Here is a 47950-nt window from a genome sequence, read left to right as displayed (position 1 = left end):
AATGGGCAAATTATTTAAGGAGGCAAAAAAATATGACAACAGCAACACAGTATGAAGCATTAACGAACACGACAGCGATAGCTTATGCCAAAGATAATAATTTACTAAGCGGTAGTATTACGTGTGAAGAAATTGGTGATGGCAACTTAAATTATGTTTTTCGTTTAGTAAACGACAAAGGTGACAGCATTATTATTAAGCAAGCACTGCCTTATGCCAAAGTAGTAGGTGAAAGTTGGCCATTGACGTTACAACGTGCAACAATCGAGGCCGAAACGTTAAAAAAACATGGCGAGTTTGTACCCGCTTATGTGCCACGTGTTTTACATACAGACGCTGTACTTGCGATTACCGTGATGGAAGATTTGTCGCATTTAACGGTTGCACGTGATGGCTTAATTGCAGGGCAGCATTACGCACATTTAGCTAAACATATAGGCGAGTATTTGGCGAAAACGTTATTTTTTACATCCGACTTTGCGCTTCATCCTTTCGAAAAGAAACGCCTGCAAGTGGCATTTTCGAATCCAGAGTTATGTAAAATTACAGAGGATTTAATCTTTACAGACCCTTACTATGATGCGCCAACAAATGATTTTGAAGAAGGTTTACGTTCAAGCGTAGAAGCGCTATGGCAAGATAATGACTTGCAGCGTGAGGTCGCTAAACTAAAGCGTCATTTTTTAACGCAAGCGGAAGCATTAGTGCATGGTGATTTACACACAGGTAGTATTTTTGTTGATGCACAAACGACTAAAGTCATTGACCCAGAGTTTGCCTTTTATGGCCCTATTGGTTTTGATGTCGGGCAAGTTATCGCCAATTTTACGTTTCAATGGTTAACACGCCAAGGCGAAGATCGCCAAAAAATTGCGACAGATATTGCGACGGTATGGCAAGTGTTTGACACAACGTATCGCCAATTATTCACGAAACATTATGAAGAGCATTACGCCAAAGTAGCAGGGTATTTGGATGACCATATAGCAGATATTTTTGTTGATACTTTAGGCTATGCAGGCGCTGAGTTAATTCGCCGCACGATTGGGTTAGCGCATGTCAAAGATTTAGATAGCATTGAAAATACTGCGCTCCGCTTGCAGAAAAAACAGCAAACGTTACAAGCAGGTAGCTTTATTATTAAAAATAGACGAAATATTTCGTCTATAGAAGGTTATCTTGCTCATTTGGAGGATATACGATGACAACACTACCTGCAACATTACTTTATACACCAGGGAAATTAAAAATTTTAGATCAAACCGTATTACCTTTTGAAACAAATTACCTTACAGCGACAACCGTACAAGATGTGTATGATGCCATTCGAAAATTACAAGTGCGAGGTGCGCCTGCTATTGGTTTAGCAGGCGGTTATGGTTTAGCACTTAGTGTAGGTCAAACGTATCAAAATGTCGAAGAAGCCAAACAACAACTAAGAGTTGATGCCGCCTATTTAATTACGGCACGTCCTACAGCTGTAAATTTAGCTACTATCGTTAATGCGATTGTAGCTGTCGCTCATAACGCTACTACGCTCAGCGATTTAAGAAGCGTTGTGGAAAATGAAATTAAACGATTGCATGAAGCAGATGTTACGCAAGGTTATGCCATAGGCGAACATGCTTTACAAGTGCTCGGCACAAAACGCAAGGTGATGACGATTTGTAATGCAGGCGCTATTGCTACGGCTAAGTACGGCACAGCGCTCGCCCCTTTTCATTTAGGCAAAGAGCGAGGGATTGATTTTTCGGTTGTAGCGTGTGAAACTCGACCACTTTTACAAGGAGCTCGTTTAACAGTATGGGAACTGCAACAAGCAGGGATAGATGTCACGTTAATTACAGATAATATGGCCGCTTATGCTTTAGCTACCCAACAAATTGAAGCGGTTATTGTAGGGGCTGACCGCATTGCACAAAATGGTGATACAGCAAATAAAATTGGCACATTAGGTCTAGCGATAGTAGCCAAAGCCTATGGAATCCCCTTTTATATTGCCGCTCCTTCTACGACCTTTGATTTTACGTGTGCCACAGGTGATGACATTGAAATCGAACAGCGTGCAACTGAAGAAGTAACGACAGTGCTAGGCAAGGCTATCGCAGCGCCAACGACATCTGTACTTAACCCGGCATTTGACGTTACACCCGCTGCTTATATTACTGCAATTATTACAGAAAAAGGTGTGCTACAAGCGCCTTATACGACAAGTATTAAACAATTTGAGGAGGAATTAGTATGAAAAGATGGTTTACATTAATTAGTTTAGTGGCGGTACTTACATTACTCGTAGCTTGCCAACCAAAAGGTGAAGTAACAAACGCACCAGAAGCTACTAAAAAAGAGGCGACAAAAAAATTAGCACTTATTATGCAAGTGAATTTAGGAACGTTTTCTGCACAATATATTGCAGGCGTTAAAGAACAAGCAGAAAAATTAGGAGCAGATGTGACCGTTTTTACAGCGGATGGCGATTTAGCTAAAATGTCTTCTAATTTAGATGCCGCAATTAATCAAAAATTTGATGGTATTTTAATTGATCACGGGACAAAAGAAAGTTTAACCAAAGGTGTGGAGCGAGCTAAGGAGGAAGGTATTCCTGTTGTGGCATTTGATGCAGGCTTAGAAGTAGCTGGCGTACCCGTTTTAGAACAAAATGATGAATTACTGGCACAACAAACTTTGCAAAAACTAAAAGAAGATAGTAATGGTAAGGCAAATATCGTAAAAATTTGGGTGGCAGGCTTTGCGCCAATGGAGCGCCGACAAGTGGCTTACAATGAATTTTTACAAGCGAATGAAGGCATTAAAGAAGTAGCGACATTTGGTTCGGCAACAGCGAGTACGGCACTTGATACGCAAGCGCAAATGGAGGCATTGTTAAAGCAATATCCTAATGAAGGCGACATTACCGCTGTTTGGGCAGCATGGGATGAGTTTGCGAAAGGTGCAGTACGTGCATTAGAACAAGCTGGGCGCACAGATATTAAAGTGTACGGTATTGATATGAGTGATGAAGATTTACAACTTATGCAAAAAGAAGGTAGCCCATGGGTAGCTTCAGCAGCTGTAGATCCAACAGATATTGGTCGTATCCAAGTGCGCTATTTGTATCAATTACTACTCGGTGAAGCACCACAAGATAAAATTCAATTAACACCTGTCTTTGTAGACCAAGCACAGTTACCAAAAGAGCAAATTACCACAGCACAACTTTCTGAATATATTGATGACTGGGGCGCAAGTGACGAAGGTTATACGGATAGCGTGCGTAAAGCAGAGGAAGATGCGCAATGATTGAACTCGCACAAATCACAAAACGATTTGGTGCAACACAAGCGCTAAAAAATGGTCAGCTCCACATCGAAGCGGGTGACATTCATGCGTTGCTAGGGGCAAATGGTGCGGGTAAAAGTACGTTAATAAAAATTTTAGCAGGTGTGCATAGTTATGATGAAGGTAGCTTTATGATTGATGGTCAAACTATTCGTTTTTCCTCACCTAAAGAAGCGCAGCAAGCAGGTATTTTTACTGTTTATCAAGAAGTGGACACTGCTTTAATACCGAGTTTAACCGTAGCCGAAAATATTGTTATTACGCCCAAAAATTTTTGGGTAAAGCGCCATAAAATGCGTCAACAAGCTAAAGAGGCATTGGCGCTATTACAAAGCACGATTGATGTGAATAGTTTAGTGAGTGAATTAACACTAGCCGAAAAACAATTGGTGCTATTAGCAAGAGCGCTGACGCAAAAGGCTCGTTTAATTATTGTAGATGAACCAACTGCACCGCTTTCTTCGACTGAAGCCAAGCAATTATTTGCGGTTATGCGTAAACTGCAAGCCCAAGGTGTGGCATTTATTTTTATTACGCATCGCTTACATGAAGTTTTTGAAGTGAGTAATCAAGTGACAGTAATGCGAGATGGCAGTCATATTATGAGTGCGGCGATTGAAGAAGTTACAGAACATACCATTATTGAAGCGATGTTAGGAAAGTCATTGCAAGCGACAAAATATTTAGCGCCTTCAGCACCAACGACTGTAGTTGCGAAGCTTGAGCATATTAGTGATGGCAACAAAGTAAAAGACAGTAGCTTGACGCTTTATAAAGGAGAGGTGTTGGGGGTTTTTGGTTTAGTAGGCGCTGGAAAGACAGAACTTGCTAAAGTGTGGTTTGGTGAACACAAGGTGACGCAAGGGAAATTTTATTATCCTACAGCCGAAAAAAAATTTACGCATCCTGCTGAAGCGATTAAAGCAGGTGTTGTGTTAATCCCAGAAGAACGTAGAAAAGAAGGCTTGTTTATTGAAGAAAGTGTCTGTACAAATCTTACTTTTCCTTCTTTGCATAAATTTTCTGTTGGCATGTTTATTAAAAAAGCTCGTGAAGTAGCGCAGAGCCGTAAAGTCATACAACAGCTCGGCATTAAAGTAGCTAACCCTCATACGCCTGTTCACTATTTAAGTGGTGGTAATCAACAAAAAGTAGTCATTGGTAAATGGCTAGCACAACAAGCGACGATTTATTTATTTGATGAGCCTACTAAAGGTGTAGACATTGGCGCCAAGGAAGATATTTATCAAACGGTAAGGCAATTAGCGGAGCAAGATAAAGGTGTTGTGTATTTTTCGAGCGAGAGCAATGAAATGTTAACGGTCTGCGATCGTATTGCTGTGATGTATGACGGACGTATTGTAGCTGAATTAACCAATGCCGAAGCTACGGAACAATTACTATTATATTATGCAAGTGGAGGAACAGTGGATGAAGCAAGTGCTACCTTATCTTTATAAATATGGCTCCTTAGCAGTAATGGCGCTTATTATTATTTATTTCAGTTTAGTGAGTGACGTATTTTTATCCTATAACAACTTCAGCGATATTTTACGTGCTATTGCCATTGTTACTGTGTTAGCTTTGGGCGTGACGTTTACGCTGATTGTTAATGGTTTTGATTTATCAGTAGGCTCAACCATGTCGTTAGCTACGGTTGTTTCGGCCTCGTTAATGGTATGGTACGAGTTACCTTTATGGTTAGTAATTTTATTACCGCTACTTGTTGGCGCAGCGATTGGTTTAATAAATGCGTTTTTTATACTCGTTGTTGGTGTACCCGATTTATTAGCTACATTAAGTGTGATGTATATTGTAGCGGGCTTACAAAGTACCTATACAGAAGCTACTCCATTTATAATCATATGCCATTAACATCAGGGGCTACAGCTCCGGGAGAATTTAATGAATTATTTTTATGGCTAGGGCAAGGGTATATGCTTAATGTGCCCGTGCCTGTGTGGATTATGCTGAGTATTGTTTTGCTTTCCTTTATTGTTTTGCGCTATACCACATACGGTCGCATTTTATATTTAACAGGAGGTAATGAGCAAGCAGCGAAACTCGCAGGTATTCGAGTAGCTCGTGTTAAGTTATCTGCTTATGTAATATCAGGTGTTTTTGCTTCAATTGCAGGCATTTTATTTGCGGCTCGTGTAGGTTCGGGGCAAATTGATGCAGGCGCTCCGCTATTAATGGAAGCTGTTGCCGCTGTTTTTGTTGGTTACTCCGTACTCGGCATTGGTAAGCCCAATGCTATTGGCACGTTTTTAGGGGCAGCAACCATTGGTATTTTACTAAATGGCTTAACCATTCAAAATTTACCGTACTATGCGTTTGATATTGTAAAAGGTGTTGTCTTATTAGTTGCTTTATCTGTTACCTACTTGCATCTTAAGCATCGTTTTGCAAATTCATAAAGTAGTTGGAGATTCTTGAGCTATCGTTTATAATGAAAGGATAGCAATTTTAACTACGTGGAGGAATTAACTTATGATGGAATTAGCAGAAGTACGTAATACGTTAGACAATACAGCCAAAAAACTGGCGGACTTTAGGGGGTCTCTTTGACTTAGAAAACAAAGAGGCACGCATTATGGAGCTAGACGAAATGATGCTAGATCCAACTTTTTGGGATGACCAACAAGCAGCGCAAGTTGTCATTAATGAGTCAAACCAATTAAAAAGTACAGTTAATGAGTACAAGGAGCTTGTAGATACACACGAAAATATCGACATGACCCTTGAGCTATTACGTGAAGAGCAAGACGATGATTTGCAAGAAGAGCTAGGTGAGGAAGTTAAAGCATTTAAGAAAAGTATGGAAGACTTTGAATTACAAATGCTACTTAGCGACCCATACGATGCTAATAACGCCATTTTAGAGCTACACCCAGGTGCTGGTGGTACGGAGTCTCAAGACTGGGGTTCATTATTATTACGCATGTATACACGCTGGGCTGAACACCGAGGCTTTAAAGTCGAAACTATTGACTATTTACCAGGTGACGAAGCGGGTATTAAATCCGTAACGCTTGGTATTAAAGGGCATAATGCGTATGGCTACTTAAAGGCCGAAAAAGGCGTACACCGCTTAGTACGTATTTCACCATTTGACTCATCAGGTCGCCGTCATACATCATTTGTTTCATGCGATGTTATGCCAGAGTTTACGGATGATGTTGAGGTTGAAATCCGCACAGAAGATTTAAAAATTGATACGTACCGTTCAACAGGTGCTGGTGGTCAGCACGTTAACACCACTGACTCAGCTGTACGTATTACGCATATGCCAACAGGTATTGTTGTACAATGTCAGGCAGAGCGTTCACAAATCAAAAACCGCGAAAAAGCTATGAATATGTTAAAAGCTAAACTTTACCAAGTAGAGCTAGAAAAACAACAATCACAGCTTGATGATATTCGCGGTGAACAAAAGGAAATTGGCTGGGGTAGCCAAATCCGTTCTTATGTATTCCACCCTTACTCAATGGTAAAAGACCACCGTACAAGTGAGGAAACAGGTAATATTGGTGCAGTAATGGATGGCGATATTGATCCATTTATCCACGCGTACCTACGCTCACAAATGAATTAAACACAAGGCTGTATTAAAGGTTAACCCCTTTGATGCAGCCTTTTTTTCGTTAAAAAAGCGATTCATGTACAAGTAGTTGTTGCTCCTTTTTAAAGTGACGGTACAGTAAGGTTGCGTTGGCGTACTGCTTGAGCATGGTTGTATAACTCACGTCTAGCGTGATGCGCTGATTGGTAATGAGTGTTAGTATGCAACCTTCGCCAATAGGATCAATGCGCTTGACTGCGTGCAGTCCTACCCAACTATTATGAGGTGAGGACGGAGATAATGTTGGAAAAAAGATGCAAGGCATCCCATAATGGTGAGCAATGACAATGGGTAGCTTATGCTGATTAGTAAAAAAGCTTTTGGCATTTTTACGCGCCATTTCGTACGACATTCCGAGTGTTAAACAAGTTTTGCGAATTAAGTAGATGGGCTTGCGTAGCACCACCGTTTCAAAGTTTTTATCAATAATTTGTGATACCAGTTGTCCTTCGTGTTGTGTTGGGGTAATGAGTAAAGTATCGAACGAAATAAGATAGGCTGCTTTCATAAAAAATTCCTCCTTTTTTTGTTTGAGTATACGCGGGAATTTTGACGAGCACGACACAGATAAACCGACAAAAATCGTGATAAAACGACAAAAAGTGCATTAAAACGACAAAATAGGCTGCAAAAGGGCCGTTTTCATACCTTTTAAGGGGTTTTTTGACCAATTAGTGTACTTTTATGTCGTTTTAACCATGAAACGAAGCATATGTTCCCATGGTTTTTTCATTTGTGCTAAAATAGGGAGACAAAAATAAAGGGAGATGGGCTAAGTGGAATTTAATTTACAATCAAAATATCAGCCGAATGGTGACCAACCAGCGGCAATTGCTGAATTAGTAGAAGGATTGAAAGTTAATAAAAAGCATCAAACATTACTTGGGGCTACAGGTACGGGTAAAACATTTACCATTTCCAACGTGATACAACAAGTAAAGCGACCTACGCTAGTGATGGCGCATAATAAAACGCTAGCGGGGCAATTATATAGTGAGTTTAAGGAGTTTTTTCCGGATAATGCAGTGGAGTATTTTGTGAGTTACTACGATTATTATCAACCAGAGGCTTATGTGCCACAAACGGATACATTTATCGAAAAAGACGCGAGTATCAATGATGAGATTGATAAGTTACGTCACTCTGCCACTTCCGCATTATTTGAGCGTGATGATGTCATTATTGTGGCATCTGTATCTTGTATTTACGGCTTAGGTTCGCCAGAGGAGTACCGTGAGATGGTAGTATCCATCCGCAAGGGCATGGAGCTTGAGCGTAATCAATTATTGCGTAAGCTTGTAGATGTGCAGTATCAGCGTAATGATGTGAGCTTTACACGCGGGACTTTTCGCGTGCGTGGTGATGTAGTGGAAATCTTCCCTGCATCGCGTGATAGTGAGTGTATTCGGGTAGAGTTTTTTGGTGACGAGATTGAGCGTATTCGTGAGATTGATGCTTTAACAGGTGAAGTGCTTAATGAGCGCGAGCATGTGGCTGTATTTCCTGCATCCCACTTCGTAACCCGCGAGGAAAAAATGAAGATTGCCATTGAAAATATCGAAAAAGAGTTAGCGCAGCAATTAGAGGTACTGCGTGCAGATGATAAATTGCTAGAGGCGCAGCGCTTAGAGCAACGTACAAATTATGATTTAGAGATGATGCGTGAGATGGGCTTTTGCTCAGGTATCGAAAACTACTCGCGTCAGCTAACTTTGCGCGAGGCAGGAGCTACGCCTTATACATTGCTAGATTACTTCCCTGACGATTTTTTACTAGTGGTGGATGAGAGTCACGTTACATTACCCCAAGTGCGCGGCATGTATAACGGTGACCAAGCCCGTAAAAATGTGCTAGTGGAGCATGGTTTTCGTTTGCCATCAGCATTAGACAATCGCCCGTTAAAGTTTGAGGAGTTTGAGCAAAAGGTGGGGCAAGCGATTTATGTTTCGGCAACACCAGGTCCGTATGAAATTGAGCACACACCTAAAATGGTTGAGCAAATCATTCGTCCAACGGGGCTACTTGATCCTACAATTGAAGTACGCCCAATTGAGGGACAGATTGATGATTTAATTGATGAGATTAATGAGCGCGTGGCACGTAATGAGCGTGTATTAATTACGACGCTAACTAAAAAAATGTCGGAGGATTTAACGACGTATTTAAAAGAGCTTGGCATGAAGGTGGAGTACTTGCACTCGGAAGTTAAGACGCTTGACCGTATTGAGATTATACGTGAGCTACGACGTGGTACGCATGATGTATTAGTAGGGATTAACTTATTACGTGAGGGGCTTGATATTCCAGAGGTATCACTGGTGGCAATACTAGATGCGGATAAGGAGGGCTTCCTGCGTTCGGAGCGTTCACTCATTCAAACGATTGGACGAGCAGCGCGTAACGCAAACGGGCAGGTTATTATGTATGCAGATAAGATGACAGACTCTATGACGAAGGCGATTTCGGAGACGCAACGTCGTCGTGATATTCAAAAAGCATACAATACGGAGCATGGCATTACGCCAACTACGATTACTAAGAAGATACCCGATATTATACGTGCAACGCAAGTGGCAGAAAACGAACAGAGCTATGTAATGCGCAAAGTATATACGAAAAAAGAGCGAGAAAAACTCGTTGAGACCTTAACAAAAGAAATGAAGGAAGCCGCGCTGGCACTCGATTATGAGCGTGCTGCACAGCTTCGTGATACGATACTCGAACTACAAGCAGAAGGGTGAGAAAAATTTGAAGAATACCGAAATTGTAGTACAAGGCGCAAGAGCGCATAATTTAAAAAATATTGATGTGACCATCCCGCGTGACCAACTTGTGGTCATTACAGGGTTGTCGGGTTCGGGCAAATCTTCATTAGCCTTTGATACGATTTATGCAGAGGGGCAACGACGCTATGTTGAGTCGTTGTCTGCTTATGCACGCCAGTTTTTAGGGCAAATGGATAAGCCAGATGTGGATGCTATTGAAGGGTTGTCACCTGCGATTTCCATTGACCAAAAAACAACGAGCCGTAACCCACGTTCGACAGTAGGTACAGTAACAGAGATTTATGATTACTTGCGCCTTTTGTACGCGCGTGTAGGTAAGCCGTTTTGTCCTACGCATGGTATCGAAATTACCTCGCAAACGATTGAGCAAATGGTAGACCGCATTATGCAGTACGAGGAGCGTGCGCGTCTACAAATTTTAGCCCCAATTGTACAAGGGCGTAAAGGTACACATGTTAAAGTCATTGAGGACTTAAAAAAGCAAGGTTTTGTGCGTGTACGTGTGGACGGAGAGCTACGCGATTTAGATGATGATATTGTGATGGACAAAAATAAAAAGCATACTATCGAAGCGGTGATTGACCGTATTGTGATTAAAGAAGGGGTAGCAGCACGCCTTAGTGACTCCCTAGAGACAGCGCTACGCTTAGCGGATGGTCGTGTAATTGTTGATGTAATGGGGATTGAGGAGCTGTTATTTAGCGAGCATCATGCATGTACAATTTGTGGCTTCTCGATTGGAGAGCTAGAGCCACGCATGTTTTCGTTTAATAGCCCATTTGGGGCATGCCCAGGCTGTGATGGTTTAGGGGTAAAGCAAGAGGTGGACGAGGCACTCATTATCCCTGATTATAGTAAAACGCTTTTAGAGCATGCGATTGCCCCATGGGAACCAACAAGCTCGCAGTATTACCCACAATTACTTTCGGCTGTGTGTAAGCATTATGATATTCCTCAAGATGTGCCTGTAGGAGAGTTACCTAAGGAGCAACTTGGTAAAATTTTATATGGCTCTGGTACAGATAGCATTAATTTTGTATTTGAAAATGAGTTTGGTGATGTGCGTAATAAAAATGTACCTTTTGAAGGCGTTATCCCTAATGTGGCGCGACGCTTTAAAGATACAAGCTCAAATTATGTGCGCGAACAAATGGAAAAATACATGACAGAGCAACACTGCCCAACATGTAAGGGTTACCGTTTAAAAAAGGAAACATTAGCCGTAAAAATCGAGGGGCTACACATTGGTGAGGTTACAGCTTTTTCGATTGTGGAAGCTGTAGCGTTCTTTAATAATTTAACGTTATCCGAAAAGGACTACCAAATTGCGCGCTTAATTTTACGTGAGATTGATGAGCGTTTGAGTTTCCTTGTGAATGTAGGCTTGGATTATTTAACACTTAGCCGTGCAGCTGGTACATTGTCAGGTGGTGAGGCACAGCGTATTCGTTTAGCGACGCAAATTGGCTCGCGCTTAACAGGTGTGCTTTATATTTTAGATGAGCCATCTATTGGGTTACACCAACGCGATAATGACCGCTTAATTGGTACGCTAAAAAGTATGCGTGATATTGGTAATACACTTATTGTCGTTGAGCATGATGAGGATACGATGATGGCGGCAGATTATTTAATTGATGTAGGGCCAGGTGCTGGCGTACATGGTGGTACGATTGTGGCAGCAGGCACACCAACAGAGGTAATGAATAACAAAGCTTCATTAACAGGGCAGTATTTGAGTGGTAAAAAGGCCATCCCTGTACCAAAAGAGCGTCGTAAGGGCGATGGGCGTAAGCTAACCATTGTTGGTGCTAAAGAAAACAACCTAAAAAATGTTAAGGTTGATATCCCAATTGGCACGTTTATCGCGGTAACAGGTGTATCAGGATCAGGTAAATCAACACTTATTAATGAGGTACTTTATAAAACATTAGCACAGCAACTAAACGGAGCAAAAGCAAAGCCAGGTGCGCATAAAGAAGTTAAAGGTATTGAGCAATTAGAGAAGGTTATTGATATTGACCAATCACCAATCGGACGTACACCACGCTCTAACCCTGCAACTTATACGAGTGTGTTTGATGATGTGCGTGATGTGTTTGCGTCAACCAATGAAGCAAAGTTACGCGGTTACCAAAAAGGGCGTTTTAGCTTTAATGTTAAAGGCGGTCGTTGTGAGGCATGTCGCGGGGACGGCATTATTAAAATCGAAATGCACTTCCTACCCGATGTGTATGTGCCTTGTGAGGTGTGTCATGGCAAACGTTATAATCGCGAAACGCTAGAAGTTTTATATAAAGGCAAAAATATTTCGGATGTGTTAGAGATGACAGTAGAGGACGCACTGCAGTTCTTCGAAAACATCCCGAAAATAAAACGTAAGCTACAGACGATTGTAGATGTGGGATTAGGGTATATAAAACTAGGACAACCTGCTACTACGTTGTCAGGTGGTGAGGCACAGCGTGTGAAGCTCGCTTCGGAGTTGCATAAGCGCTCAAATGGTAAGTCCATTTATATTTTAGATGAGCCTACAACGGGTTTACATGCTGATGATATTGCACGTTTATTAGGTGTGTTGCAACGCCTTGTAGATAATGGTGATACGGTATTAGTTATTGAGCATAATCTTGATGTTATTAAAACGGCTGATTATGTCATTGATTTAGGGCCAGAAGGTGGCGATAAGGGCGGTACTATCGTAGCGACAGGTACACCTGAAGCTATTGCCAACACAGCGGCTTCACACACAGGGCACTATTTAAGTAAGGTACTTACAAAAAAGTAAGTGAAACTTTTTAAGCCACACAGCGTAAATAGTAGTATACAAATCGTGAGGAGGCTTTATAGTATGCAAACTGAAAAAGAACGTATTTTACAAATGGTATCTGAGGGTAAGTTAGCGGTTGAGGAAGCAATCACGTTATTAGAAGCACTTGAAAAAAAGGGTGAGGTAACGCAAGCTGAGCCAGCCAAAGCATTTGAAGAAGCAACAAAAGAACAACCAAAACAAGAACAGCCAAAGCAGGAAAAAACATTTGAAGGTATGTTTGAGGAAGAAATGAAAACATTCCGCAAAGATATTACACAAATTGGTTCTGTATTTATGGATTTATTTAATAAAACGGTGGATAAGGTCAAAGACTTTGATGTTTCTACACCATTCCCACTAGGCGAAAAGGTCAACTTCCAAGAGGTCAAAACATTTGATGGTGATGCGGTACGCCAAGTATATGTTGATTTACCAAATGGTAGCTTAACTGTTGAAGCGGCAGAGCTTAATGATGTGCGAGTAGTAGCAAGTGTACGCACAGCCGTTGTTAATAATGATGCTGAGGCAACAAAGCAAGCCTTTTTAGAGCAATTTGTCGTTGATGTCGAACAAGAAACATTGCGTGTTATTGCGGATAGTAAGTGGTCGCAAGTAGAGGTTACACTGTACTTGCCACGTAAAAAATACGATGAGTTAAAGCTACGCTTTTTAAACGGCGCTGTAAGTTTACATGATGTTGAAGCAACAAAACTTCGTGTAAAATCACTAAACGGTGCAGTTAAAGCAAACCACGTAAAATTTACAGATGCTGAAGTAAAAACATCGAATGGTGCAATTGATTTACATGATGTACGCGGTCATGAAATTGAAGCAGAGACGATGAATGGTCGTATTTATATTGACGGTGCGATTGAAGAAGTAGAAGCTAAATCAATAAACGGTGCGGTATCCATTACCACATACGCTAAGCATGCTCGTAAGCTAGAGGCAGAAACAGCCGCTGGTAATGTAGAGTTTTATGTACCGAGCCATTTAGCGCTAAACGGTAAGCTCGCAACAAACATGGGCAAGCTTGACGTTAGCCTAGCGGATATTGATAAAGTAGCATCGCAAGATCAGCCGCTTTCTAAATCGCTCAATTTTACTAAAGACGTAGACAATGCGCCTAAACTTTATGTAGACGGGGCATCACGTACAGGTAATATTATCGTACGCTATACAACAATCGTAGATACAGAGTAAACGTAACATGGGCAGCCGCGGCTGCCTTTTTTCTATGCAAAAATCAAATTTGGAACTTTTATGTAGATTTCATTGGCAATGCTACTGTAACCCTTATATACTAATCGCAACACACGAAATATATTGAAATCTAATTGTAACAGCACGGTATAGTTGGAATGATATAATACAATAAGAATTTAACTGAAGGAGTACGGGACAATATGATACAAATGAAAAATGTAACGAAGAAGTATTCTAATGGCGTTGTCGCTGTTAATGGTATATCCGTTCACATTAGACCAGGCGAGTTTGTGTATGTTGTAGGTCCAAGTGGTGCAGGTAAATCGACTTTTATTAAGTTGATGTATCGCGAGGAAAAAGCAACGTCAGGCAGTGTCGTCATTAATGGTATAGATTTATCAACACTAAAAAACAGACAGGTACCCGCGTTTCGTCGTAATGTAGGTGTGGTGTTCCAAGATTTTAAATTATTACCACGCTTAACAGCTTACGAGAATATCGCCTTTGCGCTTGAAGTAACAGAGGAGGAGCCTACTGTTATTCGCAAACGTGTAATGGAAGTGCTTGAGCTAGTAGGCTTAACGCATAAAGCTAAAATGTTCCCGCATGAGCTATCTGGCGGGGAGCAACAGCGTGTATCAATTGCGCGCTCTATTATTAACACGCCACAACTCGTAATTGCGGATGAGCCAACAGGTAACCTTGACCCTGATACGTCATGGGATATTATGCATTTATTTGAAAAAATTAATGCGCAGGGTACAACAATTGTAATGGCTACGCATAATAAAGAGATTGTAAATACGGCACGCCGTCGCGTTATTGCGATTGAGGGCGGCATTATTGTACGTGACCAAGACGGAGGTGAATACGGCTATGAAAGGTAGAACCATAAGCCGCCATTTCCGCGAGAGCTTTAAATCTTTAGGACGTAATGGTTGGATGACGTTCGCATCCATTGGTGCCGTAACAGTAACATTAATTTTAGTTGGTGTATTTGCTTTAATTATGACCAACTTAAATAAAATGGCAGATGACATCGAAAATGATGTCGAAATTAAAGTGTTAATTGATGATTTAGCTGGCAGTAAAGATGAGCGAGAGCTACAGGCTAAAATAAAAAAATTACCAGAGGTCGCAGAGATGCGTTACTCCTCTAGGGACGAAGAATTAAAGAAAGTCATTAAAGATTACGGTGACGACTTTACACTTCATGAGCAAAGCAACCCGCTTCGTAACGCTATTTATGTAAAGGCAACAAACCCGCAAGAAACAGCCAATTTAGCGAAGAAGATTGATAAATATGAGTTTACAGCCGAAGTGAATTACGGTAAAGACAAAGTGAAAAAGTTATTTAATGTATTAAACGCAGGACGCAATGCAGGTGTTGTATTAATTATAGGCTTACTGTTAACGGCAGTATTCTTAATCTTTAATACGATTCGTATTACGATTATCGCCCGTCGTGACGAAATCGAAATTATGAAGCTTGTTGGCGCAACTAATAGCTTTGTACGTATACCATTTTTATTAGAGGGTGCATGGCTAGGGCTACTTGGCTCAATAATACCGGTTACCGTTGTAGCGGTATTATATAGCAGTGTTCACAAAAATATTTCGCCAAATCTTAAGGGTGAGCTTGTACAACTAGTAAGTTACTCACCGTTAATTTATCAAGTAGCTGCTTTATTAATTGGCCTTGGTGTCATTATTGGTATGTGCGGCAGCTTTATGTCAGTACGTAAGTTTTTAAAGATTTAAGGATAGGGGCGTTCAGTAAGTGACGAAAAAACGATGGACAACAGGTTGGCGCATTGTAACGGCAAGTGCTGCGCTTATGTTATTTACACAAGCACCACTTGCTAGTGCCGAAGATTTATCAGAGCTCAAAAATGAAAAGCAACAAATCGAAAAAAAGAAAAATGATTTAGATGCTACGATTCAAAATAAATCAGACCAGCTACAAGCTAATGTCGAAAAACAGCAAGCAGCTGTCGAAAAAATCCAAGCATTAACCGTACAAATTGCTGAAACAAATGATAAATTATTTAAGCTTAATCAAGAAATTACCGACACTAATCAAGAAATTGAGGAGCTCGCGGCTTCTATTGCAGAGCTTGAACGTAAAATTGAGGAGCGTAACGAGTTATTAGCAGAGCGTGCCCGTGCTGTACAAGCGCGTGGTCAAGTATCGTATATTGACGTGTTGTTAAGCTCTAGTAGCTTTGTTGATTTTATTGACCGCTTCACAGCTGTTAATACATTAATTGACGCAGACCGTAAAATTATTGAGGAGCAAGAAGCGGATCGTGCGCGCCTCGAAGTTGAAAAGGCTGAAATTGAAAAGCGTAAACGCGAGTTAGAAATTAAAAAGGCTGAAGTTGAGAGTTTAAAGGCAACATTAGCTGAGCAAAAAGCTGAGCAAGACCGTCAAATTGCGGCACTTGAAGAAGCAGAAGCTAAATTGAAAAAGGAAAAGCAATTACTAGAAGTTGAGCATGAGGACGCGGTGAGCCTGTCAGAAGAGTTACAAAATAAAATTGTAGCAGAACAGCAACGCATGGCAGAGATTGCTCGTCAACAAGCGGCTAAGGCGGCCGCTGCACAGCAGCAACAACAGCGTCAAGCAGCACCAAGTGGCGGTGTGAGTGATAGCGCGGCAAGTGTGCCATTACCTTCTACATCAGCAGGTACATGGACACGCCCATCCTCAGGACCAATCACATCAAACCATGGTTGGCGTAATATTGGTGAGGGTGACGAATACCACTATGGTTTAGATATTGGTAGCGCCTATGGCTCCGCAGTTGTAGCAGCTGCAGATGGTGTAGTATCTCACGCAGCACCACTCAGTACGTATGGTAATTTAATTATGATTACACATTCGATTGATGGACAGATTTACACTACAGTATATGCGCATTTAAGCGGCTTTAATGTATCTCAAGGTCAAACGGTTACCAAAGGACAACAAATTGGTAGCGTTGGCTCAACAGGGCGCTCAACAGGGCCTCACTTGCACTTTGAGCTACACACAGGTGCATGGCAAGGACAGCGCGTAAACAATATTAACCCTATGTATTATATTCCGTTTTAATAAATAAGGAGTCATGTCATTGTTTTGACGTGATTCCTTATTTTTGTGAGCAAGTTAGATGTATCGCCTTAAAATTGTATGCTATGGTTATAACGATTAAGGGGAGGTAGCTACATGCAAATTACTGATATATATATAAGATAGGTAATATGAGCATACCCTCAACGTGGGTAGCGGCACTCGTAGCGATATTGCTTACGGTTATTGTGCTACGCATCCAATACCCTAAAGAGATTGCTTCTTTATACAGCGACCTCGCATTGACTTTTATTTTAGTATGGAAGTTTAGTGTCATACTAACGGATTTTGCATTAGTAGTGCGGCATCCGCTAACGATACTGTATTTTAATGGTGGTAAACTAGGCGTACTACTTGGCGCAGTGGCTGTTGTAATTCAGGCTTGGCGTAAACGAGAGAAGTGGTCGTTTGAAGCAGGCGCTTGGGCGATTGCTTTAACACAGGCAGGCTTTCAAATTAGCATGGTGTTAACTAATGATAATACACGTACTGCAGAGCTACTAACGCTCATGCTAATGACGATTGCTTTACTATGGGCACTACAAACAGCAAGCGAGGCGAGTATTAAAAGCTTTGCAAGTATCCAATTACTTGTAGCTTTAGTACAGCCCGTTAATTTATGGTCACAGCTGAGTGTTTGGCTTACTGTTTTATTTGTGGGCGCATTATTTTTTATACAAAGGAGTTTACATAAGTGGAAAAGAAAAATATCGGGATGATTGTTGTGGTAGTACTACTCGTTATTGCGGTGAGTACCTATGTAAAGCAGCAAATTGCTAAAGACCGTGAGCTAGAAATTAATGAGTCACTACTTGGTAAGGCTATGGATTTAAATTATAAGCAGACGGGGCTACGTAAGGGCGATACACCGCCAGACTTTACGCTAACTACACTAGATGGTGAAAAAGTAACGTTAAGTGACTACAAAGGTAAAAAGGTGATTTTAAACTTTTGGGCTTCTTGGTGCCCTCCGTGTAAAGCCGAAATGCCTCATATGCAAAAGTATTATGATAAAAAAGCGAAAGAGCAAAATTTTGAAATTTTAGCGGTTAACTTAACGAGTGAAGAAAAGGGCGATCGTTTAGTAGAAAAGTTTTTGCAAAGCTACGGCATTACTTTCCCAGTGCCAATGGATGAGAAGGGTGATATTGCACTAAAATATCAAGTCATCACGATTCCTTCTACATTTATTTTAAATACAGATGGACAAATTGAGCATTCCATTATCGGACCAATGAACGAGGATTTACTGGAAACTTATGTAGAGGGCATTAACTAAGACATCTAGCGATAGGTGTCTTTTTTTTGGTACAATAGGATATAACAAAATTTTGTGGTAAAGGGAGGCGTGCTAACACGTATGGACTATTTAGTAATGGTAGCGACAGCCCTCGGTCGCTTTTTGATAAATCCTATTGTATACCTAACGCTACTACTGGCAGTTTTTTTAGGCTATCGCCGTGTTAAGCGTGAGCGTTCGCATTTTCACATTCGTATCCAGCATGGGGCAACAGAGCTGTATAGTACGATAAAGGAGAGCCTTGGTTATGCGCTATTGCTGTCATTTATTAGTGTAGGCGCAGGGCTTGTAGTACCTTCTACATTTTTATTATATTTAACAGCTGTTACAGTGGTGCTAAGCATCACGCTAGTCGTAGTGAGCCTATCACCTATGTACACGATTGCTTTAACGGTGGCGGCTATCGCCTTAGCGCGTTGGCAAGAGCTACCGCAGTATTTAGGTGATGCAGATATTACGCAAGCCTTTATGCCAATTGTGTTGTTAACAGGGCTTTTTGTATTAGTGGAGGGTGTGTTAATTCGTCGTGCCTATCGCAATGGTTTAACGCCTTCACTGCAAAAAACAAAGCGCGGATTACATGCCATTGTTTACCGCTTACGTAAAGTGTGGTTGCTACCTGTTTTTATGGTTATCCCGAGCGGGCCCTTGCAGGCAATAGCACCGTATTGGCCACAGTTTACCCTAGGTGCTAGTGATTTTTCTTTAGTGCTATTTCCGATTGTGATTGGTACGGCACTGACGTCACGTAAACGCATGCCTGATGCTGTATTTACAGCGTATGGTAAATGTGTCACTACACTAGGTTTACTGCTAATTTTAAGTGCTATTATAGTATATTACGTACCTGTAGCCTTTTGGGTAATCATAGCAGTAGGCGTTGTAATGCGTGCTGGGCTTAGCTTGTACTTTGTATGGCGCGAGCAAGCGGATAGCTATGCTGTAGCACCGAGCGCTAAAGGTATTATGATTGCGGCTGTGTTACCTGATTCGCCCGCAGAAAAAATGGGCTTACAATTAGGCGAGTGTATTGTTAAGGTTAATGGTCAACCTGTTACTAACGAGGACGAGCTGTATGAGGCGCTACAAATTAATGCAGCGTATTGTAAGCTTGAGGTACTTGACTATCAACAAGAGATGCGCCAAACGCAACATGCTGTCTTTGCGGAGGATCACTACCGTATCGGTATTATTGCGGCTGATCCACATGGACGTAGACGATAAGAGAAAGCAAAAGGAGGCGCTACGTGCATAACGTAGTACCTCCTTTTTTTACATTAGTAGGCGTACGACTGCCATAATGATGACACCGCCGACAACAGTGAGGGATAAACTTTTGGTAATGAGTGCGATAGCGAGCGTTGGCACAAAGGTAATGAGCTTTGGCCAATCCAATGATACTACTGTGCCACGTGTATCTAACAAACTCTCAAATACGAGTGCACTTAAAATACATACGGGGATGTAGCTAAGCCAGCGCATCATACTATCAGGCAGTGTTAATGAGCGTACAAAGATAAAAGGTAGCACGCGTGGAATCCACGTTACAATGGCACAGCCAATAATGAGTAATAACATTTCTGTCGTTGTCGTCATTCTGTTAACACCCCAATCGTTGCGACAATAATTGTGGCAACTAAAACAGCTAAATGTGAAGCCATAAGGAAGGATAATCCGTACATAAAGATACCCATATAACAAATGAGTTTAATATAGTGTACAACTTTTGTTTTGCCAACGGCTTGAAGCTGAAGTACGAGCAGTGCAACAAACATAGCGACAAGTGCAAAATCCAGTCCCCATTTTTCAGGCGTTGCAACCCACTGGCCTAAAAAGGCGCCAATAATACAAGAAGCAATCCAAAAACTATAGGCGGTAACATTAAGCCCGTCCATCCATTTGCCGTAAAGTTTGCCATTTTGCATTGACTTGGTCATAGCTACACCAAATGTCTCGTCTGTGAGCAATGTGCCAAAACCAATATTACGTAGCACACTATGCTGTGTAAAATAGGGTGCGAGTGATAGGCTCATTAATAAATGACGCAAATTTACGATAAAAATAGTAATGATAATCGCAGAAGCGGGGCTACCTGTTAAAATAAGGGCGCAAAAAATAAATTGAGCGGAGCCAGCGTATACGAGTATGGATAATAATGCAATTTCGAGTACACTTAAATGAGAGGCTGCGCCAACGACACCGAAGGCAAGCCCGATGCTAATATAACCGAACAACGTAGGGAGGCAATCCTTAATGCCTTGTAAAAACGAATCATCTGTTGCAGTAGTAGTTGTCAATTTGTTCAGCTCACTTTCTAGCAATAGTTAGTATTTTCAGATTATACAGAGTAACTTCAAGTTGTGCAATGACTAATGAATATAAGGTGGGATAATGATGAATGAATGGTTTACAATCGATAACGTGGAGCATTTAGCAGAGCAGTATAAGCGTTTAGGACCTTTTATTGGCGTATTATTTCCGATGTTAGAAGCCTTTTTGCCTTTTTTACCGCTCGTTGTATTTGTAGTAGCTAATGCCAGTGCATTTGGCTTATGGCTAGGTTTTTTACTGTCGTGGTTAGGGACAGTAATTGGTTCCTATCTTGTGTTTTTACTTGTGCGACGTTTCGGTCATCATCCGCGTTTAAAGCGTTTGACAGGGGGCGAGCGTGTCCAGTCTTTAATTCGTTGGGTAGATATGCGAGGGTTGAGCCCCTTGTTTGTATTGCTGTGCTTCCCTTTTACACCTTCTGTGCTTGTAAATATTGTGGCGGGCCTATCTAATATTCGTAAAAAGTTTTATTTTATTGTATTGGCAGCAGGGAAGTTTGTGATGATTTTTTCGATGAGCTTTTTAGGCTATGATTTACGAGCGCTATTAACAAGTCCTGTAAAAATGATTTTAGCTGCTGTGGCGATTATCGTACTATGGGCACTCGGCAAATTATTAGAAAACCAATTAAATAAACGCGTACTGCGCGACTTACAAGATACGGACTCGTCGAAGAAATAATTCGACGAGTTTTGTTATACTAAATAAAAAGGAGGAGAACACATGACCTTACATATTATTAAAGGACGTGCGGGTTCAGGTAAAACAAAGTGGGTACAAACAACGGTGGCGCGTGAGCTACAAGCAACACCTGTTGGTAGTGAAATTTTTGTGATTGTGCCTGACCAGATGTCCTATGCTACAGAGTACAACTTAACAAGTGACGAAAATGTACGCGGGCTTGTGCGTGCGCAAGTGTTAACGTTTAAGCGTTTGGCTTGGTATATTTTGCAACAAATTGGTGGTGTAGCACGCGAGCAAGTATCAGGCTACGGCTACCGCATGTTAATTCGTCAATTATTACTACAACATAAAGAAGATTTTTCGTTGTTTCGACAGGCGGCAGGTAAGCGAGGTTTTACAGAAGAAATTGAAAAACTGATGCAAGAGTTTAGCCGCTACGATATTACAAGCGAGGTAATGGCAAGTTTAGTAGCATCACTAGAAGCAAGCGATGCACCGCAAACATTACTGAGCAAAGTGCGTGATATGCACATTATTGTTAAAACGATTGAGGAGCGTTTAGGGACAACTTATGTAGATAGTGAAGGTTTTTATCCTTTGCTAACGGAGCATTTGGCGTCATACGCACCGATTAAAGAGGCAACGGTTTATATTGATGGCTTTACGGCCTTCACAGCACGTGAGTTAGCGCTTGTAACTGCATTGATGCAGCAAGCTAAGGATGTATACATTACGCTGCCTTACTGCGATGAGGCGGATGCTATGGACGATCAGGCGTTGTTTCATGAGGCGGCATTTACCGCACAGCGTTTAGTAGATATTGCAGGTGAGCATAATATTGCGTTAGCACCTCCGATGTTATGCGAGGGAGCTGAGCGTTTTACAAGCGCAAGCATTGCCCATCTTGAAGCAAGTTTCGATGCGCTTCAACCTAAGGCGCGTATGGCAGATGGTAGTGTGCAAATTTTAGAGGCAACAAGTCGCGCAGCTGAAGTACACGGGATTGCGCGCGAAATTATGCGCCTTACCCAAAGTGGGGTGCGCTATAACGAAATTGCACTGCTGTACCGTCAGGCAGAAGTATATGACCCGTTTATTACGACTATCTTTCCGCAATATGGCATACCGGTGTTTACAAATACTAAAAAGACGATGCTTCATCACCCGCTGATGGAGTTTACGCGCTCAGTATTAGAGGCGCTCGTTAATAATTGGCAGTATGAGCCTGTCTTTAGAGCAATTAAAACGGATTTATTTTTCCCGATGCAAACAACGAGTGCGCTTGCTCTTTGGCGTGAGCGTGGCGACCGTCTCGAAAACTTCTGTTTAGCGCATGGCATTTATGGTGAGCGTTGGCAGGATGAGAGCCGCTGGTTTTATAAAAAATATCGTGGGCTAGAGTTTCATACGACAAAGCAAACGCAAGAAGAAATGCGGATGCAAGAGGAGATTTGCGCGGCACGTGATAAGGTGCGTACACCACTTGCTGACTTACAACAACAGTTTAACACCTGTACGACAGGTCGCGAATATGCCGAAGCATTCTTTACTTTTATCGAAAATTTAGGCATTTACGACAAATTACTACTTATGAGAGATAGAGAGCGTGATCAGTTACAGCTGCAATTTGCGGATGAGCATGAGCAAGCATGGCGTGAGTTACTCGCAGTACTTGACCAATTTGTCACAATGTTTGGTGACGAGGCATTAACGTTAGAAGAAGTCGTAGCGTTACTAGACGAAGGACTAGAAGCGGCACAATTTGCGCGCATTCCACCAACGCTTGATGAGGTACAAGTAGCAACGGTTGACTTGGCTCGTTTGTTAAATATTAAAGCAACCTTTGTAATGGGCATGAATGAGGGTGTGTACCCACGTAAAATTGAGTACGAGGGGCTGCTGTCAGATAATGAGCGTGATTATATTACTGAGGCGGGCTTTGAGCTTGCGCCAACCTCAACCAAACGTTTACTACAAGAAGATTATTTAATTTATAATGCGCTAGTTAGTCCAAGTGAGCGCTTATATGTTACGTATGCCACAGCAGATGAGGAGAGTAAAGCGCTACTCCCTTCACTTTATGTTAATAAGCTAACAAAATTATTGCGAGATGTGCCTGTTACGCGTGTGGCGATTGACCCAACAGAGCTTGCAGGTGACGTTGACCCACTACAATATTTATATCACCCGCGACCAGCACTGGCCTATATGATGCGTCAGTTACAGGCTAATGAAGGGTTAACAGAGCCTTGGCAAGCGCTTTATGATTATTATACGACGAGTGATTTATGGCAGGATGTTTTTGCACGCGCCATTCGTCCGATTACGCATCACAACGAAGCAGAGCCGCTTAAACCAAATGTGGTGGATGGGCTATACCAAACACCAGCAGTTATGAGTATTTCGCGGATCGAAAAATTTTATAGCTGTCCCTTCTCTTACTTTGCTAGCTATGGTTTAAAACTTGAGGAGCGCCAAGAGTATCGTTTAGAAGCCTATACGATTGGTGATTTATTTCATGAGGTGCTTAGCCGTGTAGCTAAGCGAATTCGGGAGGAAGAAAAACTATGGAATGAGCTGACACGTCAACAACTCGACCAACTGGCCTCGGAGGCAATGGAGCAAGTAGCACCACTACTTGCACATAATATTTTACGCTCAAGTGCGCGCTACCAATACATTGAGGCAAAACTGTTACGAGTAATTAAACGCACGCTTTATGCACTTGGTGATCAAGCGAAGCAATCCGACTTTATGCCAATTGCTATTGAAGCGGCCTTTGGGCCACGAGAGCTACTGCGCTCACCTGAATTACCGTTAACAAATGACAAAGTCCTTCAGCTACGTGGACGTATTGACCGTATTGATGCAACTACTATAGATGGCAAAAAATATTTGCGTGTGATTGATTATAAATCCTCAGACCGTGATGTGGATTTATCTGAGCTCTATCACGGGCTTTCTTTACAAGTTGTGACGTATTTAGATATGGCGCTACGTAATGCGGAAGTGTTGTTGCAACAAGAGGGGTTACCTGCAGGCATGCTGTATATGCACGTACAAAATCCTTTATTGCAATATGATACAGAAGTGTCGCAAACACGTATTGAAGAAGATCGCTTGAGCGAGTTTAAAATGAAGGGCATTGTGACAGATGAGATTGATGTACTTGTACAAATGGACACTACCTTTGAACAATGCCAACCTTCTCAAATTATCCCTGCTAAGCTCAATAAAACAGGCGGGCTATCAAGCACTTCACGTGCCATTAGTGAGCAGGATTTTGATGTGTTACGTACCTTCTCACAAGGTAAGCATATTGCAGCAGGTAATGCGATTTGGCAAGGTGATACTTCGATTGCGCCATTTGAGCATGGGGAGCGCACAGGCTGTCAGTTTTGCGCGTATAAATCACTCTGTCAGTTTGATGTAACAGATGGCAAGCAACACTATCGTCAGCTACCCAAACTAAAGCGCAGTGAGGCATTACAAGCAATGAAGGAGGAAATGACCGATGAAGTTACCGAATAAACCATTAACCGCTAGTTGGACAGACGAGCAATGGCGCGCGATTTATGCAAGCGGACAAGATACGCTAGTGTCTGCTGCGGCAGGCTCCGGTAAAACGGCTGTACTCGTAGAACGCATGATTGAAAAAGTGGTACAAGATAAAATTGATGTTAATGAACTGTTGGTGGTGACCTTTACCAACGCCTCAGCGGCTGAAATGCGTCAGCGGTTAGCTGTTGCACTAGATGAGGCGCTAGCACAAGCAACACTTGAGGACAATAAGCATTTACGTCGTCAGCAAGCGTTACTTAATAAAGCGCAAATCTCAACGTTACACTCTTTTTGTTTAGCAATCGTTAAGCAGTATGCTTATGTGCTAGACATTGACCCAGGTTTCCGTATTGCAACGGAAGATGAGGTGGCGCTGTTAAAGGATGATGCGCTGAGTAGTTTACTTGAGCAAGTGTACCAGGAGAGCGACACGGCAGTATTTCGTTTAATTGATAGTTTTACCTCTGACCGTAATGACCAAGCGATTGAGGTATTAATTGAGCGTTTATACGAAATGTCACGTGTGCATGCCAACCCAAAGGACTGGTTGATGAGCATTGTCAATTTATATGAGGTAGATGGTATTACAACCGTTGATGACCTTGCTTTTACACCTATTATCCGTGAGGCTATGCTACGTCGTATTGATGCGATTGAAGCATTAAATGAACGCTTTATAGCAAATAGCGAATTACCTAATGGACCTTTTGTCCATGCTACAAGCGCACAGGATGTAGCAGTCTTTACACAAGAGGCTAGGGCTTTACTTGAGCAAGCATCATGGACAACGCTCTACGAGTTTTTCACTAAGGCAAGCTTTAAACGTATTGCTACGCCTTCAAAAGCGGATGATGTCGACAAAACGCTCCAAAAAAAGGGCACAACACTTTACGGCGAAATGCGCGAGCAACTGAAAGCTATTCAAACAAGTTATTTTGTACGTAGTGAAGCACGCTTGCTAGAGGAAATGCGCCTCATGCAACCTATGTTACAAACGCTATGTGAGTTAACTTTACGCTTTGAGCAGGTGTTTAGTGCGCTTAAGCGTAAGCGTGGCATTATTGATTTTTCGGATTTAGAGCATTTTGCGCTTGCCATTTTAACGCAAGAGGTAGACGGTGTTACGCATCCTTCACAAATTGCGCTTGATTATAAGAAGCAGTTCCATGAAGTGCTAGTGGATGAATACCAAGACGTTAATATTTTGCAAGAGACGCTACTGCAACTTGTAAAAAGTGGCGACGAATCCTACGGCAATATGTTTATGGTAGGCGATGTAAAGCAAAGCATAGTGCGCCCATAAGGATCTTGTATGTATCACCAATGGGCGGTGAATAAACGACAGAAACCGTTTATCTATCAACCGACTTATCTTGGCGGGAAACCAAAGAGGGAGTGTAGCATGTCGGTTAAAGTCATAAGTTAGCCTAAACGGAAAGGCTACGACTGAATGGCGAGATAGAAAAGATTCATATAAGGAAGAAGGCTAAACTGCTTGAAGAATAGTCCGAGTGGGAATATGTCTTACCTTCTAGGAAACCGTTTGACACCTAGAATCTATTCGGTTCAGCGTATGATATGCTTGCGACTGAACATAGACAAGCGCCAGCAATTGCGGCGTGCGTATCGTTTCTGATTAACACAAGAATAGACACACTTCTAAATTGAAGAAAAGGATGAACGTTCCTTCCGATAATGAATTGAGCCTATATACAATAACTAAATGGGGATTACCTAAGTTGGAAAGCCACTAGGCTATATACAAAGGTATTGAATATCCAATAAGGTAACGGAGCTCTCGTAGTAGTCTGAGATAGGGAAAGCCTATTACATGGCAAAGGAGAGCAGCTTATACGGTATAAAACAATAAAGAAGGGAGCGAAATGCTCTATGCAAAGTTCGGAAATTGTCTTATACAATCTATCAAAACAAGCAATGAAGGATGGTTTTCAATTTAATCGTCTTTACCGACATTTATACAACAAAGATTTTTATATAAAAGCTTATAATAACCTATACAAAAATACAGGTAGTACGCCAAAAAGTAGCGACGCAACTATTCAAGCGCTGATTGAAGCATTAAAAGACGAAAGCTATCAGCCAACGTTTGTGCGTGGTACATCTATCCCTACAATTACAGATTATTTGTTGCAAGAGGCTTGTCGTATGGTGCTAGAAGCCATTTACGAGCCGAAGTTTTCGATCCATTCGCATGGTTTTAGACCTGATAAAAGTTGTCACACGGCATTAACCGATAGCAAAAAAAACGTTTGCGGAGGTAACGTGGTTCATTGTAGGCGATATCAATAACTTTTTCGAAACGATGAATCATCAAGTACTTATCAATATTTTACGAAAGCATATTAAAGACGAAAAATTTATTCGTTTAATGTGGAAGTTTTTAAAAGTAGGGTGGATGAACAATTGGCAATTTCAACAAACCTATAGTGGGGCACCGCAAGGCAAATTCCTTAGTCCGATTGTGGCAAATATCTACTTAAACGAACTAGATACGTATATTGAAAAAGAGCTAAAGCTTACGTTTAAAACGATAAAATATGTGCGTTATGCGGCTGATTTTATGATTGGGCTAAACGGTAGTAAAGAGGAGAGCGAGCGTTTAAAACAAGCTATAGCAAACTTTTTACAACAGCCGTTGCAACTTAACTTATCAGCAGAAAAAATGTGCGTTACACATCGTACAAAAAATGCCCGCTTTTTAAACTACGATGTTTCCATTAGGGATGAGGGAAGTGGAGCAAAAGGTAAGGGTAAAAAACGTGTACACTTGCGCATGCCTAATGGAACAATCGAAAATGTAATTGTAAAAAATAAAATGGTTAAAAATATCGATGCTAAGCAATGGGATATGCTGCATCGACCAAAGCTAGTTGGCTTACCTGATTTAGCTATCGTCGAACGATATAATCGAGAGCTCCTCGGACTTTACCATTACTATGCACTAGCAGAAAATGTGAGTCAGAAAATGGGGCAATTGCATCATGTCATGAGCTACAGCTGTTTAAAAACACTTGCGAATAAATACAAATCCACAGTACCTAAAATGAAAAAAGCGTTACAGCAAGGTAAGTACTGGGGTGTAACGTATCAAACAACGCAAGGCGAAAAAATAGCGTATTTTTATCACGATGGTTTTAAAAAGGGGACAGCCGCCCTTCAACCAGAAGTGGACCAACTACCAAATTTGTATGTATAACATGTCATAAAAGATAGATAGATTATAAGTGGAGAGCCGTATACTTTGAGAGGAGTACGTACGGTTCGGGGAGAGGTTCTTTGGAAACCTACTACAGCAATGTAGCAAGGCGCTGAGTTCCTACTCTACTATGGTTTTCGTTTGGCGGAGCCAGGGCTATTTTTGGATAAATACAGTCGTTTTGTAGAGGAGCCAAGAGATAGCGGGCTACGCATTGATTTAAATGCTAACTTCCGTAGCCGTAAAGAAATTTTAGCGGCTACAAACTTTATTTTTGAGCAAATTATGAGTGAAACCGTTGGTGATATTGCCTATGATACGAAAGCGGCATTACATGCAGGTGCTTCGTATGATGACAAGGTAGTGCCTGTAGAGCTTGCGATTATTGAAGCAGATGCTGAGGACGCTAATGACGAGCTAACGCGCAAAGACCAAGAGGCACAGTATATTGTAGCGCGTATTACAGAACTGATGCAGGCTAATACAACTGTCTATGATACTAAAACGCAAACAGAGCGCCCACTAGCGTACCGCGATATTGTGATTATTACGCGTTCTATGAGTTGGTCTAATGAATTAGTAGAGACTTTTAAGGAAGCTAACATTCCACTTTATGCAGAGACAGCAGGTGGCTACTTTGAGTCGTTAGAGGTAATGGTGATGCTTAATACGTTAAAGTGCATCGACAATCCTTACCAAGATATTGCGCTTGCCTCAGTATTACGTGCACCGTTTATTGGCTTGACGGAAAATGAGCTCGCACATATTCGATTAACGGATAAAAATGTACCGTACTATGATGCATTGTTGCAATTTGTGGCGCAGGAGCAAAGTGGTATCGCACCGCAAACAGCACGCAAGCTTACGACCTTTTTACTTAATTTTGACAAGTGGCGTCAGCTATCCCGTCGTGGTTCACTTGCGGATTTAATTTGGCAAGTGTATAACGATACAAATTATTATGACATGGTAGGGGCAATGGCTAATGGCAAACAGCGCCAAGCTAATTTACGTGCGCTACATGACCGCGCACTTGCCTATGAAAAAACGTCCTTCCGCGGACTGTTTCGCTTTTTACGTTTTGTGGACCGTATGCGTTTGCGTGGTGATGATTTGTCATCAGCGCGTGCCATTGGTGCACAGGAAGACGTTGTGCGTTTAATGACCATCCACTCATCAAAAGGGCTTGAGTTCCCTGTAGTGTTTGTGTCAGCACTTGGTAAGCAGTTTAACGAACAAGATTTGCGTCAGGCCTACTTATTTGATCAGCACTTTGGTTTGGCGGTAAAAGCGGTTGACCCTGAGGAGCGTATTAGCTTTGAGTCACTGCCTTATGTGGCATTACGTGAGAAGAAGCGGCTCGAAATTCGCGCGGAGGAAATGCGTATTTTATATGTAGCGATGACACGTGCTAAGGAACGCTTGATTTTAGTAGGTGCAGTCAACAACTACGGAAAATCACTCGCTACATGGTGTGCCGCACAAAGTGTAAGTGATACATTACTGCCTACTTATATGCGTGCAGATGCACGTACGTATTTAGATTGGCTAGTGCCTGCTCTATCTCGCCACGCAGCGTTTAGTTTAGGAGAGCCAGGTCAATTACAGCATCACTCTGTATGGCAGTTAGCTAGTGTAACAATTGAGGCGCGTGAGCAACAGGCGCAAGAAGCGCATACACGCGAGCTAGATGAGGTACGTTACAATCAAGCAAAAGACATTATTGCGACACGTTTTAGCCAGCGCTATGCGCATGAGACGTCAACGATTAAGCGTACTAAAACCTCGGTTACTGAGCAAAAGCGTTTACGTAGTTTAGCAGAACAAGAGGAGAGCTATATTCCGTTTAATGCACCAACTACAGAGGCTATTGCACCGCGCCCACAGTTTATGCAACAACAACAATTAACGGCAGGTGAGTTAGGTACAGCTGTGCATACGATTATGCAACATGTGCCACAAGAAGGGTTACACAGTACTGAGCAGGCTGAGCAATTTATTACCTATTTATACGAAAAGCAATTGTTAACAGCAACTGAACAAAAGCTCGTACCCCCTGAATGGATTGCCGCATTTTTTGCAACACCACTAGGCGCAATGTTTAGTAATGCTAAACGTATTATGCGTGAGCAACCTTTTACGTGGCGAGTGGTGGATAAAGACGGTGACGCTCAAATCCTTCAAGGGATTATCGACGTTATTGTGCAAGATGCTGCTGGCGATTTTTATATTATTGATTATAAAACGGACAATGTGCATAATAATATTGAGGCTGTGATGCGTGAGCGTCATGGTGAGCAGTTAGGGATTTATGCCGAAGCGCTCGAAACTATTTTAGGTATTACCATTTCCGCAAAATATGTGTATGCCATGCGTACACAACAAGCCATTCGCATGTAAGTTAACAAAGTCACCCTATTACAGGGTGGCTTTTTTTCTGAAGCAAAACTTGCCTATGTCGCAGTAATTTGTTGTAGTATGAGGAGTAGTTATGATTTAGGAGGAAGAAAACTGTGGAACTTACACCAACACCTAAGAAGGAACGTAATAAAACATTAGATGTATTACGTGGTTTTAGCCTACTAGGCATTGTTATTGCAAATTTACTGGCCTTTAATTTACCACTGCCACATATTGATTTAGGCTCGTGGTTTACGTTACCTAGTGATATTAAATGGCATCAACTGATTGATATTTATGTGCAGGGAAGCTTTTACCCATTGTTTGCGATGCTATTTGGCTACGGTGTAGCGATGCAATGGCAAAAGGCTGTCGCTAAGGGCGAGCCGTTTTGGGCGACAGGCACACGCCGCATGCTTGGTTTATTTATTATTGGGGCATTGCACGCTCTCCTCATTTGGTGGGGCGATATTTTAATGATGTATGCCGTATTTGGTACGCTGTTATTATTTTTCTTACGCATGCGTCCATTTCTATTATTTTTCCTTGCTTTTGCATGGAACGCCATCATTCAATTATTTATGTTGGTCTTTTCATCCCATGAGCTAGTAGATGATGTGTATTATTCTAATATTGTAGGGATTGGCGATGCATTAGCAGCTTACGGTACAGGCACATGGAAGGAAATCTTTTCACAGCGCATGGTAGATTTAGCTGTGCAAAACGATGTGATGATGTGGTTTATGGCATTGTTTACTATTTTTCCGTATATGTTAATTGGCGCTGCAGCTTCGAAGTTACAATTAATTGAGCGTGCCGCACACTTTAAATGGCTATGGATTGGCTTAGCGGTGACGACATTCCCAATCGGTATTTATTTAAAAAACCTACCGATTTTACAAGACCGCACGTTTTTCCTTGAGTATATTAAAACGTATGTAGGCGGGCCTTTAACGGCAATTGGCTATGCGGCAATTATCGTATCACTATGCTTAATCCCAGTGATGGCTAAACTATTAACGCCATTCGCTACGGTTGGGCGTGTATCACTTTCGACATATATTGGGCAATCTATTATTTTATCGGTATTATTTTACGGGTTTGGTTTCGGCTTGTATGGTAAGATTAACGTACAGTCTGGGGTTTTAATTGCGGTGACCATTTTTATTGTACAAGTTGTACTAGCAGACCTATGGTTACGTAAATTTAATCAGGGACCTCTTGAAGCACTATGGCGAAAGTTTACGTACTTCAAATTACGTGTATAGAAAGTAAAAGGATAAAGGAGCGCTATAACCATGAAAATTTTATCATTCAAAGTGAATGAAGAAGTAAAGTTTGGACCGAAAGTAAAAAAACAGGAAGCTGTTTGGGACGTTCAGGCGATTCAGCAAGAGTTAAACGTACTTCCATCACTTGTACCGACAATCATTGAGGGTATTGCACAAGGCTTTGATTTTGTAGAAAAAATGCGTAAATTAGTTGAGGCTGCTGAGCAATCAGACAACCCTGAGCAATTTAAGCATGAGTTTTCAGCAATTGAGTGGCTATCACCAATTCCACGCACACCAAAGAACGTAATGTGCGTTGGGCGTAACTACTATGAGCACGCTGAGGAAATGGGCGGAGCAGAAGCGTTAGAAAACGTTATGTTATTTACAAAATCACCAACAGCGATTACAGCGGACGGCGCTGATGTATCTGCACATGCAGATTTAACAGCACAGCTGGATTATGAGGGCGAGCTAGCTATCGTTATTGGCAAGCAAGGTAAAGCCATTCCAAAAAACCTAGCGTATGATTATGTGTTCGGCTATACGATTGGTAATGATATTACAGCGCGCGATCTACAGACAAAACACAAGCAATTTTTCTTAGGTAAAAGTTTAGAAGGCACTTGCCCACTAGGCCCTTACCTTGTAACGAAGGACGAAATTCCAAATCCACATAATTTAACGATTGTAACGAAAGTTAATGACGAAATCCGTCAAAACGGTTCGACTAAAGATATGATGCACAAGGTAGAAGATTTAGTGTCGTTTATTTCACAACACGTAACACTTGAGCCAGGTGATGTTATTTTAACAGGCACACCTGCTGGCGTAGGTAAAGGCATGAAGCCACCAACATTTTTACAAGCAGGCGATGTTGTAAAAGTGTCGATTGAAGACATTGGTACGCTTGTAAATCGTATTAAGTAATAATTAGTATCGTTTGAATAACACCTATACTCATGTTAGGATAGTTTTGATACAAAATTAATGAGGTGGGGAAAACTATGAGCTTTTTAACAGAAACAACGCACTTGCATATTACAACATGGGTAATTGGCGTTGTACTATTTGTTATTGCGGCAATGGGTGCTAAACCAAATAAAGGTTTACACATGGCATTACGCTTATTCTACATTTTAATTATCATTTCAGGTGCAGCATTATTCTTCAAGCACCAAGGTATTGATAATATGATGTATGGCATTAAATTCTTAATGGGTATTTTAACAATTGGTATGATGGAAATGACATTAGTGAAGAAGGCAAAAGGGCAAGCATATAACATCTTTATGATTTTATTTGCAGTGTTCTTATTCATCACATTATTCCTAGGCTTTAAATTACCAGTAGGCTTTAACTTCTTAGGATAATAGTAAATCGCGTCAGCTTAGGCTGGCGCGATTTTTTTGTCACGACTTTGTCAAATCTAAATTTGCGCTAAATTACATAAAAGATAGCGGTTACGTAGTGTTATTTGATAAACTTACTTTTGTATGATGTGAAGGAGAGGAAACGCTTTGAACATAAAAAAATGGTTGGGTACAGCGGTAGCGGGCGTGCTACTTGCGACGGCAATACAATTGCCAGCGTCAGCGGCTCAAGAAAAACGCACGATTCAAGATGAAAGTATTTACGACGTGCTAGTAGACCGTTATTTTAATAAAACGAGTAAGAATGATTACGAGACAGACCCTAATGATCCTGCAAGCTTTGCGGGCGGTGACTTTGGCGGACTGCAAGAAAAATTTAACTATATTTATGATATGGGTTATACGATTATTTCGTTAGGTACGGTATTTTCTACTGACAAATATGACGGCTCACTGCCAACAAGCCATACAACGCTTGAGCGTCGTTTTGGTACGCAAGAGGAGCTAGACGAATTAATTAAAACGTATAAAAAATATGATATCCGCATGATGGTCGACTTCCCATTAGGGCAAGCAAGTGTTAACCATGAGTGGGCAACAAATAAAGACTGGGTAGCCTCTACTGAAGGTGACACGATTAAATGGGATTTAACAAATAAAAAACTGCAGCAAGCACTTATTGAGGCAGCTACAGATTTTGTTAAGCAAAATGACGTAGCAGGTATTCGTGCAACATACTTAGCTGATGCACCAACAGCCTTTTTAAATGATTTTATTAAAGCGATTAAAGCACAAGGCGATTACTATGTTATCGCTAAAGGCGAGAGCGATGCAGATTTTGACACGGATTACAGCAGTGAAACAAACAAAATCTTCCGCGAGGCTTTTAAAAATGTAAACGGTGATACTTCGGCAATCCCAGCGCTAGTAGAAGGTGGTAAACCAATGCAATTAATGGTTGATGAGCTTGATACAAGCCGCTTTACGCATGATATTGCAGGCGAGGGTATGTTTGCGCCAACGCGTATGCGTATGATTTTAGGTACATTATTTACATTACCAGGTACACCAGTAGTGCAATACGGTACAGAAATTGCAATTAACGGCGAAAAAGCACCAGACACGCACCATGTCATGAACTTTAGTGTAGACAAAGAGTTACAAGGTAACTTGCGTAATGTAATGCAACTACGCAATGATTCGCCAACTTTACGTAATGGTGATTTTGAGGTCATCCAAAATGATAATGGTTTATTAGTTTATACACGTACAAGTGAAGATGAACAGTGGGTAATCTTCGTAAATAATACAGATAAAACAAAGCGCGTTATTTTAACAGAAGAACAACTTGGCAAAGATAAAGAGCTACGCGGTATGTTTGATCGTGATATCGTACGTGAACAAAACGGTGAGTATGCGTTAGTGTTAAACCGTGAAATCGTAGAGATTTATCAAGTTATTGAAAACCAAGGGTTAAATAAATCCTATATGGTAGCACTTGGCGCAGTATATGTATTATTTGCGGCTTTTGTTATTATTGTAGTAAAACGTGCACGCCAAGGGAAAAAACGCAATGCGTAATGGACAAGTACGCAACGACATTCACCCAGGAAGTAAAGTAGCCATTGTACTCAAAAAAGATCAACGCACAGGTAAGCTGACAGAAGGCATCGTTCAAGATATCTTGACGAATAGCGCTCGCCATCCACATGGTATTAAAGTGCGCTTAACAGACGGTCAAGTCGGTCGTGTGCAACAAATTATAACGTAAAACTAAGCAAACACTAGAAGAAAGTGAAATTTCTTCTAGTGTTTTTTTGTATAAAAAAGATCACTAGCGTCGCATTAAAATAATTCAACGCATCATATTAAACTGAATTTTCTGTCATATAACCCAGGCACAAAAAATCCTTTATACTGGTTGGGCGGTAGTAAACCATCCAAATCCCATACAAAGGACATAAACATGGATAAGTTTACACGAAAAACATCATTTGAACAATGGTTTTCACCGATTTCCTCCACAAAACTTGAGGAATTGGTAGAAGCCTATCAATTAAATTACTATACAAAAAAGCTACACATTGCTTCATTCCTGAAATTATTCGTATTCGCACAGCTCAATGAAACCGAAAGTCTTCGGGCTGTCAGTGAGACATTGTTTTCAGACGACCTACAAAAAGTAACGGAATTAGAATCGATTAGCTTTTCCCAGCTGGGACGCCGATTAAATCAGCTACCTACAGCGGTTTTCCAGCAGCTCTTTCTCGATTTAGTTGCCCGAATTCATGAAAAAACGCAGTATAAGCAGCATCGTAAAACCACGACACCATTGAAAATCATTGATTCGAGTACGTTGCCACTGAATTTGAACAATCACAAGTGGGCGGAGTTCCGAAAAACAAAATCAGGGATCAAGCTTCATTTACGCCTCGTTTTCTTAGAAAAAGGCTGTTCGTATCCAGACAAAGCCGTGCTGACAAACGCAAAAGAACACGATCGTGGTCAGCTAGAAGTACTCGTTGACGACAAAGAATGCATGTACGTCTTTGACCGTGGTTATTTGGATTACGAGCGATTTGACCGCATGACCGATGATGGCTATTTCTTTGTCTCAAGCTTGCGGAAAAACGCCGTTATTCGTGTAATCGAGTCGTTTAAATTGCCAGAAGATACACGCGTGTTATCCGACGAAATGATGTTGATTGGCACCACACAAAATCGTGCAGAAAATGCCTTTCGTCTGATCAAAGTGTTGGATTCGAAAGGTAACGAACTGCATCTGATCACGAATCGATTTGATTTGAGCGCCGATGAAATCGCTGAATTGTACAAATCACGTTGGGCAATCGAGTTATTTTTCAAATGGTTGAAGCAGCACCTGAACATCAAAAAGTTCTACGCGCAGAGCGAACAAGGCGTGCATAATCAAGTGTACATCGCGATGATCGTTTATTGCCTGCATGTGCTGGCACAATTGGACACGAACAGCTCAAGAACATATTTACAAATTAGTCGTTTACTCAAAGCGGCACCGTGGAAATCCGCTCACTTATGGATACGAAAAATCGCTGGAAAAGCGGTCCCATAAAGGTTTTCTCATCTCTATCGCACCCGTCAAAGGATATAGTAAAAAAATGGATGTTTCACTACCTATGTTTAAGTGTATTTGTTTTTCTTCTCAAGCGGAAAAACAAGAAGACAGAAAATTCAATTAAAATTTACGCGACGCTAGTGAAAAAAGATAAAAGTAAAATAGTTAGTATTAAAGAATAAAAAAAGGGCTTTTGTGCTTAGAATACTTTAATTTACTAATTTAAGTTATATAAGGAGATTTATTGGGGGTATAATTAGACTTGTTTATGAAAGATATTCTCAATTAGAGGGAGATAGTTATAAAAATAAAAAACTGATAATTTTTAATTTTATAATATGTTTTCTCTGATAGATGAAAGGAGGCCGTTTTGAGTGAAGAGAGAGCCGCTATCGTTAGGAATGATACAAATGTATGGATTAGCGATGTTTTATTTCACAGCTAATGCAGTACTAACAGTAATCTTTCCTTTACAAGCTTCAGCTGGAGGAATGCCAGAAGCGGAAATTGGCATCATGATGGGGATGTATATGTTTGTTTGTATGATTTTACGTCCTTGGGCTGGACAAATGGTAGGGAAACATAGCGTGTTTACTATCATGAAGTGGTTGCTTGTTGGGCACGCGATTGCATTACTTTTATATGTCATAGTAGGTGTAAGTAGTCTATATCTTGTACGGATTTTACAAGGTGTTGTAACAGCATTTTTCTCGATGGCAATGCAAATTGGTGTGGCTGATGTGTTACGAGATGAAGATAGAGGACAAGGGATGGCTATGTATTCCTTATCTACCGTATTACCAGGTTTGTATGGTCCAGCTCTAGCTCTGCTACTCTGGTCACAGCAAAGCCACACTACGTTAATGTTACTTATTGTATCCCTAGCATTTTTACCGTTACTCTTTTTTATTAAATCACCTTTACCTAAAACAAAAAACGACAATACATCTTTTACACTACATGAAATGTTTAAAGCGTTTGGTACGGCTAGGAAAAATAAAGGTCTTGTCACATCCTCTATTATTATGTTACTTGGTGCCAGTGTATTCGGTGCTTTATCAGCATTTTTGCCGTTGTTTTTAATTACAACAAAAACTGGTAATGCAGCATTTTATTTATTTTTACAAGCAATTGTAGTAGTGACTAGTCGATTTTTATTTAGAAAATACATCCCTTCGGATGGAAATTGGCACCCTAAGTTTATGGCAATTGTATTAGTGAGTTCAATTATGGGAACGACTTTACTAGCTGTTCTACCTCACATTAATTATTTGCTATATAGTAGCGCCATTTTTAATGGAATTGCTACAGCCATGCTTTACCCCACATTAACAACACACATTTCATTTGTGGTCCCTGACGCACAACGTCATATTTTACTAGGTATTTTTCTTGCATCCTATGATCTAGGATTTTCGTTAGGCGGCTTTATGATGGGATTTGTTATTCAGTATGTATCTTATCAAGCGATGTTCATTACATGTTCTATAGTTGGTATAGTGGCGCTTATTTATAACTTTGCGGCTACATTACCACCTCGCGAAGATGAGGGGGAGCCTGTTAATTCATGATTCGTTACTTGTGGCAGCGCTTATGGCAACTTGCTTTATTATTAGTAGGCATTTCATTTATTACATACGGTCTTATGTATATTAGCCCGAGTGATCCAGCAGAAATACAGTTACTTGCTAACGACAGTACACCAACAGAGGAAGCTCTCAAGGCGTTGCGAGAAGAAATGGGCTTAGATGATCCATTTATCGTACAGTATACACGTTGGATGAAGAATATTGCAGTCGGTGATTTTGGCTATTCGCATCATTTTCGACAAAATGTTGTAGATGTATTACTAAGTAGAGTTCCATTGACATTGTATTTATCTGTCGTGGCTTTTCTACTATTTATTATAAGTTCAATAGTTTTAGGCATATTTTCTGCGATATACCAAAACCGCTTGGCAGATTATATTATCCGCTTATTTTCTGTAATGACAATTTCCATACCAGGATTTTGGTTAGGTCTCATTTTGCTTTATATTTTTGGTGTTAAGTTACATTTATTGCCTATAACCTATACGAACACTTGGCACAGTATTATACTACCGGCGGTAACTTTATCATTTCCTTTGATTGGGAAATATACAAGGTTATTTAGAGCTGAAATCGCTGAGCAGTATCAACAAGACTATGTAGTTGGTGCGCAGATGACAGGTACTTCTGAAATTACTATTATGTTGCGCTATGTTTTACCTAATGCCATCATTAATATTTTACCACTAATTGGATTGTCAATAGCCACATTGCTTGGAGGAACGGTCATCGTAGAAATGATATTTTCATGGAATGGGCTAGGGAAGATGGCTATGGATGCGATTACTTACCGTGATTATGATTTATTACAAGCTTATGTATTAGGTATGACAACCATATATGTTTTCTGTAATTTACTCGTGGACTATGCTGTTTATTTAATGGATCCACGTATAGCTAGAGATGAGGCGTTAGCGGAATGAATAATAAGCGTATTTATTTCATCTTAGGAAGTTTAAGTTTTATATTGCTACTTTGTTGGCTAGGTCCTTATCTAGCCCCTAATGATCCCTTAGCTACTAATTTAGGGAATGTTTTGCAACCACCGAGTTCACAATATCCTCTTGGTACCGACCAAGTAGGACGTTGTATATTATCGCGAATCTTATATGGTGCTAGAACATCTATTGGACTGACATTGTTATTGCTTACTTTAGTAAGCAGTCTAGGTTTTTTAATCGGTCTGATTGCAGCACTAAGAGGCAAGTGGCTAGATGCGACTTTGATGAGATTAGCCGATATGATGCTTGCTTTTCCTGAAATTATATTTGTCATTGCGGTTGTTGGAATGCTTGGTCCTGGTGTTATGAATATGATACTTGCCTTATCACTTATTTGGTGGACGAAGTATGCACGTTTAACACGTACTTTAGTACTTCGTTATAAAGACGCTCATTTTATTAAGGCAGGGAAAATGGCAGGGGCTAGTAATAGTAAAATTTTTATCGCTTACATGTTACCTAATATCTCAGCTCCACTCATTATTCAATATATGCTCGATATAGGGGGGATGATGTTAACAATTGCAAGCTTGTCCTTCTTAGGTTTAGGTGTTCAAGCTCCTACGCCTGAATGGGGAAGCATGTTAAGTGAAGGACGTACGTATCTTCAAACGGCTCCTTGGCTACTTTATTATCCTGGCATAGCTATATTTATTGTAGTGTTATTATTTAATTTACTTGGTGATAAATTACGAGATTGGTTAGACCCTAAATTTGAAAAGGAGAGATAAGAGAATGAAAAAATATAAACGTTTAGCTATAGCTGCAACGATGACAGTGGGGTTACTGTTATCAGCTTGTGGAAATGACAAAAATGCAACAGACTCAGAGAAATCCTCATCAGATAAACAATTAACGATTGCTCACTTTTATGAAATGAAAGAGCTAGATCCGGTTATTGCGTGGGATGGTTGGAATTTATCACGCATGGGAATTGGAGAAAACTTAATTCAGTTAGATGAAAATATGAACATTAAGCCTGTCATTGCACAAGAGTGGGAAGAACAGGATACTAGGACTACAATTTTTACAATACGCGATGACGTAACATTTCATAATGGTAAAGCAGTAGATGCAGAAGCTGTAAAAGCATCTTTAGAGCGTGCAATTGCTACTACTGATAGAGAAGATATAAAAATACCTGTGGCTACTATTGAAGCGCAAGGAAATAAGCTAACGATTACAACGACAGAGCCCTTTCCGACATTGCTAAACAATTTAGCAGATCCTGTATACATTATTGTTGATGCGACAGCAGCAGAACAAGATGAAGCGAAATTTAAGTTACATCCAATAGCAACAGGCCCATTTAAAATCGAGCGTTTTGCACCTCCTATGGAAATGAATTTAGTTAAGCATACTGAGCATTGGAGTGGTGCTGTAGCCGTGGATAAAGTTACAGTCAAAGGCATTGCAGATGATGCTACTCGCGTAATGGCTTTACAGTCTGGAGAGGTAGATTTTATTACCCAAGTCGGTGCTAAAGATGTGCAGTTATTTGAGGGGAATGAAGCATATACTGTATTACGTGGACCTAACTTACGCGTATTTCAATTAGGCATTAATATGCGTAAACCTTATATGAATGATTTAGCATTTAGACAAGCAATGGCACACGCCTTAAATAAAGAAATGTATGCTGAAAATTTAGTAAAGGGTACACCCGCAGTAGGCCCATTTACTAAGGAGTTAAGTTTTGGTTACCAAGGAGAAGATAAGTATCAATACGATGTTGATAAGGCTAATGCGCTGCTTGATAAAGCAGGATTTAAAGATAGTGACGGTAATGGTATAAGAGAATTAGATGGCGAGGATATTATTTTAAAATATGTATTAAACACAGGTCATGGTAATGATGCTGAAAATGTAGCTGTCGCTATTCAAGATGATTTTAAAAAAGTGGGCATTGGTGTGGATGTCGTTCTTGTCGAAAATTTTAATGATATGGTGAATAACGGCGATTATGATTTGGTATGGGAACGTTGGACATCAGCGCCTACCGCGGATCCTGCATATTTTATCGAGGCAAATTATGTTACAGATGCGTTGGGAAACAAAGGTAACTATACAAATGCTGAGATTGATAAAATTGTGGAGGCTTTTCATAATGAATTTGATAAGGAAAAGAGAGATGCTTTAGGTAGAGAAGCAACTGAAATCTTATTGGAAGATATCCCTACATTATTTATGTATTATCAAGAAGGCACAGTTATTACGAAAGCCAATGTAACAGGCATAGCGCGTTTTATGTCTGAAATTTATTATATTGATGAGCGTGTTAAGGTTGACTAGACACGAAATAATGACAATAAAGCAATTACATGTTACAGCGGCTTCGCAAAATATACTTCGAGATATCTCGTTTAATTTAAAGCAAGGGGAAATCGTAGCAGTTGTTGGTGAAAGTGGCTGTGGTAAAACAACATTATTGAAAGCGATAGCTAATTTACTAGCGCCTAACCTTCAAATAAAAGCTGATGCTATAGTAATTAATGCACAAGACGTTAGAGAGTTTTCGAAGAGACAGTGGCGGCGTATACGCGGTAATCAAATTGCCATGATTTTTCAAAATCCTTATTTCTTTTTTAGTCCAGTTAAAAAAATTAAAGCGCACTTTATACAAGCAATACGGAATCATCAAAATTTCACGAAAGAACAAGCGATAGAAAAAAGCCGTAAAATCTTACAAACACTTAATTTTTCGGAAGCAGATGCGAGACGAGTGTTAGATAGCTATGCTTTTGAGTTAAGTGGAGGTATGTTACAACGAGTAAGCATAGCATTAGCAATTGTATTGCAACCTAGTATTTTGTTAGCAGATGAGCCAACAAGTGCACTTGATGTTATTACCCAACAGCAAATATTAGAAGAACTATTACAACTCCGTAAAGTAAGTAATACGTCAATTATTATGATTACACATGATTTAGGATGTGCAGCATATATTGCTGACCGTATCATTGTAATGCACAAAGGTAAAATTATTGAAAGCGCTCCAACAGCTACTCTATTATCAAATCCTCAAGAGACATACACGAAAAAATTATTACTAGCTACACCAAGGTGGTTAGGGGACGATACCGTTTATGCAAAATAAAGTATTACAAGTAGTAAATGTTACAAAGAATTTTACAGTTAAAAACAAAGTAATTTCAGCTGTTAAAGAACTCAGTTTTGACTTAATGGAGAATGAATGGGTAGCAATAGTTGGGGGGAGCGGCTCCGGGAAAAGTACTTTAGCTGAGCTGATAGCTAATATGCAAGATGTGACGTCAGGCGCTATTTATTGGCGAGAGCACCTCGTTAAGCAGCTCTCTTTTAAAACATACTATAAAGACGTGCAAATGATTTTTCAAAATCCCTTACAATCTATTAGCCCACGCATGAAAATCATTGATTTTTTAAGTGAGCCTTATCGTAATTTTTATCATTTATCGAAAGCCGAGGCTAGACATTATATAAAGCAAGATTTAGAAAAACTGTTATTACCAGAACGTATTCTTAATTGCTATCCCCATGAACTGAGTGGTGGACAATTACAGCGTATCGTCATTGCTAGAGCGATGGCTGTCAAACCTAAATTATTGATTTGTGATGAAAGTACGTCTGCTTTAGATATGATGGTACAGCAAGAAGTGGTGCAAGTACTAAAATCTCTACATGCGGAAAATAAATTTGCTATGTTGTTTATTACCCATGACTTAACCCTTGCCTTAACGCTATGCGAAAAAATTTATGTTATGAATGCTGGAGAGATTGTGGATAGTATTGAAAAAGGAAAGACAGTGAATATTCGTCATCCTTACACTCAAAAATTATTAATGGCTTGTGAGGCAATGACATTAGAAAGTTAAAAAATCAGGGTTTTTCTGTGCAGCTTAATGCTACTATGAAAAACCCTGATTTTTATAATTTTAAGCGCTCTTGTAAAACGCGTGCGATACCGTCTTCGTTATTAGAAGCTGTAATTTCATTGGCGATGTTTTTTAACTGATCAATGCCGTTGCCCATAGCAACACCAACGCCCGCAAAGTCAATCATTTCAAGGTCATTATCCTCATCGCCAAAAGCAATAATACGCTCGCGTGGAATATTGAGATGCTTCGCTACTAAAGCGATACCTACAGCTTTATGTAAGCCGTTACGCACAATTTCAATGATATGGAAGGGGGCGCCCCATCTTCTATGGTCAATGAGTTCTGCATGGACATCCGCCAAATGGCTACGAATCGTAGCAACATCTTGTTCCTCAGCTTGAATGAGTAGGGTTGTGGGGTTATCTGGTAAGTAAACGGTTAAGTCACCACGTGTGATTCGCGGTTCACCCATCGTAAAAATTTCAAGCGACTTCTCATTATCTGCATGTAAGTATACATCATCTTTAATTTCAGCGATAATATTTTCGTATTGAAAGTGGTTTATAGAGTCAACAACATCACGAACGACATGTAAGTCAATCGGTGTATGTTGCTCCTTAAAACGTTGGTTTCGAGGATTGTGTACGAAAGCACCATTAAAGTTAACGATTGGTGTCTTTAAACCGAGTGCTTGATAATATGGAATACTTGCGCGGTACGGACGCCCTGTCGCAATCATGACGTAGTGGCCAGCCGCTTGAGCGCGCAATAAAATATCTTTTGTTTTAGGCGAGATGGTCTGCTGATCGGTAAGCAAGGTACCATCTAAATCTAAGACGATTAAATGCGGTTGAAAAATCATAAAAATGTCCCTCACTTTCTGTTAGCATCGTAACGTTACATCAAAGATTTGGCAAGCATTAAAGGCTTCTGTTATGATTACAGAAGATAGGAGTGAAGCAAATGGATGCAGATATGAAAGAAAGTATTTTAGGTGTACTCGAAAATGTAATCGACCCTGAGCTTGGTATTGATATTGTTAACCTTGGCTTAGTGTACGATGTTAATTTAGATGAAGAAGGCACAGCAGTGGTAACAATGACCTTAACATCAATGGGTTGCCCAATGGCCCCAGTCATTGTAGACCAAGTGCAAACCGCACTAAGTGAATTACCAGAAGTGAAAAAGACAGAGGTTGACATTGTTTGGAGTCCACCTTGGTCAAAAGATATGATGTCACGCTATGCAAAAATCGCATTAGGCGTACGTTAAAACAAAAACTACCGCTGACAATTTGTCAGTGGTAGTTTTTTGTTTGTAAGGTTTGGCAGTCAACAGCATGCCACAATACTGTACTACGTTAATCAATTCTACAGACGGAGATAGGGCAGTTTTCGCAGTCAATAGCGTGTTTGAGTTGGTCAAGTTGATGTACGGTGATATAGCCTTTATCAAAGGAAATAATATTGTGTTTTTTTAAATCGTTTAACATGCGATTAATCATTTCACGGCTTGTGCCGCATAAATTAGCAAGCTCGGTATTTGTAAGGGCTAGGTCAATATAAACCGCATCATCTGCCAGCAGTACACCGTATGTATTGGCAAGACGTATTAATGTTGAAAACAAAGCACCTTTTTTACCGTGTAGTACAAGGTCACGTAGTAGACTTTGGTGCTTGAGATTTTCGATTTGTAGCCATTGCATATATTCAATCATTGCATTGGGCTGCGCGGCGATATGTTTCTCCATCATTACCTTTGGTAAGACATAAAGTACAACTGTTGTCAGTGCTGTTGCTGAAAAAGGCGTTAGGGCAGTGGTCGAAAATAACGTAACATCGCCAATCAGACCAGCCTCACTACAAATTCGGACAGTTAGTTCTTTGCCACCTAGTGTTTGTTGGGTGAGTTGCACATGCCCTTGGCTAATATATGCGATATGGTCAGCAAGCTCATCCGCCAATGGGATGAGTGTGTTTTTTTCGAAGGGCATGCGCCTCCCTTCTGTTAAAAAAATATCCTGGATTTGATTATGAATCGCTATCGTCATTTTGATCACCTGCTTCCTGTTAATCTTATATGTACATTTAGTTCCATCGTAACATAAAAATCAGAGCTAAGGCGATAAGGAAAAGGTAGCATAGTGGCAATTTTTAGTGCAAAAAAGACGGAGTGATATTTTGCAATCGGGGTAAAAAGGTTGTAAGATGTAATTAGTCAAAGATGGTCAAACAATAATCAAAGGAGAGAGTGCTATGCAATTTCAACAAACAGATAATAAAAAACCATTAGAACAATTTGGACGTAACTTAACTGAAACCGCAAAGAGTGGCAAAATGGACCCTGTTATTGGGCGTGATGAGGAAATTCGTAATGTTATTCGTATTTTAACGCGTAAAACAAAAAATAACCCAGTACTAATTGGTGAGCCAGGGGTAGGTAAAACAGCCATCGCAGAAGGTTTAGCACAGCGTATTGTAAAAGGTGATGTACCTGAAGGCTTAAAAGAATGTGAATTATACGAGCTTGATATGAGTGCGATTGTTGCAGGTGCAAGCTATCAAGGGCAATTTGAGGAGCGCCTAAAAGGTGTATTAAAACAAGTTAAAGAGGCAGAAGGCCGTATTATTTTATTCATTGATGAAATTCATACAATAGTAGGCGCAGGCAAGACAAGTGGTGCAATGGATGCAGGCAATATGCTAAAACCTATGCTTGCACGTGGCGAGCTACACTGTATTGGTGCAACGACATTAGATGAGTATCGTATGTACATCGAAAAAGACCCAGCATTAGAACGCCGCTTCCAACAGGTAATGGTACGTGAGCCATCTGTGGAAGATACCGTATCTATTTTACGTGGCTTAAAGGAACGTTTTGAGCTTCACCATGGCGTGCGTATACATGACCATGCAATTGTAGCAGCTTCAGAGCTTTCTAATCGCTATATTACAGATCGCTTCTTACCAGACAAAGCAATCGATTTAATTGACGAAGCATGTGCCATGATTCGTACAGAAATTGACTCAATGCCACAAGAACTTGATGCTGTCACACGTCGTATTATGCAACTCGAAATCGAAGAACAAGCATTGAAAAAAGAAACAGATAAAGCGAGTCAAAAACGCCTTGAGCAATTGCGCGGTGAGTTAGAGGAGCTAAAATCATCATCTGAAGGCATGCGCAAGCAATGGAAGCAAGAAAAAGAAGGCTTACAAATCATTCAGAAAAAACGTGAAGTATTAGATGGCTACCGCCGTGACTTAGAGGATGCAGAGGCAAAATACGATTTAAATAAAGCAGCCGAGTTACGTCATGGTAAAATCCCTTCACTTGAAAAAGAAATCCATGAGCTAGAGGATGCGATGGAGGGTGATGGTACACGTATTTTACGTGAAGAAGTAACATCAGAAGAAATTGCTTCGATTGTATCGCGTTGGACGGGTATACCTGTAACTAAATTAGTAGAGGGCGAACGTGAAAAACTACTACGTCTTAAAGAAACTCTCGAAGAACGTGTCGTAGGTCAAGATGATGCTGTGCAATTAGTAACTGAAGCTGTATGGCGTGCGCGTGCAGGTATTAAAGACCCTAATAAGCCTATTGGTTCGTTTTTATTCCTTGGGCCAACAGGTGTTGGTAAAACCGAGTTAGCTAAAGCGTTAGCCGCACAATTATTTGATGCAGAGGAGCACTTTATTCGTATTGATATGAGTGAGTACATGGAAAAACACAGTGTCTCTCGCTTAGTAGGTGCACCTCCAGGTTATATTGGCTATGAAGAGGGCGGTCAATTAACAGAGGCAGTACGCCGCAATCCGTATTCAGTCGTACTACTTGATGAAATCGAAAAAGCACACCCTGATGTTGCCAACATCTTACTGCAAATTTTAGATGATGGTCGCATTACAGATAGTCAAGGTCGCTTAGTGAACTTTACAAATACCGTTGTTATTATGACATCTAATATTGGTTCGCAGTATTTATTAGACGTACAAGAAACACCAAATGCAGATTTAGAAAATGTTATTATGGGTGCACTACGTCAGCACTTTAAACCAGAGTTATTAAACCGTGTGGATGATATTATTTTATTCCATGCTTTATCTAATGACCACTTCCATGCGATTGCTTGGAAATATGTAAAACAATTGCAAGACCGCGTGGCACAACAAGAGGTAACATTAACTGTTGATGATAGTGTAATTGAGTGGATTGTAACAGAGGGTGTGGATGCACAGTTTGGTGCGCGACCACTTAAACGCTTTATCCAACGCCACCTCGAAACAGCAGTAGCACATGAGCTGTTAAAAGGTGATGTAGTGGCGGGCGATACATTAAACGTAATGATGCAAGACGGTCAATGTGTTGTCACAAAAGCATAACAAGTAACGAGGGGCTATAGGCTCCTCTTTTTTTGTAAGATAGATTGTCAAATTAACTGCACCACTTCATATTCAAATGAATCCTGTGCGGTGTTCCAGTTGAGGCACTTTCTTGGTCGATTGTTGATCAATGAAAGTGCTTTTTCTATTTTTGATGATGTGAGTTGCCCCAAATCCATTCGTTTTGGGAAGAATTCGCGTAAAAGACCATTACTATTTTCATTTGTCCCACGTTGCCATGGCGCGTATGGATCTGCGAAGTAAAATGGGATGCCGTACTGTTTTTCAAGTTCGGTGTAGCAGCTAAATTCTTTTCCGCGATCTGTCGTAAACGTTTGAAAACATTGTCTTGGGTAACGTGACAGGAGCTGTTCAATAGCCCACTTCATCGATTGCGCCGAGCGATTCGGGATTTGAATGCCGACATAAAAACGTGTTTTTCGCTCGGCGAACGTCGCCATACATCCTTTCGTACCGCGCGCTGAAACAACAGTATCTAATTCCCAATGGCCAAACGTTTCCCGCGTTTTAATTTCTTTTGGGCGTTGTTGAATAGACGTGCCAACGTTGAAACGACCACGTGTTTCGCGTGGTGCCTGACGTTTTCCTTTTTGACGAAGTACTTGAAGCGTCACGCGAAGCTTTCCTGAATAGAGCCAGCGATAAATCGTTTTGAAAGCGAGTTTTCCTTGAAATAAGGAACCGATAATCTGTTCAGGCGACCATGTCGCTAGTAATTTTTCTTCGATGATGTCACGCAGCTCATCGGTAAACTTTGAACGCGCACCGCATTTTTTCTTCTGCGCAGCTGCGTGCCATTGCGCCTTTTCGGCAGACCATTCATTCAGTCGCTTTACTTCACGTGAAATCGTTGTATGAGAACGATTCAGATGACGCGCAATGGCACGACAAGAGTACCCCAATCCTTTTAAAACTTCTATTTTCGAACGTTCAGCTATGGTAAGATGATAATAGCTCATTTCATATGGCCCCCTGTTGATTTT

At 40.7% G+C, this 47950-nt stretch carries 40 protein-coding genes and 1 pseudogene; 35 read left to right on the top strand and 6 right to left on the bottom strand.

Translation table 11 applies throughout. The annotated features are described in order from the left end of the window. Nucleotides 1-32 precede the first annotated feature (32 nt). From mtnK to prfB, 6 genes and pseudogenes are all read left to right on the top strand, one after another. On the top strand, nucleotides 33-1205 hold the full coding sequence (gene mtnK / locus CH76_RS07440) for an S-methyl-5-thioribose kinase (protein ID WP_036144819.1): 1173 nt from the start codon (nucleotides 33-35) through the stop codon (nucleotides 1203-1205). Next, the gene (gene mtnA / locus CH76_RS07435; RefSeq protein WP_036144817.1) at nucleotides 1202-2245 is read left to right on the top strand and encodes an S-methyl-5-thioribose-1-phosphate isomerase; all 1044 of its coding nucleotides are present in this window, start codon (nucleotides 1202-1204) and stop codon (nucleotides 2243-2245) included. The genes mtnK and mtnA overlap by 4 nt, the downstream gene beginning before the upstream one ends. Further along, nucleotides 2242-3300: a sugar ABC transporter substrate-binding protein gene (locus CH76_RS07430; protein WP_036144816.1), complete on the top strand. Its 1059-nt coding sequence runs from the start codon at nucleotides 2242-2244 to the stop codon at nucleotides 3298-3300. Before mtnA ends, CH76_RS07430 begins: the two co-directional genes overlap by 4 nt. Further along, on the top strand, nucleotides 3297-4799 hold the full coding sequence (locus CH76_RS07425; RefSeq protein WP_036144814.1) for a sugar ABC transporter ATP-binding protein: 1503 nt from the start codon (nucleotides 3297-3299) through the stop codon (nucleotides 4797-4799). Before CH76_RS07430 ends, CH76_RS07425 begins: the two co-directional genes overlap by 4 nt. Then, nucleotides 4771-5759 (top strand): annotated as a pseudogene (locus tag CH76_RS07420) (ABC transporter permease). The gene CH76_RS07425 and the pseudogene CH76_RS07420 overlap by 29 nt, the downstream one beginning before the upstream one ends. Before the next feature lie 76 nt (nucleotides 5760-5835). Beyond that, nucleotides 5836-6937 (top strand): peptide chain release factor 2 gene (gene prfB, locus CH76_RS07415; protein WP_152553308.1). Its coding sequence is split into 2 segments (ribosomal slippage): nucleotides 5836-5907 and nucleotides 5909-6937, totalling 1101 coding nucleotides; the frame shifts between segments, so codons are not numbered across the junction. A gap of 49 nt (nucleotides 6938-6986) precedes the next feature. Here prfB and CH76_RS07410 read toward each other — a convergent pair. After that, on the bottom strand, nucleotides 6987-7472 hold the full coding sequence (locus tag CH76_RS07410; protein WP_036144812.1) for a competence protein ComK: 486 nt from the start codon (nucleotides 7470-7472) through the stop codon (nucleotides 6987-6989). Between the two features lie 268 nt (nucleotides 7473-7740). On the opposite strand from CH76_RS07410, the gene uvrB reads away from it, so the two are divergent. The 9 genes from uvrB to CH76_RS07365 all read left to right on the top strand — a co-directional run bounded on the left by uvrB (nucleotide 7741) and on the right by CH76_RS07365 (nucleotide 19407). Continuing rightward, nucleotides 7741-9705, top strand: a complete 1965-nt coding sequence (uvrB, locus tag CH76_RS07405; RefSeq protein WP_036144810.1) for an excinuclease ABC subunit UvrB — start codon at nucleotides 7741-7743, stop codon at nucleotides 9703-9705. 7 nt (nucleotides 9706-9712) lie between these two features. Then, on the top strand, nucleotides 9713-12538 hold the full coding sequence (uvrA, locus tag CH76_RS07400; protein WP_036144837.1) for an excinuclease ABC subunit UvrA: 2826 nt from the start codon (nucleotides 9713-9715) through the stop codon (nucleotides 12536-12538). A gap of 63 nt (nucleotides 12539-12601) precedes the next feature. Beyond that, nucleotides 12602-13765, top strand: coding sequence for a DUF4097 family beta strand repeat-containing protein (locus CH76_RS07395; RefSeq protein ID WP_036144808.1), 1164 nt, complete (start codon nucleotides 12602-12604; stop codon nucleotides 13763-13765). Nucleotides 13766-13968: 203 nt separating this feature from the next. Beyond that, on the top strand, nucleotides 13969-14655 hold the full coding sequence (gene ftsE / locus CH76_RS07390; RefSeq protein ID WP_036144806.1) for a cell division ATP-binding protein FtsE: 687 nt from the start codon (nucleotides 13969-13971) through the stop codon (nucleotides 14653-14655). Beyond that, nucleotides 14645-15529 carry a permease-like cell division protein FtsX gene (ftsX, locus tag CH76_RS07385; RefSeq protein WP_036144803.1) on the top strand — a complete coding sequence of 295 codons (885 nt, stop codon included), beginning with the start codon at nucleotides 14645-14647 and terminating at the stop codon, nucleotides 15527-15529. The genes ftsE and ftsX overlap by 11 nt, the downstream gene beginning before the upstream one ends. Nucleotides 15530-15548: 19 nt before the next feature. After that, nucleotides 15549-16865: a murein hydrolase activator EnvC gene (locus tag CH76_RS07380; protein WP_036144800.1), complete on the top strand. Its 1317-nt coding sequence runs from the start codon at nucleotides 15549-15551 to the stop codon at nucleotides 16863-16865. A 149-nt stretch (nucleotides 16866-17014) separates the two neighbouring features. Next, on the top strand, nucleotides 17015-17602 hold the full coding sequence (locus tag CH76_RS07375) for a hypothetical protein (protein WP_051910274.1): 588 nt from the start codon (nucleotides 17015-17017) through the stop codon (nucleotides 17600-17602). Beyond that, complete coding sequence (locus tag CH76_RS07370) at nucleotides 17578-18162, top strand: peroxiredoxin (RefSeq protein ID WP_235190374.1); 585 nt, start codon at nucleotides 17578-17580, stop codon at nucleotides 18160-18162. Before CH76_RS07375 ends, CH76_RS07370 begins: the two co-directional genes overlap by 25 nt. Before the next feature lie 81 nt (nucleotides 18163-18243). Next, entirely contained in the window at nucleotides 18244-19407 is a 1164-nt protein-coding gene (locus tag CH76_RS07365) for a PDZ domain-containing protein (protein WP_036144798.1), read from the top strand. Nucleotides 19408-19455: 48 nt separating this feature from the next. Here the strand turns inward: CH76_RS07365 and CH76_RS07360 are convergent, their stop codons facing one another. Then, entirely contained in the window at nucleotides 19456-19779 is a 324-nt protein-coding gene (locus tag CH76_RS07360) for an AzlD domain-containing protein (protein WP_036144796.1), read from the bottom strand. Then, nucleotides 19776-20489: an AzlC family ABC transporter permease gene (locus CH76_RS07355; protein WP_036144830.1), complete on the bottom strand. Its 714-nt coding sequence runs from the start codon at nucleotides 20487-20489 to the stop codon at nucleotides 19776-19778. Before CH76_RS07355 ends, CH76_RS07360 begins: the two co-directional genes overlap by 4 nt. An 88-nt stretch (nucleotides 20490-20577) precedes the next feature. On the opposite strand from CH76_RS07355, the gene CH76_RS07350 reads away from it, so the two are divergent. The 18 genes from CH76_RS07350 to CH76_RS07265 all read left to right on the top strand — a co-directional run bounded on the left by CH76_RS07350 (nucleotide 20578) and on the right by CH76_RS07265 (nucleotide 42558). Next, on the top strand, nucleotides 20578-21195 hold the full coding sequence (locus CH76_RS07350; RefSeq protein WP_036144795.1) for a TVP38/TMEM64 family protein: 618 nt from the start codon (nucleotides 20578-20580) through the stop codon (nucleotides 21193-21195). A gap of 42 nt (nucleotides 21196-21237) precedes the next feature. Continuing rightward, the gene (addB, locus tag CH76_RS07345; RefSeq protein WP_036144793.1) at nucleotides 21238-24729 is read left to right on the top strand and encodes a helicase-exonuclease AddAB subunit AddB; all 3492 of its coding nucleotides are present in this window, start codon (nucleotides 21238-21240) and stop codon (nucleotides 24727-24729) included. After that, entirely contained in the window at nucleotides 24713-26062 is a 1350-nt protein-coding gene (locus CH76_RS07340) for a UvrD-helicase domain-containing protein (protein ID WP_051910272.1), read from the top strand. The genes addB and CH76_RS07340 overlap by 17 nt, the downstream gene beginning before the upstream one ends. 587 nt (nucleotides 26063-26649) lie before the next feature. Continuing rightward, complete coding sequence (locus tag CH76_RS07335) at nucleotides 26650-27069, top strand: hypothetical protein (RefSeq protein WP_036144791.1); 420 nt, start codon at nucleotides 26650-26652, stop codon at nucleotides 27067-27069. 13 nt (nucleotides 27070-27082) lie between these two features. Further along, nucleotides 27083-27976, top strand: a complete 894-nt coding sequence (locus CH76_RS07330) for a reverse transcriptase/maturase family protein (protein WP_036144789.1) — start codon at nucleotides 27083-27085, stop codon at nucleotides 27974-27976. Nucleotides 27977-28117: 141 nt separating this feature from the next. After that, the gene (gene addA, locus CH76_RS07325; protein ID WP_081892655.1) at nucleotides 28118-30376 is read left to right on the top strand and encodes a helicase-exonuclease AddAB subunit AddA; all 2259 of its coding nucleotides are present in this window, start codon (nucleotides 28118-28120) and stop codon (nucleotides 30374-30376) included. A 113-nt stretch (nucleotides 30377-30489) separates the two neighbouring features. Continuing rightward, entirely contained in the window at nucleotides 30490-31644 is a 1155-nt protein-coding gene (locus CH76_RS07320; RefSeq protein ID WP_036144788.1) for a DUF418 domain-containing protein, read from the top strand. A gap of 30 nt (nucleotides 31645-31674) precedes the next feature. Beyond that, a complete protein-coding gene (locus CH76_RS07315; RefSeq protein ID WP_036144785.1) occupies nucleotides 31675-32577 on the top strand; it encodes a fumarylacetoacetate hydrolase family protein in 903 nt (300 codons plus the stop codon). Between the two features lie 77 nt (nucleotides 32578-32654). Then, complete coding sequence (locus CH76_RS07310) at nucleotides 32655-33020, top strand: YisL family protein (RefSeq protein ID WP_036144783.1); 366 nt, start codon at nucleotides 32655-32657, stop codon at nucleotides 33018-33020. A 147-nt stretch (nucleotides 33021-33167) separates the two neighbouring features. Beyond that, complete coding sequence (locus CH76_RS07305; RefSeq protein WP_036144781.1) at nucleotides 33168-34601, top strand: alpha-amylase family glycosyl hydrolase; 1434 nt, start codon at nucleotides 33168-33170, stop codon at nucleotides 34599-34601. Next, nucleotides 34594-34791: a YwbE family protein gene (locus CH76_RS07300; RefSeq protein ID WP_036144780.1), complete on the top strand. Its 198-nt coding sequence runs from the start codon at nucleotides 34594-34596 to the stop codon at nucleotides 34789-34791. Before CH76_RS07305 ends, CH76_RS07300 begins: the two co-directional genes overlap by 8 nt. 195 nt (nucleotides 34792-34986) lie before the next feature. Beyond that, nucleotides 34987-36111, top strand: a complete 1125-nt coding sequence (locus CH76_RS07295) for an IS4 family transposase (RefSeq protein ID WP_036144778.1) — start codon at nucleotides 34987-34989, stop codon at nucleotides 36109-36111. A gap of 377 nt (nucleotides 36112-36488) precedes the next feature. Further along, on the top strand, nucleotides 36489-37685 hold the full coding sequence (locus CH76_RS07290) for an MFS transporter (RefSeq protein WP_081892654.1): 1197 nt from the start codon (nucleotides 36489-36491) through the stop codon (nucleotides 37683-37685). Further along, the gene (locus tag CH76_RS07285) at nucleotides 37682-38626 is read left to right on the top strand and encodes an ABC transporter permease (RefSeq protein WP_036144776.1); all 945 of its coding nucleotides are present in this window, start codon (nucleotides 37682-37684) and stop codon (nucleotides 38624-38626) included. The genes CH76_RS07290 and CH76_RS07285 overlap by 4 nt, the downstream gene beginning before the upstream one ends. Further along, nucleotides 38623-39435 carry a nickel transporter permease gene (gene nikC / locus CH76_RS07280; protein WP_036144773.1) on the top strand — a complete coding sequence of 271 codons (813 nt, stop codon included), beginning with the start codon at nucleotides 38623-38625 and terminating at the stop codon, nucleotides 39433-39435. The genes CH76_RS07285 and nikC overlap by 4 nt, the downstream gene beginning before the upstream one ends. Nucleotides 39436-39439: 4 nt before the next feature. Continuing rightward, nucleotides 39440-40996, top strand: a complete 1557-nt coding sequence (locus CH76_RS07275; RefSeq protein WP_036144770.1) for an ABC transporter substrate-binding protein — start codon at nucleotides 39440-39442, stop codon at nucleotides 40994-40996. Nucleotides 40997-41006: 10 nt separating this feature from the next. Beyond that, entirely contained in the window at nucleotides 41007-41801 is a 795-nt protein-coding gene (locus CH76_RS07270; RefSeq protein WP_161769872.1) for an ABC transporter ATP-binding protein, read from the top strand. Then, nucleotides 41791-42558 carry a dipeptide/oligopeptide/nickel ABC transporter ATP-binding protein gene (locus tag CH76_RS07265; RefSeq protein ID WP_036144766.1) on the top strand — a complete coding sequence of 256 codons (768 nt, stop codon included), beginning with the start codon at nucleotides 41791-41793 and terminating at the stop codon, nucleotides 42556-42558. Before CH76_RS07270 ends, CH76_RS07265 begins: the two co-directional genes overlap by 11 nt. A gap of 52 nt (nucleotides 42559-42610) precedes the next feature. Here the strand turns inward: CH76_RS07265 and CH76_RS07260 are convergent, their stop codons facing one another. Further along, a complete protein-coding gene (locus CH76_RS07260) occupies nucleotides 42611-43423 on the bottom strand; it encodes a Cof-type HAD-IIB family hydrolase (RefSeq protein ID WP_036144763.1) in 813 nt (270 codons plus the stop codon). A gap of 101 nt (nucleotides 43424-43524) precedes the next feature. On the opposite strand from CH76_RS07260, the gene CH76_RS07255 reads away from it, so the two are divergent. After that, nucleotides 43525-43833 (top strand): metal-sulfur cluster assembly factor, encoded by a 309-nt coding sequence (locus tag CH76_RS07255; RefSeq protein WP_036144760.1) that lies wholly within the window; start codon nucleotides 43525-43527, stop codon nucleotides 43831-43833. 88 nt (nucleotides 43834-43921) lie between these two features. Here CH76_RS07255 and CH76_RS07250 read toward each other — a convergent pair whose 3' ends face one another. Next, nucleotides 43922-44611: a Crp/Fnr family transcriptional regulator gene (locus tag CH76_RS07250; protein WP_036144756.1), complete on the bottom strand. Its 690-nt coding sequence runs from the start codon at nucleotides 44609-44611 to the stop codon at nucleotides 43922-43924. Between the two features lie 205 nt (nucleotides 44612-44816). On the opposite strand from CH76_RS07250, the gene CH76_RS07245 reads away from it, so the two are divergent. Then, on the top strand, nucleotides 44817-46946 hold the full coding sequence (locus CH76_RS07245; protein ID WP_051910270.1) for an ATP-dependent Clp protease ATP-binding subunit: 2130 nt from the start codon (nucleotides 44817-44819) through the stop codon (nucleotides 46944-46946). 47 nt (nucleotides 46947-46993) lie between these two features. On the opposite strand, the gene CH76_RS07240 is transcribed toward CH76_RS07245, so the two are convergent. Further along, a complete protein-coding gene (locus CH76_RS07240; RefSeq protein WP_036144821.1) occupies nucleotides 46994-47926 on the bottom strand; it encodes an IS30 family transposase in 933 nt (310 codons plus the stop codon). Between the last annotated feature and the right edge of the window lie 24 nt (nucleotides 47927-47950).

The organism is Lysinibacillus sp. BF-4, assembly GCF_000743635.1.
GTDB lineage: Bacteria > Bacillota > Bacilli > Bacillales_A > Planococcaceae > Metalysinibacillus > Metalysinibacillus saudimassiliensis.
Note: the sequence above shows the minus strand (reverse complement) of the source record. Positions and strands in the feature narration are given on the sequence as shown.

Excerpts from the sequence above, each read along its gene's own strand:
- CH76_RS07330 (WP_036144789.1), top strand. The coding sequence starts at position 27,083 with ATGAATCATCAAGTACTTATCAATATTTTACGAAAGCATATTAAAGAC.
- CH76_RS07240 (WP_036144821.1), bottom strand. The coding sequence starts at position 47,926 with ATGAGCTATTATCATCTTACCATAGCTGAACGTTCGAAAATAGAAGTT.
- CH76_RS07300 (WP_036144780.1), top strand. The coding sequence starts at position 34,594 with ATGCGTAATGGACAAGTACGCAACGACATTCACCCAGGAAGTAAAGTA.
- mtnA (WP_036144817.1), top strand. The coding sequence starts at position 1,202 with ATGACAACACTACCTGCAACATTACTTTATACACCAGGGAAATTAAAA.
- CH76_RS07270 (WP_161769872.1), top strand. The coding sequence starts at position 41,007 with ATGACAATAAAGCAATTACATGTTACAGCGGCTTCGCAAAATATACTT.
- CH76_RS07335 (WP_036144791.1), top strand. The coding sequence starts at position 26,650 with ATGCAAAGTTCGGAAATTGTCTTATACAATCTATCAAAACAAGCAATG.
- CH76_RS07410 (WP_036144812.1), bottom strand. The coding sequence starts at position 7,472 with ATGAAAGCAGCCTATCTTATTTCGTTCGATACTTTACTCATTACCCCA.
- ftsX (WP_036144803.1), top strand. The coding sequence starts at position 14,645 with ATGAAAGGTAGAACCATAAGCCGCCATTTCCGCGAGAGCTTTAAATCT.
- CH76_RS07310 (WP_036144783.1), top strand. The coding sequence starts at position 32,655 with ATGAGCTTTTTAACAGAAACAACGCACTTGCATATTACAACATGGGTA.
- CH76_RS07245 (WP_051910270.1), top strand. The coding sequence starts at position 44,817 with ATGCAATTTCAACAAACAGATAATAAAAAACCATTAGAACAATTTGGA.
- CH76_RS07250 (WP_036144756.1), bottom strand. The coding sequence starts at position 44,611 with ATGACGATAGCGATTCATAATCAAATCCAGGATATTTTTTTAACAGAA.
- CH76_RS07340 (WP_051910272.1), top strand. The coding sequence starts at position 24,713 with ATGAAGTTACCGAATAAACCATTAACCGCTAGTTGGACAGACGAGCAA.
- CH76_RS07285 (WP_036144776.1), top strand. The coding sequence starts at position 37,682 with ATGATTCGTTACTTGTGGCAGCGCTTATGGCAACTTGCTTTATTATTA.
- addB (WP_036144793.1), top strand. The coding sequence starts at position 21,238 with ATGACCTTACATATTATTAAAGGACGTGCGGGTTCAGGTAAAACAAAG.
- CH76_RS07255 (WP_036144760.1), top strand. The coding sequence starts at position 43,525 with ATGGATGCAGATATGAAAGAAAGTATTTTAGGTGTACTCGAAAATGTA.
- CH76_RS07430 (WP_036144816.1), top strand. The coding sequence starts at position 2,242 with ATGAAAAGATGGTTTACATTAATTAGTTTAGTGGCGGTACTTACATTA.
- CH76_RS07295 (WP_036144778.1), top strand. The coding sequence starts at position 34,987 with ATGGATAAGTTTACACGAAAAACATCATTTGAACAATGGTTTTCACCG.
- CH76_RS07265 (WP_036144766.1), top strand. The coding sequence starts at position 41,791 with ATGCAAAATAAAGTATTACAAGTAGTAAATGTTACAAAGAATTTTACA.
- CH76_RS07360 (WP_036144796.1), bottom strand. The coding sequence starts at position 19,779 with ATGACGACAACGACAGAAATGTTATTACTCATTATTGGCTGTGCCATT.
- CH76_RS07395 (WP_036144808.1), top strand. The coding sequence starts at position 12,602 with ATGCAAACTGAAAAAGAACGTATTTTACAAATGGTATCTGAGGGTAAG.
- CH76_RS07425 (WP_036144814.1), top strand. The coding sequence starts at position 3,297 with ATGATTGAACTCGCACAAATCACAAAACGATTTGGTGCAACACAAGCG.
- ftsE (WP_036144806.1), top strand. The coding sequence starts at position 13,969 with ATGATACAAATGAAAAATGTAACGAAGAAGTATTCTAATGGCGTTGTC.
- nikC (WP_036144773.1), top strand. The coding sequence starts at position 38,623 with ATGAATAATAAGCGTATTTATTTCATCTTAGGAAGTTTAAGTTTTATA.
- CH76_RS07275 (WP_036144770.1), top strand. The coding sequence starts at position 39,440 with ATGAAAAAATATAAACGTTTAGCTATAGCTGCAACGATGACAGTGGGG.
- CH76_RS07375 (WP_051910274.1), top strand. The coding sequence starts at position 17,015 with ATGAGCATACCCTCAACGTGGGTAGCGGCACTCGTAGCGATATTGCTT.
- CH76_RS07365 (WP_036144798.1), top strand. The coding sequence starts at position 18,244 with ATGGACTATTTAGTAATGGTAGCGACAGCCCTCGGTCGCTTTTTGATA.
- mtnK (WP_036144819.1), top strand. The coding sequence starts at position 33 with ATGACAACAGCAACACAGTATGAAGCATTAACGAACACGACAGCGATA.
- CH76_RS07350 (WP_036144795.1), top strand. The coding sequence starts at position 20,578 with ATGAATGAATGGTTTACAATCGATAACGTGGAGCATTTAGCAGAGCAG.
- CH76_RS07315 (WP_036144785.1), top strand. The coding sequence starts at position 31,675 with ATGAAAATTTTATCATTCAAAGTGAATGAAGAAGTAAAGTTTGGACCG.
- CH76_RS07260 (WP_036144763.1), bottom strand. The coding sequence starts at position 43,423 with ATGATTTTTCAACCGCATTTAATCGTCTTAGATTTAGATGGTACCTTG.